Source organism: Colwellia sp. Bg11-12 (genome assembly GCF_014076955.1).
Taxonomy (GTDB): domain Bacteria; phylum Pseudomonadota; class Gammaproteobacteria; order Enterobacterales; family Alteromonadaceae; genus Colwellia_A.
The window spans coordinates 57,672-115,342 of record NZ_JACGUZ010000056.1; the positions used below are offsets into that span (position 1 = coordinate 57,672).

46 protein-coding genes and 1 pseudogene are annotated in these 57,671 nt (G+C 37.4%); 27 read left to right on the forward strand and 20 right to left on the reverse strand.

Translation table 11 applies throughout. The features are described from left to right. Nucleotides 1–8: 8 nt before the first annotated feature. The 5 genes and pseudogenes from H4J39_RS04615 to ettA form a co-directional block, all read right to left on the reverse strand. Entirely contained in the window at nucleotides 9–1,574 is a 1,566-nt protein-coding gene (locus H4J39_RS04615; protein ID WP_182226213.1) for a Ppx/GppA phosphatase family protein, read from the reverse strand. After that, a pseudogene (gene ppk1, locus H4J39_RS04620) lies at nucleotides 1,575–3,770 on the reverse strand (polyphosphate kinase 1). A 134-nt stretch (nucleotides 3,771–3,904) separates the two neighbouring features. Next, nucleotides 3,905–4,402 (reverse strand): glycine cleavage system protein R, encoded by a 498-nt coding sequence (locus H4J39_RS04625; RefSeq protein ID WP_182226214.1) that lies wholly within the window; start codon nucleotides 4,400–4,402, stop codon nucleotides 3,905–3,907. A gap of 35 nt (nucleotides 4,403–4,437) precedes the next feature. Further along, complete coding sequence (locus H4J39_RS04630) at nucleotides 4,438–4,818, reverse strand: PilZ domain-containing protein (RefSeq protein WP_182226215.1); 381 nt, start codon at nucleotides 4,816–4,818, stop codon at nucleotides 4,438–4,440. 161 nt (nucleotides 4,819–4,979) lie between these two features. Continuing rightward, on the reverse strand, nucleotides 4,980–6,659 hold the full coding sequence (ettA, locus tag H4J39_RS04635) for an energy-dependent translational throttle protein EttA (protein WP_182226216.1): 1,680 nt from the start codon (nucleotides 6,657–6,659) through the stop codon (nucleotides 4,980–4,982). Between the two features lie 611 nt (nucleotides 6,660–7,270). On the opposite strand from ettA, the gene H4J39_RS04640 reads away from it, so the two are divergent. From H4J39_RS04640 to H4J39_RS04655, 4 genes are read left to right on the forward strand one after another with little or no spacing between them, the layout of a single operon-like run. Then, complete coding sequence (locus H4J39_RS04640) at nucleotides 7,271–8,524, forward strand: hypothetical protein (RefSeq protein WP_182226217.1); 1,254 nt, start codon at nucleotides 7,271–7,273, stop codon at nucleotides 8,522–8,524. Further along, nucleotides 8,524–8,958, forward strand: a complete 435-nt coding sequence (locus tag H4J39_RS04645) for a hypothetical protein (protein ID WP_182226218.1) — start codon at nucleotides 8,524–8,526, stop codon at nucleotides 8,956–8,958. The genes H4J39_RS04640 and H4J39_RS04645 overlap by 1 nt, the downstream gene beginning before the upstream one ends. Next, on the forward strand, nucleotides 8,951–10,543 hold the full coding sequence (locus H4J39_RS04650) for a diguanylate cyclase domain-containing protein (protein WP_182226219.1): 1,593 nt from the start codon (nucleotides 8,951–8,953) through the stop codon (nucleotides 10,541–10,543). Before H4J39_RS04645 ends, H4J39_RS04650 begins: the two co-directional genes overlap by 8 nt. After that, the gene (locus tag H4J39_RS04655; protein WP_182226220.1) at nucleotides 10,543–12,462 is read left to right on the forward strand and encodes a bifunctional diguanylate cyclase/phosphodiesterase; all 1,920 of its coding nucleotides are present in this window, start codon (nucleotides 10,543–10,545) and stop codon (nucleotides 12,460–12,462) included. The genes H4J39_RS04650 and H4J39_RS04655 overlap by 1 nt, the downstream gene beginning before the upstream one ends. Nucleotides 12,463–12,557: 95 nt before the next feature. On the opposite strand, the gene H4J39_RS04660 is transcribed toward H4J39_RS04655, so the two are convergent. After that, entirely contained in the window at nucleotides 12,558–13,874 is a 1,317-nt protein-coding gene (locus tag H4J39_RS04660; RefSeq protein ID WP_182226221.1) for a leucine-rich repeat-containing protein kinase family protein, read from the reverse strand. A gap of 222 nt (nucleotides 13,875–14,096) precedes the next feature. On the opposite strand from H4J39_RS04660, the gene H4J39_RS04665 reads away from it, so the two are divergent. Together H4J39_RS04665 and H4J39_RS04670 are read left to right on the forward strand one after the other, a co-directional pair. Next, the gene (locus H4J39_RS04665) at nucleotides 14,097–14,552 is read left to right on the forward strand and encodes a hypothetical protein (protein ID WP_182226222.1); all 456 of its coding nucleotides are present in this window, start codon (nucleotides 14,097–14,099) and stop codon (nucleotides 14,550–14,552) included. Nucleotides 14,553–14,681: 129 nt separating this feature from the next. Next, a complete protein-coding gene (locus tag H4J39_RS04670) occupies nucleotides 14,682–16,283 on the forward strand; it encodes a YdiU family protein (RefSeq protein ID WP_182226223.1) in 1,602 nt (533 codons plus the stop codon). 133 nt (nucleotides 16,284–16,416) lie between these two features. Here the strand turns inward: H4J39_RS04670 and H4J39_RS04675 are convergent, their stop codons facing one another. From H4J39_RS04675 to H4J39_RS04685, 3 genes are all read right to left on the reverse strand, one after another. Then, nucleotides 16,417–17,598, reverse strand: coding sequence for a chorismate mutase (locus tag H4J39_RS04675; RefSeq protein WP_182181830.1), 1,182 nt, complete (start codon nucleotides 17,596–17,598; stop codon nucleotides 16,417–16,419). Nucleotides 17,599–17,807: 209 nt separating this feature from the next. Continuing rightward, a complete protein-coding gene (locus H4J39_RS04680) occupies nucleotides 17,808–18,194 on the reverse strand; it encodes an MAPEG family protein (protein WP_182181831.1) in 387 nt (128 codons plus the stop codon). Nucleotides 18,195–18,262: 68 nt separating this feature from the next. Beyond that, nucleotides 18,263–20,683, reverse strand: coding sequence for a penicillin acylase family protein (locus H4J39_RS04685; RefSeq protein ID WP_182226224.1), 2,421 nt, complete (start codon nucleotides 20,681–20,683; stop codon nucleotides 18,263–18,265). A 182-nt stretch (nucleotides 20,684–20,865) separates the two neighbouring features. On the opposite strand from H4J39_RS04685, the gene H4J39_RS04690 reads away from it, so the two are divergent. From H4J39_RS04690 to msrQ, 4 genes are all read left to right on the forward strand, one after another. Then, nucleotides 20,866–21,417 carry a DUF2058 domain-containing protein gene (locus tag H4J39_RS04690; protein ID WP_182226225.1) on the forward strand — a complete coding sequence of 184 codons (552 nt, stop codon included), beginning with the start codon at nucleotides 20,866–20,868 and terminating at the stop codon, nucleotides 21,415–21,417. Nucleotides 21,418–21,540: 123 nt separating this feature from the next. Next, entirely contained in the window at nucleotides 21,541–21,903 is a 363-nt protein-coding gene (locus H4J39_RS04695; RefSeq protein WP_182226226.1) for a glutaredoxin, read from the forward strand. A 102-nt stretch (nucleotides 21,904–22,005) separates the two neighbouring features. Further along, nucleotides 22,006–23,025 (forward strand): protein-methionine-sulfoxide reductase catalytic subunit MsrP, encoded by a 1,020-nt coding sequence (gene msrP, locus H4J39_RS04700; RefSeq protein ID WP_182226227.1) that lies wholly within the window; start codon nucleotides 22,006–22,008, stop codon nucleotides 23,023–23,025. Nucleotides 23,026–23,106: 81 nt separating this feature from the next. Beyond that, a complete protein-coding gene (gene msrQ / locus H4J39_RS04705; protein WP_182226228.1) occupies nucleotides 23,107–23,700 on the forward strand; it encodes a protein-methionine-sulfoxide reductase heme-binding subunit MsrQ in 594 nt (197 codons plus the stop codon). Nucleotides 23,701–23,771: 71 nt separating this feature from the next. Here the strand turns inward: msrQ and H4J39_RS04710 are convergent, their stop codons facing one another. From H4J39_RS04710 to H4J39_RS04725, 4 genes are all read right to left on the reverse strand, one after another. Further along, on the reverse strand, nucleotides 23,772–26,009 hold the full coding sequence (locus H4J39_RS04710; protein ID WP_182226229.1) for a M4 family metallopeptidase: 2,238 nt from the start codon (nucleotides 26,007–26,009) through the stop codon (nucleotides 23,772–23,774). 373 nt (nucleotides 26,010–26,382) lie between these two features. Beyond that, nucleotides 26,383–26,742, reverse strand: a complete 360-nt coding sequence (locus H4J39_RS04715) for a hypothetical protein (RefSeq protein ID WP_182226230.1) — start codon at nucleotides 26,740–26,742, stop codon at nucleotides 26,383–26,385. 40 nt (nucleotides 26,743–26,782) lie between these two features. Beyond that, a complete protein-coding gene (locus tag H4J39_RS04720) occupies nucleotides 26,783–27,061 on the reverse strand; it encodes a peptidylprolyl isomerase (protein WP_182226231.1) in 279 nt (92 codons plus the stop codon). A 110-nt stretch (nucleotides 27,062–27,171) separates the two neighbouring features. Then, the gene (locus H4J39_RS04725) at nucleotides 27,172–29,124 is read right to left on the reverse strand and encodes a S9 family peptidase (protein ID WP_182226232.1); all 1,953 of its coding nucleotides are present in this window, start codon (nucleotides 29,122–29,124) and stop codon (nucleotides 27,172–27,174) included. A 223-nt stretch (nucleotides 29,125–29,347) separates the two neighbouring features. On the opposite strand from H4J39_RS04725, the gene H4J39_RS04730 reads away from it, so the two are divergent. From H4J39_RS04730 to H4J39_RS04750, 5 genes are all read left to right on the forward strand, one after another. Beyond that, entirely contained in the window at nucleotides 29,348–30,241 is an 894-nt protein-coding gene (locus H4J39_RS04730) for a hydrogen peroxide-inducible genes activator (protein WP_182223317.1), read from the forward strand. 214 nt (nucleotides 30,242–30,455) lie between these two features. Continuing rightward, a complete protein-coding gene (locus H4J39_RS04735; RefSeq protein ID WP_182223318.1) occupies nucleotides 30,456–31,004 on the forward strand; it encodes an RNA polymerase sigma factor in 549 nt (182 codons plus the stop codon). Beyond that, complete coding sequence (locus H4J39_RS04740; protein WP_182226233.1) at nucleotides 30,997–31,779, forward strand: hypothetical protein; 783 nt, start codon at nucleotides 30,997–30,999, stop codon at nucleotides 31,777–31,779. Before H4J39_RS04735 ends, H4J39_RS04740 begins: the two co-directional genes overlap by 8 nt. Nucleotides 31,780–31,783: 4 nt before the next feature. Next, entirely contained in the window at nucleotides 31,784–32,716 is a 933-nt protein-coding gene (locus H4J39_RS04745; RefSeq protein ID WP_182226234.1) for a hypothetical protein, read from the forward strand. 159 nt (nucleotides 32,717–32,875) lie between these two features. Then, nucleotides 32,876–33,247, forward strand: coding sequence for a hypothetical protein (locus tag H4J39_RS04750; protein ID WP_182226235.1), 372 nt, complete (start codon nucleotides 32,876–32,878; stop codon nucleotides 33,245–33,247). Between the two features lie 49 nt (nucleotides 33,248–33,296). Here the strand turns inward: H4J39_RS04750 and H4J39_RS04755 are convergent, their stop codons facing one another. The 5 genes from H4J39_RS04755 to H4J39_RS04775 all read right to left on the reverse strand — a co-directional run bounded on the left by H4J39_RS04755 (nucleotide 33,297) and on the right by H4J39_RS04775 (nucleotide 37,247). Continuing rightward, a complete protein-coding gene (locus H4J39_RS04755) occupies nucleotides 33,297–33,692 on the reverse strand; it encodes a CBS domain-containing protein (protein ID WP_182181846.1) in 396 nt (131 codons plus the stop codon). Further along, nucleotides 33,689–34,039 (reverse strand): P-II family nitrogen regulator, encoded by a 351-nt coding sequence (locus tag H4J39_RS04760; protein WP_182181847.1) that lies wholly within the window; start codon nucleotides 34,037–34,039, stop codon nucleotides 33,689–33,691. The genes H4J39_RS04755 and H4J39_RS04760 overlap by 4 nt, the downstream gene beginning before the upstream one ends. 4 nt (nucleotides 34,040–34,043) lie before the next feature. Further along, nucleotides 34,044–34,913, reverse strand: coding sequence for a DUF1538 domain-containing protein (locus H4J39_RS04765; protein ID WP_182181848.1), 870 nt, complete (start codon nucleotides 34,911–34,913; stop codon nucleotides 34,044–34,046). Further along, on the reverse strand, nucleotides 34,913–35,650 hold the full coding sequence (locus H4J39_RS04770; protein WP_182226236.1) for a DUF1538 domain-containing protein: 738 nt from the start codon (nucleotides 35,648–35,650) through the stop codon (nucleotides 34,913–34,915). Before H4J39_RS04770 ends, H4J39_RS04765 begins: the two co-directional genes overlap by 1 nt. A 313-nt stretch (nucleotides 35,651–35,963) precedes the next feature. Continuing rightward, a complete protein-coding gene (locus tag H4J39_RS04775; protein WP_182226237.1) occupies nucleotides 35,964–37,247 on the reverse strand; it encodes an FAD-binding oxidoreductase in 1,284 nt (427 codons plus the stop codon). 164 nt (nucleotides 37,248–37,411) lie between these two features. Between H4J39_RS04775 and H4J39_RS04780 the strand changes: the two genes are divergently transcribed. The 12 genes from H4J39_RS04780 to H4J39_RS04835 all read left to right on the forward strand — a co-directional run bounded on the left by H4J39_RS04780 (nucleotide 37,412) and on the right by H4J39_RS04835 (nucleotide 50,749). Then, nucleotides 37,412–38,332: a dihydrodipicolinate synthase family protein gene (locus tag H4J39_RS04780; RefSeq protein ID WP_259366509.1), complete on the forward strand. Its 921-nt coding sequence runs from the start codon at nucleotides 37,412–37,414 to the stop codon at nucleotides 38,330–38,332. 114 nt (nucleotides 38,333–38,446) lie between these two features. After that, on the forward strand, nucleotides 38,447–39,493 hold the full coding sequence (locus H4J39_RS04785) for a 4-hydroxyproline epimerase (protein WP_182226238.1): 1,047 nt from the start codon (nucleotides 38,447–38,449) through the stop codon (nucleotides 39,491–39,493). Nucleotides 39,494–39,535: 42 nt separating this feature from the next. After that, the gene (locus tag H4J39_RS04790; protein WP_310649715.1) at nucleotides 39,536–41,071 is read left to right on the forward strand and encodes an aldehyde dehydrogenase (NADP(+)); all 1,536 of its coding nucleotides are present in this window, start codon (nucleotides 39,536–39,538) and stop codon (nucleotides 41,069–41,071) included. Nucleotides 41,072–41,187: 116 nt separating this feature from the next. Beyond that, the gene (locus H4J39_RS04795) at nucleotides 41,188–41,856 is read left to right on the forward strand and encodes a GntR family transcriptional regulator (RefSeq protein ID WP_182181852.1); all 669 of its coding nucleotides are present in this window, start codon (nucleotides 41,188–41,190) and stop codon (nucleotides 41,854–41,856) included. A 192-nt stretch (nucleotides 41,857–42,048) separates the two neighbouring features. Next, complete coding sequence (gene cysD / locus H4J39_RS04800) at nucleotides 42,049–42,948, forward strand: sulfate adenylyltransferase subunit CysD (protein WP_182181853.1); 900 nt, start codon at nucleotides 42,049–42,051, stop codon at nucleotides 42,946–42,948. 85 nt (nucleotides 42,949–43,033) lie between these two features. Then, nucleotides 43,034–44,455 (forward strand): sulfate adenylyltransferase subunit CysN, encoded by a 1,422-nt coding sequence (gene cysN / locus H4J39_RS04805; RefSeq protein WP_182226239.1) that lies wholly within the window; start codon nucleotides 43,034–43,036, stop codon nucleotides 44,453–44,455. A 187-nt stretch (nucleotides 44,456–44,642) separates the two neighbouring features. Next, nucleotides 44,643–46,361: an SLC13 family permease gene (locus H4J39_RS04810; protein WP_220462125.1), complete on the forward strand. Its 1,719-nt coding sequence runs from the start codon at nucleotides 44,643–44,645 to the stop codon at nucleotides 46,359–46,361. 51 nt (nucleotides 46,362–46,412) lie between these two features. Then, complete coding sequence (cysC, locus tag H4J39_RS04815) at nucleotides 46,413–47,018, forward strand: adenylyl-sulfate kinase (RefSeq protein ID WP_182226241.1); 606 nt, start codon at nucleotides 46,413–46,415, stop codon at nucleotides 47,016–47,018. Next, the gene (locus H4J39_RS04820) at nucleotides 47,008–47,982 is read left to right on the forward strand and encodes a DHH family phosphoesterase (RefSeq protein ID WP_182226242.1); all 975 of its coding nucleotides are present in this window, start codon (nucleotides 47,008–47,010) and stop codon (nucleotides 47,980–47,982) included. The genes cysC and H4J39_RS04820 overlap by 11 nt, the downstream gene beginning before the upstream one ends. Nucleotides 47,983–48,076: 94 nt before the next feature. Further along, entirely contained in the window at nucleotides 48,077–49,087 is a 1,011-nt protein-coding gene (gene galE, locus H4J39_RS04825) for a UDP-glucose 4-epimerase GalE (protein WP_182226243.1), read from the forward strand. 115 nt (nucleotides 49,088–49,202) lie between these two features. After that, nucleotides 49,203–49,964, forward strand: a complete 762-nt coding sequence (locus H4J39_RS04830) for a tRNA-uridine aminocarboxypropyltransferase (protein WP_182226244.1) — start codon at nucleotides 49,203–49,205, stop codon at nucleotides 49,962–49,964. A gap of 347 nt (nucleotides 49,965–50,311) precedes the next feature. Next, nucleotides 50,312–50,749 (forward strand): DUF3010 family protein, encoded by a 438-nt coding sequence (locus H4J39_RS04835; RefSeq protein ID WP_182226245.1) that lies wholly within the window; start codon nucleotides 50,312–50,314, stop codon nucleotides 50,747–50,749. A 148-nt stretch (nucleotides 50,750–50,897) separates the two neighbouring features. Here H4J39_RS04835 and H4J39_RS04840 read toward each other — a convergent pair whose 3' ends face one another. Both H4J39_RS04840 and H4J39_RS04845 read right to left on the reverse strand, forming a co-directional pair. Beyond that, complete coding sequence (locus H4J39_RS04840; protein WP_182226246.1) at nucleotides 50,898–55,001, reverse strand: hybrid sensor histidine kinase/response regulator; 4,104 nt, start codon at nucleotides 54,999–55,001, stop codon at nucleotides 50,898–50,900. A gap of 309 nt (nucleotides 55,002–55,310) precedes the next feature. After that, nucleotides 55,311–57,470 carry a M3 family metallopeptidase gene (locus H4J39_RS04845; protein WP_182226247.1) on the reverse strand — a complete coding sequence of 720 codons (2,160 nt, stop codon included), beginning with the start codon at nucleotides 57,468–57,470 and terminating at the stop codon, nucleotides 55,311–55,313. Nucleotides 57,471–57,671 lie beyond the last annotated feature (201 nt).

Consider the following 57,671-nt stretch of genomic DNA (forward strand, 5'->3'; position numbering starts at 1 on the left):
AGATAATACTAAAAATCAGCAGCAGTGCTATCATCAATAGACGTTTTTAAATCAATTCCAAGCGTTGCTATAGCTGCTTGCTCATAAAATAATTCAGTATCTACAATGGGACGATTAAGAAGCCAATGCTGATCAATCTGTAATGTTAAGCTCTGGCTAGAAACATTAACGCTAGCAACAGGAGAAATTGTATCATCTTGGCGTTGCTGAGATAATAAAATGGCTAGTCGCAATAAGCTGCAAATTTGCTTTAAACTCTCAGGATTTAATAAATACCACTGGTACTGAGTCAGGGGTGTTATTTTTTTTCGTTGATTTCCTACCAGCCAGGCAAGTGCTTGCTGCTGCTCTTGGTTAAATCCAGCTAAATCGCTATGGGTGAGAATGTATTGTCCATGTTTTTGATAACCTGAAGGATTAATATCAATCCCTAATTCATGTAGTTGCGCAGCAAACATTAATAATTCAGTGTAAACGGGTGAAGATAAAACCCATTTGTTTTCTACTTGTGTTAACCATATTTTTAATACGTTTTGAATGATACTGACTTGTGTTTGGTCAACATTAAAACGCATTGCTAAGTTATTTACACTGCGTTGGCGGGTATTATTGTTTATATGGGTTAGCGTAAGGTTTTCAAGTTGTTCATATAAAACGCCTTCACGAAGTGCATATTGACAATAATCAAGTGCGTTAATCTCCAAACACTCCATGAGTGCAATGGCTATGGCAACACCTGCACAAATCAGTTCTTGTCGGTCTTCTTTTAAGCCATCAATGTTTAACTCATGGTAATGGCGGTATTCTAGTAGTTGTTTTTTTAAGGTATACAGCTGTTTTAGTGTGAATGGTTGTGGCAATTTTCCTTCATTGTTAAGTACTTTATATATATTTTTGAATGTACCAGAAGTGCCAATAGCACTTTGCCAACTCGCGTTCTTAAAGCGCTTGATAACAGAATCTATTTCATGCTTAGCAGCACGAATTGCTTTTTTAAAGGCTTCTTCACTGATTAATCCATCGGCAAAGTAGCTTTGCGTATAGCTGACACAACCAATATTTAAACTGGCTAAAGTCATTATTTCTTGTTGGTTACCAATAATGCACTCGGTACTGCCACCACCAATATCAATAATTAATTGTTGTCCAAAGTTTTCACAATGATGGACAACTCCTTGGTAGATTAAACGGGCTTCTTCATGCCCTGAAATGATTTCAATATCGTAAGGGAAAACTTTTGCTGCCTGTTGTAAGAACGTTTCGATATTTTTTGCTTTTCGCAGACTATGAGTCGCGACAATACGAAAATTTTCCCTATGAATATGGGCAGCAGAACTAGCTATGTTATCAAGGGTTTTTACGCCCCGGTAAATAGCTTCAGCGCTTAAATTATTATCTTTATCTAATCCTTGAGCAAGTTTTACCCGGTATTTTTCCGAATGTAGAATTTGTAAATGCTCACCTATTTTTCTGGCGAGTACAAAGTGAAAACTATTTGAACCAATATCGAGTGCTGCAAAGTAATCTTGTGTTATGTGTTGTTCATTAGTGGTTGTTGGCGATTTTTGCATCATTTACTCATGATTTTTTACAGTTTCACTAGCCATTGTAGACTCACTTTTTATATTCGGTAGGGTTTTTATCAACCATTGCTGATCTATAAACTCCTGTTCTTGCAAATAATCATAGATCGCTACTTGTGAGCGAACGCGCTCATTATTATTGTGGCTAACATAGTGATTTGTTTGCTGACGATCAATTATTCTCGCCTTGGTATTATCTTTAAAATGTAGCTCGATGGTATGTAAAATTCGTGTTTTTAACTCTTCATCATATATGGGGCAGGCCACTTCTACTCGATGATCTAAATTTCTTTCCATCCAATCTGCAGAAGTGATAAATACTTGTTTATTTCCCTCATTATGAAACACCATTACTCTGGGATGTTCTAAATATTGGTCGATAATAGAAATGACTTTTATTTTTTCACTCATCCCTTTCACGCCAGGAATAAGTGAGCACATACCACGTATAATTAAACGAATATTGACTTTAGCATTGCTGGCCGCATACAGCTTGGTGATTAAGCCTTTATCAACTAGATTATTGAGCTTTAAAATTATCTCTGCTTTATCACCTTGCTCTGCAACCTGAATTTCATGATCAATAAGTTGATATAAGCGACGTCTTGCTGTTAACGGTGAAACAATTAAGTGATTAAATCGAAAACGTTTATAACTATGTGAAATAAAAGAAAATACATTATTCACTTCTTGGCAAATTTCTTTATGTTTTGTAAAGAGTGAAAAGTCAGTATAAACGCGTGCGTTATTCTCATGGAAGTTTCCTGTACCAATATGTGCGTACTTAACGGTTTGTTCATCTTCAATTCGAGTAATTAAGCAAAGCTTTGCGTGAATTTTAAGTGTTTCAATACCAAACTCTACATGAATGCCCGCGTCTTTCATTACTTTTGCCCATTCAATATTTGCTTGCTCGTCAAACCTTGCTCGAAGCTCAATAACAACAGTAACCTTTTTACCATTTTTTACCGCTTCAATTAATGAGTGGATAATACGTGAATTTTTTGCAACTCGATAAACGTTAATCTTAATGCTTTTAACTAACGGATCATAAGAGGCTTGTCTGACAAACTCGGTGAAATGTTTAAATTTATGATAAGGGTAATACAATAAGATATCGTGTTGATGTATTGCATCAAAAACAGAATCAAAGGCCATAAAACGACTGGAGGTTAGTGGTGGTAATTCTGATTTTTCGAGATTTTTATTTCCTATATTAGGAAACTTTATAAAGTCTTTAAAATGACGATAGCGAATGCCGGGGACTAAATTATCAAGTTCTTTTATTTTAAGTGCTTTACGTAAGAAGGTGATCATATATTGTGGCATGTTATGGTCGTAAACTAAGCGTACCACATCAGCTTTTCATCGTTGTTTTAACCCCTTAGACATTTGGTCAAGTAAGCTTTCATCGAGGTCGTCAATTAAATTGTATTCAGCATCACGGGTGAGCTTTATTGAATAGGCTTCTAATCTATCGTAGTGAAATACTCCTTTAAAAAGTTTTTCAATAAAGAAATGTACAACATCATCAAGTAGCATTATATACTGACTTTTACTGGGCTGATGTTCGCTAGAGAGCTTTTCTGGGATAAGAATAAAACGCTGAACTTCCTCGCGAGGGATCTCTACCAAAGCAAACTGTATTTGTTCGGTCTGTAATTTATCTTCGCAATTTAAGGCGACTAAAAAATAAATACCGTCATCATCAATACAATGAGCTAGATGTGTTTTTGAGTGGATAACAATAGGGGTGATATGGCGAATAATTCTGTTATCGAAATACTGCTCTAGCCATGATTTTTGGTCAACATTAAGCTTGCTCTCAATACTATTTGATTGATTGTCGTTAAAAATAATTTCTATTTTTTTATCAGTAAGTTGCGAAAAAAGCCGCTCGGCAACACGTTTAAACTCTTCGGTAGAGCCATTAACTTTATCACTAATTTGCTGATGTAGCAGTGTATTGGTTTTTTGTCCGCTGTTTTGAGCAACTTCTAAAATAGCACTTCGACGAATACCCGCAATACGAACACGAAAAAACTCATCTAAATTTGCTGAATAAATGCCTAAAAAACGAATGCGCTCAATAAGTGGAACTGTTTCATCAGCCGCTTCTTGTAACACACGTTCGTTGAAGGTAAGCCAGCTGAGTTCTTTGTCAAAAAAGGTAAGGGGATTATTCATCTTGTTTACTCAAACGTAATTAATATTACTGTTAAAACAAGTATAGGTAAAAAATATGACGGTTTTATTATGCCAATAAAGACTGGGGGAAACAGGCTAATAAAACCTTAAGGGTTATGTGATGGCCTTTATGATTAACGAGAAATATCAACCATTAAATCGTCAGCCAAATCTTCTAATGCACTTATTAAGCTGTCTGTTTGTTTATTGTCAACGGATAAGGTTATTTTCGCTTTAAAAAGTGCTTGTCCTGTATGCGGGGCATTGTCTTGCACGCTAACCAGTTTTAACATATTCCCCCCTCGATGATGAATAACAGCCGATATCTCTTCTACAATACCTTCTCTGTCGTTCGCTGTAAGTTCTAAGACAATGTTAGCGGCATTGTTGGCTTTTTCTGGAGTAGCTTGTTCAATGTTTATGGTAAAACCAGGTAATGCTTTTAAATCACGGGTTAGCGCTGCAGATTGAGCTTGCTCTACTGCAATCTCTAGTACACCAGTAAAGAAGCCTGATAAGTGATGTAAACTACTATTTTGCCAGTTACCTTGGTGCTGCTTAACCACTTTTGATAAAGTTTCGACTAAACCAGGGCGATCTTTGGTCATAAATGAAATAACTAAATGGTTCATGATGTGCCTCTATAAAAAGCTGATTTTATATAGTATTAAACTAAACGTGATAATTGTGAAAGCTCTTTGTGAAGCTGGCTTTCATCACCTAGGTTTAATTCAACTAACCTTCTTAAGTGCGTAACGCTGTCAATGTCGATGGCATTACATTGCAAGCCAACCTCACACTGCAAGCCTGTTTTATCACTGACCTCATGCACTACGGCAATATGCATTTCAACAACTGATTCACCATTTGTTAAGTCAAAGTGTAACAAGCCCAATTTGCCTTTTAGTGAGCTTTCAGCCTTAGGCATAGTGACTAAGGCGCCATTAAGTGAAATGTCGTGGATAGTAACGGGATAATTTTGCTGTTCAACCTCTAATATCGCATTGATTGAAAACAAAATTCGTGTGAATTGACGTCTATTTTCCATTGCTTAAGTTCAAATAGTTAATTGGTAACTTCAGCATAGCCCCCTTTTGTAAAAAAGGCACTTTATTCATGTGAATTTTTATATATTCACATAAATAAAGTGCCTATAACTATTTAATAACTAATAGATATTTTTTAGATAAATTGCTTTAGGGGGGTATATTACCCTATTTTTTTGTATCTAATTCTGTGAGGCTCAGTAGCTGCAGGGCCCAGTGTTTTCTTTAACCAAGCTTCATAGTCAGTAAAATTACCTTCATAGAAGTTAATCTGTCCTTCATCACGGTAATCTAAAATGTGAGTTGCAATGCGGTCAAGGAACCAACGGTCATGCGAGATAACCATGGCACAACCAGGGAACTCTAACAACGCTTCTTCAAGCGCACGTAAGGTTTCAACATCAAGATCGTTGGTGGGTTCATCAAGCAGTAATACGTTACCGCCGGTTTGCACTAGTTTAGCTAAATGAACTCGGTTACGTTCTCCACCAGACAACTCACCAATGATCTTTTGTTGATCGTTACCTTTAAAGTTAAAACGGCTGACATAAGCACGGCTTGGAATTTCAAAATTACCAATTTGTAATATCTCATGGCCTTGAGATATTTCTTGGTAGACGGTTTTACTATTGTCCATGTCATCACGGAACTGATCAACACTGGCAAGTTTAACCGTATCACCTAGCTCTACATTACCTGAGTCTGGCTTTTCAGCACCCGACATTATTTTAAACAGTGTAGATTTACCTGCGCCGTTTGGTCCGATAATGCCAACGATAGCACCTTTTGGCACACTAAAACTTAAGTCATCAATAAGTACTCTGTCACCAAAAGATTTTGTTAAGTTATTAACATCTAAAACTTTATCCCCTAGACGAGGTCCAGGTGGAATGTAAAGTTCGTTGGTTTCATTACGTTTTTGATGATCTTGACTATTAAGCTCTTCAAAGCGCGCCATGCGGGCTTTGCTTTTTGATTGACGAGCTTTCGGATTTGAACGCACCCATTCAAGTTCTTGCTTGATGGTTTTTTGTAGTGCACTTTCACCTTTACTTTCTTGTGCAAGACGTGCATCTTTTTGTTCCAACCATGAAGAATAGTTACCCTCATAAGGAATACCATGCCCTCTATCAAGCTCTAGAATCCAACCCGCTACATTATCAAGGAAGTATCTATCATGGGTAATTGCTACCACAGTGCCTGGGTAATCGTGTAAGAAACGCTCTAACCAAGCAACAGATTCAGCATCTAAATGGTTAGTTGGTTCATCAAGTAATAACATGTCTGGTTTTTCGAGCAATAAACGACAAAGCGCGACACGACGGCGTTCACCACCACTTAGTACCGCAATTTTTTGATCCCATTCAGGTAAGCGTAAAGCATCAGCCGCACGTTCTAAAACGTTATCAAGATTATGACCATCTTGTGCATTAATAATATCTTCTAAATCGCCTTGTTCTTTGGCTAAGGCATCAAAGTCAGCGCCTTCTTCTGCATATTCGTTATAGACTTGGTCTAAACGAGCCATAGCATTTTTAACTTCAGCAACACCTTCTTCAACAGCTTCACGCACTGTTTGGCTTTCATCAAGTTGAGGCTCTTGCGGTAAGTAACCAATTTTTGTACCGGCTAAAGACGTAGCTTCACCTTCAAAGTCTTTATCCACACCTGCCATAATGCGAAGCAAGGTTGACTTACCTGAGCCGTTCAAACCTAAAACACCAATTTTAACGCCTGGGAAAAATGAAAGACTAATATCTTTAAGTATTGTTCTTTTAGGTGGAACCACTTTTGATACGCGGTTCATCGACATGATAAATTTATCTGGTAATGGTTGTGCCATGGAAAACCTTATTATTTGAAGGAAGAAATTAACTTGTCGATATTTTAGGTTAAAGGGGCTAGGCAAGCAAATGTGTTTAAAGGGATTTAAGTTTTTTCATCAAGTGGTTTGATTACACAGATGCAATAAGTAAAAGCACAGCTTTGATTTTTATTACATTGAATATACGCGTAATGAAGTTTTTCAACTGCCGCCCCCTGTGTCATGACCAAAGTGAATGTATAACAGCGGAAGCTATTTGCATTCAAATGTAGCATCGTCGTGAATAAATGTATTTTAAAGTGGTCACTTTCTTTATTCAAAGATAAGTTACGGTAGTGTTGCCAGTGTTGTTTTTTCAGAGCGGTTGGCAGGAATTGATGTCAGTCGTGTACGATTAAGTCATTTTGATAACGCTATGAAATAGTATTGTATTCTTATCGCGTTTGACTTGATTTTACTGAAAATTGTAACAACAGTGTAGCTCTCATGTTATGTGGGTGTAGTTAATGATGGTGTTGTTAGTTGTTGTTTTAATTGGGGTTTTATAGGTTTATTTTCCAGCGGTACATTGCTTAATACTCAATATTCACCTACATTGTATACATTACATCTTATTTGGCTGTTTAGATATGTTTCCTGTGCAATGCAAAAACCTGCTTGGTTTATTTCTTTTCATATTTTTTTTCGTATCATACACCCAAGCAAGTGATGGAGAAAATGATAAATTACAACTCAGTGGCTTTGCAACTTTAGGTGCTACTTTCTCCGATTCTGACCATCATGGTTATCGTAAAGATGTCAGTTCAGATAAAGGAGTCTTTTCAGGTGATATTGATTTTAAGCAACAATCATTGCTTGGTTTACAAGCTAACTGGTCTATTTCGCCTAACTTAGATGCTGTTTATCAAGGTGTGCTGAGAGATTTAGTTGAGCCATCACTAGATAGATACACTACGCTGGCGTTCCTTCGCTATGAAGTCAATGCACATTGGAATATAAGAGTTGGTCGAACGGCCCCTGATCTTTTTTTATTAACAGAATACCGTGATGTTGATTTTTCTTATATTTGGGCAACTGCCCCAAATGAAGTCTATGGCATTATACCTTACCGAAGTATCGATGGCGTTGATGTTACTTATAGTGAAAGAGGTTTAGGCGGTATTTTTAAAACAAAACTATTCACTGGTTCAAGTGAAGCAGAAATTTCTGGGGACTCGATAATTCAAGAAGTCAAAATTGAAGACATTATGGGGATTTCTTTTTCTTTCGATCATTTTAATTGGATAGTTCAGGTAAAACATAGCCAAGTTAATATTGCCAATGAACCTTTATCTAATACCTATTTAGCTGAAAATATTAGCCAAGTCCCTGATTTTTTATGGCCTAATTCACAAAGCTTTGCTCAGTCATTATTACTTAAGAGTAAGAAAGTAAGCTACTTTTCGATAAGTGGTCAATACCAATGGCATAATTGGTTAGCTTCTGCTGAAGTATCACAAATCAAGTCAAAAAGTGATGTCATTCCTAAAATAACCAGCGGCTATGCCGCTTTGTCATACCAACTTAATGCCCATCAATTTTATAGTATTTATGCTTTTACTGATTCCAAAAATTATGTTTTTAATGAGCCTAACGTTAATGAAGTTGCCTTGAATGAACTTATTCAGGGGACAACGATGTTAATGAACTTTTATTCTGCAAATCAGCAAACTGTCTCTCTAGGCTGGCGTTGGGATATTACCAACGATATTGCATCTTCATTGCAATGGAACCACACACAAGTAGACGAAACGGGTAGTGTATTATGGTTAAACAAAGCGACTCAGCATAATTCAGAAGAACGAATTAATACCTTTCTATTAACATTGAGTATGGTTTTTTGATGAATCATATTAAACAAGCCTTTGTCATACTCCTACTGGCATTATTTATTGAGCCTGTTTTAGCTAAAGAGCCATTGGTGGTGGTTGTTAATAAGGACAATCCAGTTGAACAATTATCTCGCTCAGAACTTATTGATTTGTTTATGGGGAAATATGTGGCTTTCCCTAATGATATTAAGGCGATCCCCGTTGAGCTTAATAGCGATCATCAGATTAAAATTGAATTTTATCAAAACCTTGTTGGTATGCCCTTGTCACGAGTTAACGCTTATTGGTCAAGGTTACGTTTTACCGGTAGAAAACGAGCGGCAGTATTTAAATCAAATGAAAACGATTTAATTGCCTTTATCGCCGCTAATAAGCAGGCTATTGGTTATGTACCACAGTCACTCATCACAAAAGATTTAAAGGTTGTTTATATTTTAAATGAATAAATCAGGTTTAGTTATTCGATTGGCAATAGTCATTGTCTTTACAGCAGTCATTGTTGGGCTTATTACCACCCAACTTTTCTCTCGATTTACGTTTATCAACGAACAGGAACTTGGTAAGCAAAGTATTAAACAACTCTATAGTACCGTTTCTCCTACCGCTTCAATTGCCAGTTACTTGAATGATAAAGGCCTTGCTGAGGAAGTTGTTAATGGTTTGATTAGCAACGACATTGTTACAGCTGCAGCTATTCAAACAGAGACATTACGCGTGGAAAGTGAAAATTATCAAAAGTCTACAGGTTCAGTTGCGTTTGATTTATTTTCACCTTTTCAAAAAGATAATAAAGTCGGCGTTCTGTTTGTTAAAATCAATGACAATTACCTTGCAGCCAAAGCGAATAAAATAAGTGCAACTAATACCTTTGTTGTGGCTGTTGAGGCTCTAATTATCACTATTATTTCAATTTTAGTGACTTATTATGTTATTACCCAGCCTATTTTAAATATTGGTAAAGCGCTTCATTTAATAAGACCTGGCACTAGTGAGCGAATAAAAAAACCTCACTCACATCAACAAAGTGAAATTGGCCAACTGACGGATGATGTAAATGACTTATTAGCGAAGACTGAGCAGCAAATGCTCAGAGAGAAAAGTCTTAGAAATGAGGTTCAAGTACTTGAGTCAAAATTTAGAATGCTCTTTGAAAATGCGACTTCTGCCATTGTGTTAGTTGCGCCACAGGGCGACATACTGCTTTATAATGAGGCTTTTGAAAAGTTAATTGATAAGCTCAATTTATCTTTGAAAAAAAACTATGGCCAATACTTGGAAGATCTCTTTATTAAGAAAAAAGTACTACATGAACAGATATTAATTGCTTTTGCTAATAACGAGTCAGCAGCAGCAGAGCTAGAGTTGATCTCGTATCAAGACGACAATATTTGGGTACAGGTACTAGTAACAAGGTTGATCACTGATGATTTTTTAGATAGCTATCAAATTACTTTACATGATATTTCTAAGAGTAAGTATAAAATATCATTGCTTGATCAAAAAGCTAATTATGATGGCTTAACTCATTTACTTAACCGTCAGGCGGCAGAGCAACATCTTAGGAAATTAACAGAAACCCATAGTCCTTTTGCTTTAATCATGATGGATTTAAATGACTTTAAACCCATTAATGATGTTTTTGGTCATGATTCTGGAGATGAATTACTGATTCATGTTTCAAGTCAGCTCCTTAAAAGTTTGAGAAAAGCTGATGTATTATCGCGTTGGGGAGGAGATGAGTTTGTCATTATTTTGCCCAATACTTCGAGGGAAGAAGTGATTAAAGTGTGCGCTAAATTAGCGGCTAAATTAAGTAAGCCACATTATCTTTCACAGTACGATAAGAGTGTTTTTGTTACGGCATGTATGGGGGTGAGTTTTTACCCCGATGATCAAGTTGAATTATTAGAGTTAATCAGGTCAGCTGACAAAGCGATGTATCAAGTAAAAAAAGAAAAATCGACTAACAATGATCTTTATTTGGCCTTTACCCATGATACCGCCAGCATAAAAAATGACAGTAAACGTTAATGAAAATAAACAAAAATAAAGTGACGCGCTCTTCGATTACATTATTCCCAGGGTATACAAAGGTCCTTCAACTTCAATTAACACTAAAGGCATTGATTACCATTCTCGTCTTATTATTGATGAGTGAGCTGTTTTTTAATCGTTTTTCGGCTTTGGCTTTAGCGATGTCTTTGTTAATTATCATGTTCACCCTTTTCTTCTTATGGGCTTCAGCTGATACTAACAGTGTTATTTCAGGCATGGTGTTATGGTCAGTGGCGGTGTTTATTACTTACGCTTGCTGGATAGGAAATGGTATTTTTGATACCAGTATATTAGCCTTTCCTTGCTTACTTATGCTGGCCGCTATCTTATCAGGTAAATTGATTTTCATTTCTCTATTTGTCTACCTCATTAGTGCTTTGTGCTTTTTCGCTTTTGCGCATAATCAAGGCTTATTGGCGGGAGCACACCTTTTTGAAGCACTACCTTTATGGGATCGAGTGTTTAGCTACATTATAATGTTGGTGTTTTTTTCGGTTGGTGTTTTTTATGTTTTTGCCGATATAAGTAAAAGGTTTAGAAATATTTTAGATAAAAATTCGTCACTTGAATTATCAATCAGCCGCTTGAGAAAACGAAGTGGTTATGACCCGTTAACAAGGTTACCCAATGAAAATGTTTGTAAAGTAGACCTCGATGAAATATTACAGCAACAAAAGTCATCTAGCGATATATTAGCTTTCATCACCTTAAATATTAGTAATCAAGATTTAATTAAGATGAATTACAGCCACAGCATTTGTAATAAAACATTAAAATTACTGGCTAATAAACTGACAGATTATGCTAATGATAAGACCGTTATTTATCGATTCCAACAAAATCAATTTGTTATTTTAAGGCATTCAGCTGATCATCGGGGGATCAACCAGTTTGCTGAAAAAATGCATCAAGTTTGCTCTCAAACCTTTCATGTCGCACATTTCGATATTGTGTTGAATCCTATTATAGGTATAGCGTTAGCGCCTTTTGATGGTAGTTCGATGGAAGAACTTAGGCACAATTCATACCTTGCTATGCATACTAAAGCTGAAGGGAATAAGGCTAATTTAAGTTTCTTTGATCAGGTGATGGCCGCTAAAGAGCAAGAAAAATTACAGCTCACTAAGTCATTAAGAAATGCTATCGCCAATAACGAATTTGTTTTACATTTTCAACCGCAAGTTGATTTAGCAACAGGTCAAATCATTGGTGCAGAAGCCTTAATTCGTTGGAATAGCCCAGAACATGGTTTTATACCGCCAACGGTATTTATTCCTTTAGCTGAGCAGGTTGGAGTGATTTGTGACATCACTCACTGGGTTATTGAACACTCTGTTAATGCTTGTAAGTATTGGCATGAATTAGGCTTTAATAAGCTATGCGTCGCGGTAAATTTATCAGCAGCTGACTTTAAGCGTGGTAATCTTGTGACATATACCATGAGTGTTTTGCATCAAGCGAAGTTACCTGCACACTTTTTAGAGCTAGAGTTGACTGAGTCGATGTTAATGGAAGATATAAATCATATTCAAAAGCAAATTAACGAGTTATGTGCTTTTGGTCTCTCATTTTCTATTGATGATTTCGGCACAGGTTATTCAAACTTGGGTTATTTGACAAAATTTAATGTCAGCAGTATTAAACTTGATCGGTCATTTGTGATGAATATTCGTCATTCAAGTAATGAACTACAAATCGTTAAAGCGATTATAGAAATGAGCAAGAGTTTGAATATTACCAACATTGCTGAGGGCATTGAAGATACAGAAACAGCAAAGTTACTTACCCAATTAGGCTGTGAAGTTGGTCAAGGTTATCTTTGGTCAACGCCTTTGCCTCAGCAGGAATTTATCGCCTTATTATCTCATGAAAATAAAGTCGTTGATTATGTTTAATATGTGAGAGAAATGTCAGTAAATAAGGTTTTCTGCTAGATAATCGCCACTAAAAGTAGCGATTTAAAATGACAATTATGATTATAAAAAAACCTTTAAGACAGCGATTTTAATTGTTCTACAATTTTGGAAAATGTTGGTCTTATAAGGAGATCTTTTTCCATACAGTTGTCTTTTATTGTTACCAGTGGTTTATATTGCTCAGTTATTTTTGAGTGGTGGCACAAAGGTAATAAATCGTCTAATAAGCAGCCAAAAGCTCTTACTTCAATCGCTTGCATTGCCACTTGTTGGTTTTTTGGTAGTACCTGCAGATTAGAAGCCGCACCAAAGTCACCAAATAGCATATTTGCGTTTTCATCAACCATCGTATTGTGAGCATAAATATCACCGTGGCTAATGTTATTGGCATGTAAGTGACGTAATGTATCAGCCATACTAAGCGCTATCTTTGTAATATCTGTTACTTCTAATGCTGCCTCGTTAGGGAACGTATCTCGAGTACAGGTTTTTAATGATGGGGGTAAACCTAAATTATAAAAGCTGGCTGGAATTAACTCCATGACTAACGCGAGTTGTTCTTTCGACATGATTTTAGCAATAACTTTGATTAAGCTTTTATGTTCGCCAGCTTGTAAACAGTTATTTAATTCATCAATCGGATAGCCGTCGCTGGTTATTTCTCCCTTGAACAATTTCACCGCTATATCGTTATTTGAATTAATGGTTGATGGTTTCTTTAGCCACGTCGCTTGATGAATAACCCCCGACGCGCCTTCACCTAACTTGTGCTTTAACTCAAAGTCTTCTCGTGAAACGCTGATCATATTAGCAGTTATTTGTGGGGAGACATTAGAAAAACTATTCCCTGAGAACGCTAGCCATGCTAATTTTGGTAATTGGAATAGCCAATCGGGTAGCATTGATAATTGATTAGCAGAAAGCCGTATTAATTCTAGGTTTTTACAGTTTTCCATGGTGTTGGGTAATTGCTGTAATTGATTGCCGGCAAACGCAAACTTTTGTAAACGCGTTAATCCACCCATTGAGTTGGGTAATACGGCTATTTTATTATCCGTTAAGATCAACCAACGTGTTCTTATAGGCAGTACATCTTCATCGATAGACGTTAATTTATTGGATTTAAAGCTGATCATTTCTAGCTGCGGACAGGCCGCTAATACAGCCGGGATCGTTTCAAAATTATTATTTGTTAAAAATAATATTTTAAGTTTTTTTAATGAAGATAACTGATCAGGTAAAGTGGTTAATTGGTTATTAGATAAGTCTAAGACTTCAAGCGAGTTCGCTAATGAGAATATTTCCATTGGAAATTCAGTTAAATTTTCGCTTAACGTTAAACGAGTTATATCTGAATAGTTACCTGAGTTGAGCTGGGCTAATGTTTGCAAGATAAAGCCTAATTGGGCGCTAAAAATTACCACTATTTTACGGGTAAAGTGAAATAAGCTAAAGTGCTTTACTCTTTTAAGCGCAAATATACGGCTATTATGCGATTATTAATGACTATTTATCTTTCTGGTTAAGTTTCAATTGGTTAATAGAATAATCATTTGATGGCTTTAGTAACCTAATCTATATCATTTACCCTTACTCATAAAATAAGAAGCACTATGAATCAAATAAAAAAAATAATTATTATAGTAAGTACTGCTATCGCGTTATGCGTTATTTTTCCTGTTAATGCAGAGCATCACGAGCAGCATATTGATAAAAAAAGCTTGGTAACATTTAAAGATGTTATGCAAGGTTTGTTATCTGAAACTAAGATGATTACACAAGGTATTATTTTAGAAGACTTTACGCTTATTAACGATGCGACAGAGAATATTATTAATCATCCAAAACCTGCAATGTCACAAAGAAAAAAATTGATGAAAGCCTTAGGTGATGATATTGCAACATTCAAAGGTTTGGATCACGTTGTACACAGTGGTGCTATAAAAATTCAGCAAGCAGCAAAAGATAATAATATGGTTGTTGTGATAGCTGAGTATCAAAAATTAATTACCGGTTGTCAATCGTGCCATAGCACGTTTAAAGCCAAGCTGTCGAAAGCCTTGTTATAGTGCGCTCGCTGAATTTTTTATCGGTCGTATTCAGCTCTTATCAGTTTTTTGTTTTAAATGCATATTGCAAAATGCAAACTGACAGTGAATACTTCCTACTCAATTCTATTCTCCAATTAGTCGCTTATTTTGTCTTATCTAGATTTTAATATTGAAAATAAATTTTCTTCTCAATTACCTAAAGATTTAGAAGAATCTATTTTTCCACACCAAGTGCATTCTGCTGCTTTCTCCTGGGTAACCCCTAAAAGAACATCAAATCCTCAATTGATCGCCAGTAGTTGTGATGCTGCTTCAATGTTGGGGTTAAGTACAGAACAACTAAAGAGTGATGAATTTTTACAATTGTTTACTGGTAATATTGTTCCCGAAGAATTTTCACCTTATGCGATGTGCTATGGCGGGCATCAGTTTGGACACTGGGCTGGACAATTAGGCGATGGACGAGCGATTAATTTAGCTGAAGTAAACACACCATCACATGGCCATAAAGTACTCCAGCTAAAAGGTGCTGGGCCAACACCCTTTTCACGAACAGCTGACGGCTTAGCGGTCTTGCGCTCATCAGTACGAGAGTTCTTATGTTCAGAAGCAATGTTTCATCTAGGTATTCCTACAACCCGAGCGCTGAGTTTATCGTTAACGGGTGATAGCGTCGTTCGAGATATGTTTTATAACGGTAATGCTAAAGCTGAATTAGGCGCTGTTGTTTGTAGGGTGTCTTCTTCATTTATGCGTTTTGGTAGTATTGAACTACCTGCTTATCGTAAAGATAAAGCATTGTTAAAGCAGCTCGTTGATTATTCAATTAAACGTGACTTTCCTGAATTATTAAATGAATACGCTGACGATCCTATTCAACGTTATTTAGCGTGGTTTGAGGAAATTGCTCAACGTACTTGTCGACTGATGGTGGATTGGATGCGGGTGGGCTTTGTTCATGGGGTAATGAATACCGATAATATGTCCTTAATCGGTGAAACCATTGATTATGGTCCTTATGGTTGGATTGATAATTTTGATTTGTCTTGGACACCCAATACGACAGATGCTCAAGGTAAGCGTTACAGTTTTGGCAAACAGGGGGAAATTTCTCAATGGAACTTATTTCAATTAGCGAACGCTATCTATCCATTGATAGAAGAATCTGCGCCACTAGAAGCCATATTAAATAATTACAGTAAAACGTATCAACAACAATGGCATGAAATGATGTCGAACAAACTGGGTATTACGAGCGAAGCGATAAACCATAAAGCGGATACTGAATTGTTTTTAGCACTTGAAACCTTATTGGGTGATATAGAAACAGACATGACTATTTTTTATCGTCTATTGGCTGATTTTAGTTATAACGAAAAAGTGAAAGAAAATAACTTTAATCATTTTGCCGATTGTTTCTATCTAGAGGATCAGTTAACGATAGATCATCAATCACGTTTTTCTTTATGGTTAGAAAGCTACGCTCATCGAATTCAACAAGACGGAAAAACAGCAGAGCAAAGAAAAGCGGCGATGAATAAAGTGAACCCTAAATATGTCTTGCGTAATTATTTAGCACAACAAGCCATTGAGCTTGCAGAGCAAGGGGATTATAGCAAGTTACACGAATTACAAAAGGTTCTGGAAAAACCTTACGATGAACAAATAGCGTTTCATCATTACAGTGAAAAGCGTCCTGAGTGGGCGAGAAATAAAGCGGGTTGTTCGATGTTATCGTGTAGCTCTTAAGGTGTTATTGAATAACGCTTAAAACTAAAACTAAAACCTTACCGACCTTTATTTTTTACGAGGTCGATAAGGTTATTTTTGCTAATGTAGAGATTTTATCAAAGCAATTAAGATAAATGTTAATTGATAAAAACTAAGCGTTTATCGCGCTACTTGGCACACTGGTTGGGCTAATATGCTCGATAGGATAACAGCCTAAAATTTTAATGAAGTTAGTAATTGTCGTTATTTCATTTATCGCTTCTTGTAATACCGCACTTTTTACATTGGCTTCCACATCAATATAGAACATTTCTTCCCATGGGCGTCCTTGAATCGGTCTAGACTCAAGCTTGCACATGTTGATGCCTTTTGCTTTTAAGATAATAAGACAATCTACCAACGCACCGGCTTTTTGTCCTGTAGCCAAAATTAACGCTGTTTTTGCAGGAATTTGTTCTGCAACATCGATAGGCTTACGGGCGACTAAAATAAAGCGACTGTGGTTTTCTGTTTGATTTGCAATCGACTTCTCCAAAGCATGAAGCTTATAGAGGTGACCACCTTCCTCACTGCCAATAACCGCCACTGTAGGGTCTTGTAATTCATAAGCTCTCGCCATGGCATCAGCGGTACTGTCACAATATTCGATGCGAATATTCTTTTGTTTATCAAGAAAATTACTACATTGGGTAAAAGGTTGTCCGTGTGCATAAATCGTTTTTATTTTATTGAGCTCGGTCGTTACTGCTGTTAATAAACAATGCTCGATAGGTTGGGTTATTTCACCAACAATTGACAAGTTAGTGTGTTGCAGGGCATCGTAAACTTCGTTAATACTACCTGAACTGGTATTTTCAATCGGAAGCATGCCATAGTCTACATGACCAGATTCTACTTGCTGCATAATCTCGTTGAAACTTTGGCAGCCGTATTCATTGATTTTTGCCGCACGACGTGAAAAATAGCGATGACTGGCTAAGTAACTGTAAGAACCTTTGTCTCCTAAAAAAGCGACACTAACCGTAGGTACCTGAATATTTGGGTTTGCTAAGGTTTGTAAATAGGCTTGTTGATTTAATACTGAATCTTCAATAATTGTTTGATAAACACTCGTCACATAGTGAGCGTCTAAACCCAGTACCTTACCTTGGTTAATCAAACGTATCAGTAATTCTTGCTCACGTTGTTGGTCGCGAACAGGGCGAATTTGATGAGCTTTGCTTTTCGCCACATTGAGCGTGAGTGAACGGCGTTGCGCAAATAATTCCAATAACTGTTGATCTAACTGGGTTATTTTTTCGCGGATTTTATTCAGATCTAATTCTTCGCTCACAGCACTTCACCCTATATTTTGTTATTTCAAGAAAATGGTTAAAAATAAAGAATCCTGATGTTTTAGTAAATAAAAATCATGAAGGCGACTAAAACAGGACGTTAGTCAGGATATATGACATTACTGTATATAGGGGAAAGAAATTGTTCAAGCCTTTATTACCAAAGGCTTGTATTAAAAAAATCTATATTAGAAATAGATTTTTACTCTTAAGGAATGCATTGCCAAATAATAGCAAAAGATGACACGGTTGCTATGCCCCAAACAATAGAACGTATAAGTCCAATATTTAATAAATAAAATATGTTGTAGGCAACACGTGCAATAACATGGGTGATAGCTAATACCGTAATACTATCTGTTATTGTGTTGGTTGCAATCGCTAATAAAACCGCAGGTATAAAGATTATTAGCGATTCAAAAGCGTTTTGATGAGCCGCAAGTGCACGTGCACCAAAGCCGGTTAATTGTGTTTGTTGAGCGCGAGGGTGATTATTGTCGTAACCACCGAGTTTATTCATCGCGATAGCCACGGGAGCTTTCGCTAAATAGGGTAATAGGGTGGCAGCAAATAAACACCAAATTAGAATAGTCATACTTTCCTCTTATTATTATTGATTTTAGTTTTAGTGCTAAGGCTTATCAAACTGTTTAATCGTTCCACTTAATAGCTTAATAGCGTTAATGTATATTTTGTTTCACCAGGTAAAAAGGGTGATGGTTTACCTTGTACCCAATCTTCATGACCTAAACCGTAGTAGGGACTCCATGGGTGGCCTGATTGACTGGTAGGCATATGCAATATTCCAGACGATTCATGGCCAGGTGAAACGACCATGCGTTGCGATGCACCAAAGGTTTTTCCTTGTACGCGCGGCATATAGCTGTCACCGGGCAATTGTATAGGCTGCATATCCAACCAATGGCCAATAAGCGGTACTGCTTTACTGAGTGGGTGTTGTATTTTACTGGTGTTTTGTTGCCCCCAAGTCGCACTCGCTAATGGTTGGTCTTTCGTCATATCAGCTAATGTAGTGGTTAATGCCTGTTCAAAAACTTCCTGCCAACTATTTTCTGGTAACCATAAGAAATTCTTCGGCTGGTCATTAATCATTTGCCAAAGAGGTGTTTCAATTTGGTGGCGAATAGTGCGAAAAGAATAGCTACTGTCTACGAGAGATAAATTTTTATTAAGTAAACTGAACACGTCATTACGTACATTCAATCGGAAATTATTCACCAATCGATAAGCAACTGAATCAATGCAAGCACATAATGGGTCAGTATCAACAATTTCTTTCACCGCTTGCCAACGGGGGTGCTGAACAATGGCTTTAGGCGTTAGTACTTTTTTAAGTAAAAAGTCCTGCCAACGCTTCAAGAAAATTGCACGGTCATCAAGCGCAATATCAAGTAAGTCAGGTTCTGAGAAAACATCTTTAGTGAGTAAACTCTCTCTTATTTGTTGTGCTCGCGCGCCTAAAGCATAACCACCGTTACCCAGTTTATCTAACATTGTACCGCCGACAACACGGGTGTTAGCGGTCCACAAACGATTGTTTTCAGGGTTTTTAATACGGGGATATTGTTCGCTATCTAAATAACCTTGCCAGTTGTTTTTACCATCAGCCCAGTGTGTTGGTGTTTCGCCAAACTGGGTCGACTTTTTGGGGATAGGCCCCATAATTGTCCAGCCAATATTCCCCGCTTTGTCACCAACCACTAAATTTTGTGCCGGAATACCGGCTTTGCTAGCAATAATAAAAGCTTCGTCAACACTCGTTGCTAACTCGAGTTGGGTGTGGTGTAGATTCACGGCTTGCACATCATGAGCAACCCAACGATAAGCTAATAATTGCTGATTACTGTTCGAGCCTATAACGGGGCCCCAAATTGTTTCTTTTACAATAAGTTCTTGTGCGTCTTGATCTTTGATAGCGATAACATGTTTATGTTCAGTAAAGTCTCGATAACCTGTTGGCGTTAAATACTGACTTTGATCAGCATTAGTATCGAGAATAATAATATCACTCCAATCACCATAACTATTGGTAAAACCCCAAGCAATATTACCGTTGCTACCCGCAATTATATTAGGCGTTCCAGGCAATGTAAGCCCCGTTACTTTTATACTTTTATTATCATCACTTTCATATTTAAAGGTTGCCCGAAACCAAGTGTTAGGTACGCGTATACCTAAATGCATATCGTTAGCGACAATGGCACTGCCTGTTGCACTGAGTTTCCCCGAAACGGCCCAGTTATTTGACCCAGGGAATTCCTCACCTTGATATTTATTGTTAGCAGAACCGATGTTTTGGTCTTGCACAGAAATTGAGGATACCGATATAAGCGTTTCCTGCTCTGCCGAAGCCGAAGGCCATGCACGTGTAGGCATGGCACTTGAAGGGTAGTGAGTGCCATCGATAGCGGCGTCCCAAATGCTTCCTTTGGGATTTAGAAACTCAAAGACGTCTTTACCGAGGCTATTTTTTATATTACCTAATGTTCTTTCACGATCGCCTGCAGCATATTGTAAGTCCATATACATACTTAATACCGTTAATATAGTGTCTTCTTCTTGCCATGAAACTGGGGCTTGTTGTAAAAGTAAGTATTCAAAAGGAGGTGACTTTAAATTATTTATGCCTTGATTAACGCCACGAGTATATGCTTTTAGTAAGGCTAAATCTTTTTTTGGAAGTTGGGATACTATAATACGCGCACGCTCACGAAAACGATGACGGCGAATTTCTTTATCATGGGGTAATGCTTTTTCGCCAAATAAGCTAGCGAGTTCACCAGCAGAATTGCGGCGCAGTAAATCCATCTGAAAAAAGCGTTCTTGGGCGTGTATAAAACCAGTAGCAACGGCAACATCGTTACGTTTCTTAGCTTTTATCGTTACAATGCCCTGACTATCTCGTTCAACAATGGCGGTATCACTTAAACCCAGTAAAGTTCTTTTCCCTTCAAGAACCGGCAAAGCATTATCAATTTGACTGTAAATCCATGTACCTAAACTCGCAATGACTAAAAATAAGATCAGCAAGAAACCAATTAATATGTGTTTTATTTTATTCATAGTGTGAAGTTTTTAGGATATTTAGTTGTGCTAGATTACCTTATTATTTATAAAGTTAACATTGAATGATGGAACATTATTATGGGTTTATAAATAAAGAAAAGAACACATACTTTTTTATTGGTATTTTTACCGATAGAATAGCGATAATTATTATCGATAAACTTAATTCAGGAGTTTTTATGGCATCTTTACAAGATCAGCTATTAAAAGCAGGCTTAACAACTAAGCAAAAAGCGCGACAAGCAAATACAAGTCAACGTAAAACAAATAAACAAAAACGCAGTGGTGTTGCAAAAGATGAAAGTTTGCAAGACCAAGTAAAACAAGACTTAGCGAAAGCTCAGAAAGAAAAATTAGCAAAAGACGCTGCCCTTAATGAAGAGAAAAAACAACAACTTGCTAATAAAGAAAAAACGTTACGTATTCAACAAATACTCGAGCACCACCAAATTAAAAATGTTAACGGTGAAACGGAGTATAACTTCACCTTTAATAGTAAAATTAAAAAGCTTTTTGTAAATGCGCTTACACATAGAGCTTTAGTGAATGGACGTTTAGCGGTTTGCGGTTTAGTGGAGCAGAGTTACCTAGTTACTGCTGAAACGGCTGCAAAATTAGCCACTTTAGACCCCAGCGTTATTTTGGTACAAAATGATAAAGTTGAAAGTGATGAGGTCGCAGCTGACGATCCTTATGCTGATTATCAAATTCCTGATGATATGATGTGGTAGCTGGCGTGTTTGCACAAATGAAGATAAGTATAACAAAGCAATTATGTTAAACTGGCACAAATTGAGGGGGCTGTATTGAAGCAGTCTCGTGTATTATTTTTATAACTAAAGAGAAGTTGTTTTATGTTTATTGTTCGCTGGATTATTGGTCGTATTATTTTATTATTGAATTTCATCTTTTCACCAAGTGGTCCGCAACGAACACCTGAATTACAAACTGAGATTGATACGAGCACAAAACATTTAAGTTTATATCAATTACCCGCATGTCCTTTTTGTGTAAAAGTTCGTCGTGCAATGAAACGAGATGGTTTAAATATTGAATTACGTAATATTAATCAAAACGAAAATTATCGTGAAGAGTTAATCAAAGAAGGAGGTAAGCGCACAGTACCTTGTTTGAAAATAACAGATGAAAACGAAAAGGTGACTTGGTTGTATGAATCTAAAGATGTTATTAATTACTTGCAACAATTTGCCCGTTAATTTTATGGTTAATCATATTTATTTATAAATAATGAAGTAATTCTCTATTTCTCGGGTCTATTAGTTTATCGTTAGACAATTAATAACCCGAGAAGTAGACCTATGTTAATTAAATCGCCTGCAAAATCCTCGCTTAAAGAACATCAAGTTACCGATGAAAGTGTTTACTTACAACGCAGACAGCTTGTTAAGAAAATGGGATTTATTGGCGCAGGAACATTAATCTCCTCTGCTATACCGAGTGTTGTTCATGGTAAAGGCTTAGATTTTCTCTCATCAGAACCCACACAAACTTTTCAGCGTTATCCCCTGAATTTTACAGCTAACAGCACTAACAATGCACAAGTACTCACACCTGAAGCTAAAGTGACGAGTCATAATAACTTTTACGAATTTGGGACAAATAAAAGTGATCCAGTCAACAACGCACAAAGTTTTAACGTTAATCCTTGGAAGTTAACCATTAGTGGTGAATGTGACAAACCTTATACGTTAGATTTAGATGCGTTAACAAAAAGTTTTGTGCTTGAAGAGCGTATCTATCGTCTAAGATGTGTAGAAGCTTGGTCAATGGTTATCCCTTGGGTTGGTTTTGAATTAGCAACGCTATTAAAAAAAGCGCAGCCAAACTCTCGTGCTAAATATGTTGCCTTTGAAACCTTATATGACCCAGAACAAATGCCAGGACAAGCAAGTAGGCGACTTGGTGGTGGCGTTGACTACCCTTATGTTGAAGGCCTACGGATTGATGAGGCTATGAACCCACTAGCACTGATGAGTGTCGGTTTATATGGGAAAACTTTACCTGCCCAAAATGGGGCGCCTATTCGTTTAGTTGTACCTTGGAAGTATGGTTTTAAAAGTATCAAATCGATTGTTGCAATAAAATTTGTTGAACATCCTCCCGCATCTACATGGAATATTTTGGCGCCCAGCGAATATGGCTTTTATGCCAATGTTAATCCTAAAGTTGACCATCCTAGATGGAGTCAAGCCAGTGAGCGAAGAATTACTTCTGGTGGTTTATTTGCTCGTAACCGTATTGATACTTTACCTTTCAACGGTTATGGAGAAGAAGTTGCTGACATGTACAGAGATCTCGACTTACGAAAAAATTTCTAAAGCCTTTTTTAAACGGTCAGTGATGAGTGTCTAGCTATGAATACATCATCTCTATTAACTTATTAAGTCATAATTAGCGTCATGAAATATAAAGTGTTTTTCTTTAAATTATTTATTCACCTTGCGGCTTTATTGCCGTTAGTCAATGCATATTACTTAGCTTTTACTGACCAATTAGGTGCTGATCCGGTTGAGGCCATTATTCATTTTACCGGGATCGGCGCTTTTAATTTATTGTTATTAAGTTTGGCAATAACTCCTATCAGTAAGCGCTTTAAAATTTCATTATTAGTAAAAGTTCGCCGATTAGTCGGCTTATATAGTTTTACTTATGCACTACTTCACTTAACTAACTTTTTGGTGTTTGAAGTTCAGTTTGATTGGTTACTATTTTTGAATGAAATTATTGACCGACCTTATATTACGATTGGTATGGCAGGACTTTTAATTTTACTGACGTTAGCAATAACATCAGTTTCTGCATTGAAAAAACGCATGGGTAAAAATTGGCAAAAGCTACATAATTGGGTTTATTTAGCGGTTATCTTTGTTGGTATTCATTTTTACTGGTCGGTGAAATCCGACATTATTGAACCAAGCATTTATCTATTTATTAGTATTACGTTATTAGCGCTTCGTTTTGAAAAATTTAAAAAACGCATAAAAAAAAGCTAGTCAGTATCTACCGACCAGCTTTAATTAACTTACTTTCTTAATTTATTTAAAATAGCTTACTTTAGAATAAATTAAGGGTTTGCTTGAAGTGTAAGCGTCATACCTGAAGCCGCACTATATCCAAAAATATCTATGTACCAAGTACCTGCCGCTGGGTTTGTAAAACTACAGCTTTCGTTGTTACCATTTTTATATGGGCGACAATCATAGGTAGATGAAGTTGATTGTGCTCCGCGGCGAATGTATAAATCTGCATCACCCGAACCACCTGAAAGACTGATGGTCATATCGGCATAACCGGCTGGTAACACTTGAGTGAAACGTTTCCATTGTCCCTGTGATACAGCAACATTTGACTCTGAACCATTAATCGCTGGATTTCCACCGGTAGAGCCACCTGTAAAACTACCTGTTAGACTTAAACCTGAAAAGGCCGAATAAGCTTTTATGCGAATATAGTAAGTACCGCCAGTAGAGGTACCTGCACAAGACTCATTATTTCCACCAACATAAGGGCGACAGTCATAGGTTGAATCCGTAGGGGCTGAGCCAAACTTCACATACATATCAGCATCACCAGAACCACCACTCATCACAAAGTTGATGTCAGTCGCGCCAGTTGGTACTTCCATTGTATAAACAACATCTGTATTGGTTGATGCGCTCAGATTAGTTTCAGCAACACCATTTGTTAATACATTACCGGTAGGAGGGGTTCCTGTATCAGGACAACTTCCAACGCCTACAGCACACCAAGCCGTTTCTACAGCTGTTTTTTCAGTAGTACCGTATAGATCTTGTGCGGCTTGTGCGGTTGCTGAACGTGCACCAGCAAAGTTAGTGTTTTGATTCATGTAAGTCACAAGCGCACGATAGAAAATTTTCTCTGCTTTTGCCATACCAATACTTGGAACGACTGCTGTTGATTTATTACGTGGATGAGTACCACCATCGACTAACAACACATAAGCTAAGTTAGCAATACCAGAGTTACCATGAACGCCACCTTGGTCATTACTGTTACTTGGGTTGCTGACGAAAGGAATACGCTCTGGATACCAATCTTTTGAGTAATTGTCTTTAGTTGGGTTGTCCATATAACGTAAAGCTTTACCTGCAGTGTTATATAAACCGTCACCTAATAACCAAGTAGAGCTTGTTGTGCCATTTTTATATGACTCTGCAGAAAGACCTAAAATGTCTGACCACGCTTCGTTTAATGCACCTGATGCATTGGCATAAATGAGATTTGCTGTTTTATCAGTAACACCATGCGTTAATTCATGACCGATAATATCGAAATCACTGGTAAAGTCGTTCATACCACTTGAGGCTTGGCCATACATCATTTGTGACCCAGTCCAGTATGCATTTTGCACGCCTAAATCAACACTAGAAATTAATGTCATACCATTGTTATCAAGGCTATCACGACCAAATTTACTTTGATAATAATCATAGACTTTTGACGCACCATCATGAGCACGTTGTGCCGCTGCATTACTGCCACAACTTTGCGTATTTGTGCACAACAATGTACCTGGAGCCGAGTTTGCCGAACCGCCATTTAAGGTATAAGTTCTCCAGTTTTTAGCTGAATGTATTTGTGGCTCTCTTGTTAATATTTCAGCTGTATCAGCATCAAAATAAACATAGTCACGACCAAAATCTTCACCGCCATTATCCCACGACACTTCAAGTCTATAAGCGAGTTTAGTTTCTTCTAAAAGTGGTAAATATATGTAAGCAAGCTCTGGAGTATTTAAAACATTACCTATACTTTCGGCGGCGACTACCGCTTGCGCTGAGTCACTTTTTATTGCGCTTGCATTGCTCATCATAGAGAATAAAGGTGATGAAGTCGTCGCAAGTGTTCCTGTAACGTTATACACGCTTGCGGCTGCATTTGTCATGCTAAACGCACTGATCGGTGAGTTCGCGTGCATGATCATACTCGTACCATAAACTTTGAGACCATTAATTGTTTGATCAAAATGCGTATGAGTTTTACCTAATTCATCAGTCCATTGGCGTCGAACATTGAAGTTCTCATTGCCTAGAGAACCGTATGAACTCTGGTTGGTTATCATGCTTTTAAATGCTTGAGCAGCAGGGTTTTTAGTCACAGCAAGAGAACTTACAAGGTCTGGACCTGTAGTTGTCACAGGTGCAATAACAGGAGTACCTGTATTTGTTTCTTCTAGCATTGAGCTTGAGTTCATTTCAACAGCGGTTGCATTCATTGCTGAAGCGGTAAGTGCTGCACCAATAAGAAATGAGAGTTGAGATATTTTATTATTATTTTTCATTAGGTGTTCCTAATTTAACTTAATTTTATGCTTACATTAAAAGCCAAGCGGTATTTTTATTCTCCTCCCTCATTCCATTGATTTAGTTGTCATCCTTGGGTGCTGAGGAATTTTGGCCAGTCTTTGCTGACAAATTAACCGTAGCATTAATTCAATATAATTAACAAATAATTAATATTTAATTAATATTTAATTAATCATACTTGCTGTAACTAATTATTTACGATTTAAAAAGTTTTACGTGTAACTAAAAGGTAACGAAATATTTATTGTGTAAAATATCAGTAATTTATCATTACATTTATAAATTATAGGCAATAGGGTATGAAGTTGAATCACAACTAAGTTTGATAACGAGAGTTATATCGTGTTGTTAATCAATAAAAACGAGTGTGTTAGGTAAGCTGTTTTTTAGTGTTACAAAAGTAACGGTAGGCTTATTTTGGTTATTCGGTACTATGCCTTCAACTAGTGCGAGAATAGTCGTTGATGGAGCATTAGCACTTTTAGACGTAACGATGACAGAAACAAGTTTTCGCCAATGACAACCCACAAAGCCACAAATATCGCCAAGCTCAAGTTGTTGATAAGTTATTTTGAAGTCAGTTAACGATTTATCCGCAAGAAAGTGGATTATTTTTTGATTTGATTTAACCGCATCAATTGCGATAGCGTTAGCTTGGCAGTTATTTGAAATCGATAAAAGAAAAATTAAAGCTATAAGTTGTTTCATTATTAACCTTACTTTTATCGATTTTTAAAGAAGCTAGTTCTTAAGAGCGAGCGGTAACTTCTAATAAATGGTAACCAAACTGTGTCTTTACTGGGCCTTGAACGGTGTTTAAGTCAGCAGTGAAAACAACTTCATCAAATTCTGGAACCATCTGGCCACGACCGAATGTTCCTAAATCGCCACCTTGCATTTTTGAAGGACAGTTTGAGTGCTCTTGCGCTATAACAGCAAAATCTGCTCCACCTTCAATTTGGGTTTTAAGCGTTAAACATTGCTCTTCTGTATCTACTAATAAATGACGTGCTGATGCTTGTGACATGTTGCTTCCTATAAATAGTATAAATTAATATTTTTACTTTACCGTATCTTGAGAAATAATTAAAGAAATCGATGAATTGAATTATTATTCATCGATTCTTTAAACGTTAATCAGTTTAAATGCTTAGTTAAAAAGGCTTCCATCATTGTCATCGCTTTTGTACGATTTGCGGCATCGTTTAGATGATGAGTACCAAATTTGAACAATTCATATTCAACATCTTTCCCTGCGTCTTTTAACGCGTCATACATCACTTCAGACTGGTAGTAACTTACTCTAATATCTGACTGACCATGGAGAAGCAGTACAGGGGCTTTAAATAATTTAGCATGATTAACGGGTGAAACCTTTTTCATCTCGTCAGGGTCTTTACTGACTGCGTTATCAACATAACCATCGCTACCAAAGCGCTCCCAATGATTAATTTGTGCTTCCATATCTGAAACACCTGCAATACTAATAATACATTTAAACATATCAGGCGTTTGGAAACCGGCAACTAACGCGGCGTAGCCACCATAGCTTGCCCCTACAATACAGGCTTTTTCGGTATTTGCTTGACCTGATTCTTTTACCCATTGCATGGCATCGAGTAAATCAGTTTGCATCTTTTTGCCCCACTGCATATATCCAGAGGTTTGGTATTGGTTGCCATACCCTGTCGAACCACGGAAGTTCACTTGTAGTACAGCATAGCCACGGCTAGCAAACATTTGCACGAATGAGTCAAAGTATTGTGAATCGCGCGCGTAGGGACCACCATGGGGATGCAAGATAATAGGGGGATTCTTAACATTGTTAGGTAATGTTAAATACCCATGAAGTGCCATGCCATCTCGAGCTTTGAACTCAAAAGGTTGAACTTTAGATAATGTATATTGATTTAATTGTGGATATTCTCCATACCAGGGTAATAGCTTATTGGTTTTTTGATTAAATAAATAAAATTGAGCGGCTTTACTATCACTAATTGTGCTGATGATATAGCGCTCTTTTTTACGATCCCAGTCATAAATATTTGCCTGTAAATCTTTTTTAGCAAATATGCTGCGGATCTGCCTTGCTAAAGCATCGCTTTCTTTATCAAAATAAACATAACGAACGAAACCATCATTATATTTGTAGCCAATAACTTCTCTTTTATTACCTTCGTTACGGATTATCGCACCAGTAACGTCATAATTCTCAGGGGCTCTTCCTAAAAGCTCAAATTTTCCACTTTCGATGTGATAGCGCCACAACGATTTTTTAGATACATCATTTTCACTTTCGGTGTAATCTGATTTGACAATAATGGAATTATTTTCTTGCTCATACATAATGACACTGAAGGTATCTGTTTTATAAGCTTCTGTTGTTTTTACTAATTGCCAGTCGGCATTGGAATCTTTGCGGGTATAAATATACCTAATATCTTTATCTGGATTTTTGTCAACACCAACACCCAACAATACTTCACCTGTTCTATTTACCCCCCAACTGATAATACGCATAGCGTTAGGTAAATATTTATCAAAACTACCATCATTGACATTCACCTTAAAAACTGAAGAATAATTGCCGTCACGAGGATCGTTTATACTGACTAGAATATGGTTAGGTTCATTATCTAGCAGGCTTAATAACCTAGGGCTATTGTAATAGAAAGTGACCGCTGTTCTTTTTTTACTTTTCTTCCGAATTTCAAAAACATCACTGCCATCAATTTTGGCTGAATACAAATGGGTTGTCCGGTATTTTTGCTTTCGAATTATATAAGGCTGTGTTACTGAGACCAGTATTCGTTCGTCATTTGCCCAAGAAAGGCTATCGATTCGATATTTTTCGAAACCTAGCTGTAATATTACGGTGACGTTACTACGATCGGTAAAAGGTGTAATAGCTACTTTAGTGAACTCTCCTTGGTTTAGAATAACAGCAATATTTTTCCCATCAGGTGAAATTGAAGGGCTAGATACCATTGGCATTTGCGTAAAGAGTTTGAGCGGGATAAGAGGTGTTTTAGCAAGGCTATTGAAGGATATTAATATCAATACTAATGCCAGATTTATGATTTTTAACATTTATATTCCTTTATCATTATTATTTACCTATAGTTTGTAACAAAATATTAACGAAAGGGCAAGAATTAGTGTGATCAAAAATAGTTAGCAAATTAGGCTGTATAAAATAAGAGTGCAAATTTTTAGGGTAAAAAAGGGAATATAAATCGCTATAATATCACAATCGTTTTTTTAAATTATTATGTGATAAATTAATCGCTATTATTTATATGGATGTCGCCCAATGTTTTTACCAAACCTTAAACATTTACGCTATTTAATTGCCCTTTACCAAGAACAAAATTTTCACCGAGCCGCTAGTGCTTGCTTTGTTAGCCAATCAACATTAAGTAGTGCTATTTTAAAGTTAGAAGCACAGCTGAATTGTCAATTAATTGAAAGAGATAGCAAATCTTTTATTTTCACAACACAAGGCATAGAAGTTGTTAATAAATCGCGGCAACTGTTAGTGTCGGCGAACGAATTAGTCAGTTTTGCAAAACAACAAGGTAATGAATATACCGGCACTGTGCGCATTGGTTGTATTCCAACTATCGCCCCCTTTCTATTAACTGACTTTGTGCAAGCCTGCCAAAAAAAGTTGCCCGAGTTAGCGCTGTTTTTGCGTGAAGATACGACTGAAAATTTAATGAACCTGCTAAACAATGGCGAAATTGATCTATTGATTCTAGCATTGCCCATTTCGGTTAATAACTTTCACTGCAGAGTCGTTGGGAAAGATCGATTTTTTATGGCGGGTGACCAAGCCCTTGTTAACACTTTTCAGAAAACAGCGAGTTATCAACACTTACCTGAACAAAGTATTTTTTTACTATCATCAGAACATTGTCTGACTGAGCATGCCTTATCGGCGTGTAAACTTGCTGATAAATCTCTTATCCATTCTTTTTCGGCATCAAGTTTATCAACACTGGTTCAAATGACCGCTTTTCATCATGGTTTTACTTTTCTACCCGAAATGGCGGTAAAGAAAGACGTGGGAAAAAATGAAGGACTAACCATTGCACCACTAGATCGAGATTATTATCGAGAAATTGGTGTTGTTTGGCGAAAAACGTCGATGCGAAATTCTTTATATAATCAGCTTTCAGCAGTGATTTCTCGTTTATTAAAATAATCATGACTGATGGTAAACAGTAAGGTCAGACTTTTTAAAATCGATGGACGATAATATAAAGTTAATTTTGTATTTAAAATTCCTATAAATTAGTCGTTTAATTATTTTGTTGATTTAATTTTAATTCATTTAGAACTTTTTACGACGCTATTACTACCTCTATAGTAACCAACAAATTTAAGAGCATCTCAATTGAAAAACAAAAGGAATAGTTGTGTTCGAACGAAGCGATGAAACATTAGTCAAGCAAGCACTCAAAGGTAAAAAGTCTGCTTGGGTAGCGTTAGTAAAACGTTATGAGAAAAATTTATATAACTATACCTTACGCATGGTGAGTCATCCGGCTGATGCAATGGATTTAATGCAAGATGTGTTTGTGGCTGTTTTTAGAAACTTATCAACTTTTCGTGGTGATAGTCCTTTTAAAGGTTGGATGTTTAAAATCGCTCATTATAGATGTATTGAGTTTTATCGTCGGAAAAGACCAACACAGTCACTTGATGACCTACCAGAACAATTTGATGAAGCTAGCGATGAATGCCCAGAATACCAAGCTGTTTCAGGACAACAAGCAAAGGCTTTGCATAAAGCATTGCAAGCTTTACCGCTAAATCAAAAGTTAGTCGTTGAATTAAAGTTCTTTCAACACTGCACGTTTGACGATATAGCCAAACAATTAGGCATTTCAGTAAATACGGTTAAATCTCGTTTATATAGCGGATTAGATAAATTAAAAGATCATTTGGAGTTTGATTATGTCTGAAGATAAAAAAGTAACATCAGAGGAAGCCTTTGAAAAATGGCTAGACCGTTCAGATTCACTCGAAGATTCATTTAAAGAGACGAAAAACCAAAAAGTGCGGAGTAATGAAAGTGCTGAAGAAGAAAAAATTTGGCAAGAACGGTTAAAAACAGCGATAGCTATTGAACACCAAGAAAGCTTACAAGCTGAGCAAAATGTGCCTGAGTGGGATAGAGCAGCTGCTTTTGAGAGCGATGAGGTTCCATGGTGGCAATGGGGAGGATTACCCGCAATTTCGATGGCTTTTTCTGTATTTGCAGTGGCATTGGTCTTGTTTAAAGTTGAATTTGTAATGAACGATAACGGCATGTTATTGACCTTTGGTGATAAGCAACCATCAGGTTACAGCCAAGCAGAAATTGAGACTTTAGTGAATGCTAAAGTAGACCAAAAGCTGCAATTATTTGCCAGCGAACAACAAGTGGTACTCGCAAATTATGCTGCGGATATTAAAGTGAAGCAACAAGATAATAATCTGCAATTAGCAAGTTATCTTATGGGGGCCTCTCGACAAGAGCGCAAAGAAGATATCGGTGACTTTATTCAGTACATAAACGATCAGCGTGCTGATGACTCATTAGATAATAAAATTAAATTTCAACAGCTTGAAAGTGTTATTAACTATCAATCACTTCAAAAGCAAAATATTAATTATCAACCTGACAATACAAATAATTTAAATTCAGACGGCTTAGGTTTAACCACAAAGCCAGTTAGTTGGACTTCAGAGGAGTAAGACCATGAAAAAATTAACAACATTTATCCCTTGTGCTTTATTTGCTTTAACTGTTACTACCGTAACAGCTGCAGACAATAATCAGTATGCCGGAATGCACAAGCAACTGGATATTATGAGTAATATTATAAAATCGTCAGTGAGTACTCAAGAAAGCCGAAAAGGGTCAAGAATAACAGGTATCGAAAGCACTTATTTAAAAGGACAGGGGATAGTTTTTACGATTAATTCGAGCTCAGGTAATAATCACTGGGGGAATTATAATTTTAATTTCGCCATGCCAGATTTCCCCGTAGCACCTATTGCACCAGTGGTTCCAAGTAGAAGTTCGAATAACGATATTGAATTTGAAAATCAAATGAATAAATCTGTTGCCCGCACCATGGAAGAAGCATCTGAGGCATACGAACATGCAATGGAATCGTTTGAACATAATCGTGAGGGCTATCGAGAATTGCGTGATGAGCAACGAGACTTGTCTTATGAATTAAGAGATATGGCGCGAGAAAAACGTGATATTGAATATAAATTACGTAGAGCTGATGACAAAAATAAGAAAGAGCTGAAGTCTGAACTTGCAGCGCTTAATCAACAAGCAGCTAAACTTGCTTTGGACGAAAAAGCATTCAAAGCCAAAAGTGACAAATTACAGAAGAAGCAACAAGCTCAACAAGTTGAACAAGAAAAAGCACGTGGTGTTTATTATCAAGGCTTGAAAACCTCTTTAACAGAGACACTTTGTTTGTACGGTAATGGTTTAAATGCATTACCTAAAAATGAACATGTTAGTATTATTCTAAAGTCGGCGGGTGAAAAGGATGGCCGTCGTTACAAAGACAGTATTCTAGTGTTTACTAAAAATGATATCAGTGACTGCTCTGCAGATAAAATTACAGTTTCTAAATTAACGCAAAAAAGTCAAAATTATCAATTTTAATATTAAGCCCAAAAAGTTTATTAGCGATACCTCTAGTATATAAGCTATATTTTGCCACTTCACTATTTTAGTAAAGTGGTATTTTTTTTGTTCTAGGTTAAGTTTATCTTTTAATAAAAGGTGTAAAATAATCGTGTTATCATTATTTGGAAGCGCATCATGTTATTTTTGTATTTATATATGGGTTACGCTTTGGTAAAACTTTATTCAGTCATTACTGTATTGTCGCAGCAACACCTTGCATTATCAGCACTCATATTTTCAATCGTCATTTTTTTAATTTGGTCTTTTATACCCGTATTAGGTTATTTGTTGGCTAAACTCATCGGAGCTAAAGGAAAGTCTAGTGCAGCGGTTTTACTCATCATGGGTATTGGCGTTGGTTTATTAGAAAATGCTTTGTTTTATTTTGATTTTCTATCACCTTACCAAGGAGATATGGGAACACTCATTGTTATGGGAGTGTTTTTTATCACGGCTTATTTTTCTTTTCAGACGCCTAGATTATTTTCAAAAAAGAATAAATTATAATCAACATAAAGTCTAAAGCACCCCCCCTGTAGACTTTATGCCTTAAGTACTATTGAGCTTGGCTAAAAACCATATTAATGTAGTCAACCATACCAATAATTTCATTGTCTTCAACGACAGGGGCTAAATGAATACTAAAGCGTTCAAATAATCTGGCGCAATACCGTACGTCCATATTAGGGTTAACACTCAACATAGGCTTTGCCATTATTTCATATAAGTTTACCCGATCGGGTGAACGGTCTTTTGCTAAAACTTCTTTAGCTATGTCAGCAAGCATCACTAAGCCGTATTCATCTTGAGGATTACGTTTATTGATGATTAAGGCACTAACGTTATTATTTTTTGCTAACGTAATACCTTCAGCAACGGTCATCATCCCATCAGCAAATTCATAATTGTTGGTTGTCATCGCATCTTTAACTTGCACTAACTTATGGTTCATAGCTCTTCCTCAACTTTACCTTTTAAGCGCTCTACTTGATGAGCAACACCTACGGCATCTTCTACATTCAATTGAATAGCAATACCTTTGCCAGGGTCTTTGTCAAAGCCGGCAATTTTACTGATACGTTCAAGAATTTTTCTTGATAAGTGCTCTTCAACAACAAAGAGTAATACATCTCTTTGCGACTCAAGTTGCATACCAAAAAAGGTGCGTTGGCGTTTTATACCTTCCCCTCTGGCATTATTTATTATTGTTGCGCCCGTGGCTCCAGCCATTCTTGCGCCTTTCATTACATCGTCTGTTACACCGTCGTCAACAAATGCGACAATTAGTTTAAATTGCATGTGATCACCTGTTTTTCTTATCTTGTATAGGATTTTTTGAGGACTCTTGTTTTTTGGGTTGTAAACTTCGTTTATTAATTTTAATACGTTTTCTTTTTTCACCGTAACGTTCAGCTTGGCGTGCTTTAGCTTGAGTTAATTGTGCGTAAGCCATAACGGCAATTATAGGGAATAAGCTGGCAAAAGCGATTAATCCAAAGCCGTCGATTAAAGGGCTTCTTCCAGGAATCGTACTCGCTAAGCCTAAACCTAAAGCAGCGACTAAAGGCACAGTAACTGTTGATGTTGTTACACCGCCAGAGTCATAAGCGAGAGGTACAATTAATTTAGGACAGAAAAAAGTCTGAATCACCACCACTACATATCCAGAGATAATGTAGTAGTGAATTGGATGACCCACGACTATTCGATAACTACCCAGTGCGATACCTATAGCCACACCAATAGCGACAGATATGCGTAAATTATTGGCGTTAATAGCGCCACCTGAAACTTCTTCTGCCTTTATTGCCACAGCAATCAATGAAGGTTCAGCAATGGTGGTACTAAAGCCTATCGCGGCAGCAAAAATATAAACCCACGTGTAATCAGACCAATGAACATTTGTTAATACTTGCTCGCCGGCATGAATAAACTCTGGCGCGGTTAGTTGCTTCGCCATCATTTTTCCTAAAGGAAACAGTGCTTTTTCTAAGCCAAGTAAGAACAAGGCTAAGCCTATCAAAACATAGATAAAGCCAAAACCAACTTGCTTAATATGAGGAATAGGTTTGCGGATAACTAATAGCTGAAAGCCTAAAATAATAGACAGTATGGGCAGTACGTCAATAACGGTATTTTTTAAGGTTGTTAAAAACTCAAGGAGTAAAGCCATTAACTGATCACCATGCCATAAATCATCACAAAGATCATCGGCGTTAATGAAGCGAGTGCTATTAAACCAAAACCATCAATCATCGGGTTTCGGCCTTTTATGGCTGATGCTAAGCCGACACCTAATGCTGTTACTAAGGGAACCGTAATCGTTGATGTAGTAACACCGCCTGAATCATATGCAATACCTATAATCCAATGTGGGGCGATCATTGTCATCAACACAACAAGCACATAGCCTCCTAAAATTAAGTATTGAATTGGCCAACCACGAATAATACGTAAAACACCAATCACAATGGCAAGACCAACGGCAAAAGCGACAGTAAAACGTAACCCGTTAGCATAAGAAAGTTGTGCGGCTAAAGTATCACTAATTATGCCTCCTGAAGCCGCAACACTTGCTGCTTCTTTCGCTACCGCAATGAGTGCCGGTTCAGCTACTGTAGTGCCAAAACCTAAGCAAAAAGCGAAAGTAAGTAGCCAGCTAATACTGCCTTTTTTCGCAAAAGCTTGTGCCATTGATTCGCCAATAGGGAATAAGCCCATTTCTAAGCCGTAAATAAAAAAAGTTAATCCGAGAACAACGAGGGCTAAGCCCACTAAAATATCGCCAATATTTGGCATAGGTTGCTGAAGAACAGCAAATTGAAAAAAAGCGATCACTAAAATAATGGGCAGTAAATCTTTACAGCTACCGAGTAATGCCTTTAAGAAAACTAAAAATTGTCGGTTCATAAAAATGAGTGTGATTCCCTGTTGATCGTATTATAGGAAATGTGAGCGTAATTACTTTGTTTTGAATCAAACTAATTGTTTTATTTGAATTTAAGCAAAAGACAACTGATGAATGTCATCAAAGAGGAAATTTGGATGTAATTAAATTGAAACGTTATCGAAGGATATCCCTACACAAAAAGTGACCTATCGAGGGAGCAAATTAAGCTGAAAAAATTGCTCGCGTTTCTTTATATTTTAACGACAACCTCAATACTAGCAGACAATTATTGTTAACGCGTATTAGAGGTATTGATGAGTACGTTGCTTTATATTAATTAAAGCGACTTATACAAAAAGGGCGAATATCGATATCGGTTTCTTTCTTGCTAACTAATTGGCCAATGATCTTACCCGTAATTGCGCCTTGGGTTAACCCCAAGTGCTGATGCCCTAAAGCAAAGTAGATATTTTCATGGTTTGGTGCTTGGCCAATAACAGGAAGTGAATCGGGCATTGAAGGTCTATGTCCCATCCACTTCGTTGTAGACTTTGCTTTTTGTGGGTTATATTTGGGTAAAATGTTAAGTACCTGTTCGGCATTTTTAAATAACATATCGGCTCGTTTCATGTTTGCGCTTTTATTCAGCCCTGCATATTCAACAGTGCCTGCTAAACGTAAACCATGTGCCATTGGCGTTATAATAAATTTACGTTCAGCAGAAGCAACAGGACGCGACAATTTATGTACTTTCGTCCCTATCGGTAAATCTAAGCTGTAACCGCGCTCTGCTTCTATTGGTAAATGATATCCTAACGTCTTTAGAAGATTCTTCGACCATGCTCCACTAGCAATAACAACCTGGTCAAATTGTAATGTCCCCTTTGTCGTGATGAGGCTTGCACCCACAGTGCTATAGTTAATGTCCAAAACTTCACCTTGATAAAATACACATCCCTTTTTAAACGCAAGTGCTGCAAGCTTTGTACAAATGGCGAAAGGATCAACACTGTGTCCCACTTCGGTGAAATATAATGAACCATAAATATTCTCACTCAAACAGGGCTCTAATAGCAAAGTCTGCTGGCGGTCGAGTAATAATACGTCAATGCCTGCATTTTTATAACGTATAAATTGGCGTTCAATTTTTTTACTTGAACTTTTCTCAAAGACCAGCAAGCTGCCTTTTAAAGTCAGTAAGTTTTCAGCTTCAGCTTCCTTTAAGAGTGGTCGGTAATAATTAATCGCATTTTTGTTCAGTGCTTTTAATGCTTCACTATTTGAGGCACGTTTACCGGGTAACATATTAATTATAAATTGGCCAAACCAAGGCAGGGCTTTTGGTAAATAAATAGCAGATAAAGAAATAGGCCCTAGAGGATTAAGGAGTAACTTAGGAAACTGCCATAGCAAGCTTGGTTCAGCCAAAGGAAATACTTGCTCTGTAGCAAAGTGTCCCGCGTTTGCTTTTGAGCAACCTTCACCAATACCTAATTTATCAATAAGGGTGACCTGAAAGCCCAATGACTGCAGTTCAAGTGCACAGTTAATACCAATAATGCCAGCACCAATTACGGCGATGTTTATTACTGAGTTATCTACTTTTATTATTGTCATTTTTATCACTTAGAAAATTACACTTGTGGAATATTAAATATTGTATACAATATACTGATGTTAATCCACTGATACTCTGTATATTCTAAAAGCCAGCTTTACGCTCTTTTGAAGCAGAGTATCGTCAGCAATAAGTAAAGAAACTTGTAAAGTAGCGAGTAAAAATGATGAAAAAAATTAATTGGCAAGGTGTATATCCAGCAGTAACAACACAATATTTTGACGATATGTCGATTAACTTTGAAGCCACTAAGAATATGGTTGATAGTTTAATTAAAGAAGGTGTTCACGGTATTATCGCTTTAGGCACCGTTGGCGAAAATTGTTCGCACACCCAAACTGAAAAGCGTGAAATTCTTGAAGCGGTCAAAAGTATTGTTGCGGGTCGAGTGCCAGTACTTTCTGGCGTTGCTGAAACAACAACAAAATTTGCTATTGAATATTGTCAAATGTGTGAAGAAGTGGGCATTGACGGACTCATGGTACTTCCGGGGATGGTATATCGTTCGAGCGAACGCGAAGCCATTCATCACTATCAGCAAATTGCCCGTAATTGTGGTTTACCTCTGATGATTTACAACAATCCTATTACTTACGGCGTAGATGTTTCTATAGAAGGCATGGCGGTTTTAGCCAATGAGCCAACGATTGTTTCTGTAAAAGAAGCGACAGAAGATACTCGCCGTATTTCTGAATTATATGCTGAATTTGATGATCGTTTTATCGTGTTCGGTGGTGTTGATGATATTGCCCTTGAAAGCTTAATGCTTGGCTGTACGGGTTGGATCTCTGGTTTAACTAACGTTTTTCCACAAGAATCTGTTGCTATATATAAGTTAGCACAACAAGGTCGCTATAAAGAGGCGTTAGAAATTTGGCGTTGGTTCCTGCCATTATTGCGCTTAGACACAATACCAACACTTGTTCAATGTATTAAATTTTGCGAGCAACTAGCCGGACGTGGCAGTGAAGTTGTTCGTGCACCTCGTTTACCGCTTGCGGGTGAAGAGCGAGCAAGAGTTGAGAAGTTATACAACGATGCATTAGCAACGCGACTTGATTTATCAACGTTTAATCTAGATTAATCGTCTTTAATTGTTAAGGCTAGAGCCTCACTGACAAGCCCTATACTTGAACGTGGGGTTTTGGCCTTACAATTTATATAAAATTTATAGCACAAAAACAAAGGTAAAAAAAAGATGATCAAAGGCACCTTTTTTTGTATCGACGCTCATGCCTGCGGTAACCCTGTTCGGTTAGTTACTAGCGGTCACCCAGATTTAAAAGGGTTAACCATGAGTGAAATGCGACAAGATTTTTTAGAAAATCACGATTGGATACGGAAAAGTTTAATGTTCGAACCTCGTGGTCACGACATGATGTCAGGTTCATTCCTTTATCCACCCTGTAGTGAAAATGCCGATGCCAGTATTTTGTTTATCGAAACCTCGGGTTGTTTACCTATGTGTGGTCACGGCACTATTGGCACCGTTACTGCGGCCATTGAGAATGGTTTAATCACACCTAAGCAGAAAGGTAAGTTAACGTTAGATGTGCCTGCAGGGCAGATTAAAGTTGAATACACGCAAAAAAATTCGAAGGTGAGCAATGGTGTTACTGCTGTAAAAATTTATAACGTTGCTGCTTATTTAGCACATCAAAATATTGAGCTTATTATTGAAGGTTTAGGACCCTTAATTGTCGATGTCTCTTATGGTGGCAATTATTATGTGATTGTTGAACCTCAAGAAAATTTCCCAGGTATTGACCAATGGAGTTCAAATGAAATTCTTCATTGGAGCCCAATCGTTCGAGCGGCAGCTAGTGAAACCGTATTTTGTGTGCATCCAGAAGACGCGAGCGTTAATGGTGTGACGCATGTGCTGTGGACAGGGAAACCGAAACATCATAATTCAAATGGTGCAAATGCGGTATTTTATGGCGATAAGGCAATAGATAGGTCACCTTGTGGAACGGGTACCAGTGCACGTATGGCTCAGCTTTTTGCGAAAGGTAAGCTTAGCTTAGGTGATACCTTTATCCACGAAAGCTATATCGGTAGTCAGTTTGTTGGGAAAATTGAACAAGTGGTTACCCTTAATTGTGATAGAGGAAATCCTGCAGGGATAAATGGAAAAATAACAGCGATAAAGCCTAGCATTGAAGGCTGGGCAAAAGTTTTTGGAAAAAACTGTATCACTATTGATGATGATGACCCTTATGCATTCGGTTTCGCTGTCACCTAATTCGATTGATAAAAATTAAAATACAAATTTAAGTAGGAGTGAATGATGAATATAACCGGAAAAAATTTAATCGCGGGCGAATGGTCAGGCGATACAAGCAATGGTTTCTCAGCAATGAATGCTATTACTAATCAAACAATGCATGAAAAGTTTGCCGATGCTAGTGAACAAGAAATTGAACAAGCCATTAGTAAAGCCAATCAAGCCTTTGTGTTTTACAGCCAGTTAAGTGCAGAAAAAAGAGCTATTTTCTTACGCACAATAGGTGAACAAATTCTTGCACTTGGTGATGATTTAGTTGACATAGCTTGTGCTGAAACAGGCTTACCTGCTATGCGTATTCAAGGCGAGCGAGGTCGTACTATAGGTCAACTAGGGCTGTTTGCTGACTTACTTGAAAGTGGTGAATATCTGCCGGTGGTAGATTTAGCTGATGAAAATCGCACACCTTTACCAAAATCAGACACGCGTTTAGGTTACTTACCATTGGGTACTGTAGCAGTATTTGCGGCGAGCAACTTTCCATTGGCTTTCTCTACGGCTGGTGGCGATACCGCTTCTGCATTAGCAGCAGGCTGCCCAGTCATCATGAAGGCTCATGCAGCGCACCCAGGTACTGCTGAACTTGTGGCACAAGCGATCAGTAAAGCGATTGAAGTATGTGGCATAGATGCTGGCGTATTTTCATTGATCCAAGGGAAGAACTACGCGATCTCTAGCCAAATAGTTACGCATCCGTTAATTAAGGCCGTCGGTTTTACTGGCTCTGAACGTGTTGGGATGATTTTACAACGTCAAATTAATGAACGGGCTGAGCCAATTCCATTTTATGGTGAGCTTGGTAGTGTCAATCCACAATTTATTTTAGAAGATAAATTAGCTAACGAAGCAACGGAACTTGCACAAGCGCTGGTTGCATCATTAATGATGGCACAAGGACAATTTTGCACTAGCCCGGGGATTTGGGCTTATGTGACGGATAAAAATACCCAAATGTTTGAAAAGTCGGCGGCACAAGCGATCAGTGAAACAAAAGCCGGGGTTATGTTAACGCCAGCAATCGCAGCGTCATATAATCATACTGTCAGTCAATGGCAAAGCCTCACGGGTGTTGAATGTTTAGCACAAGGCCAAGTGGCAGAACCCGAGCAAGCGCACTTTTGTCGTGCGGTATTATTCGCTACCGATTTAACCACCTTTAAAGCTAATCAAACATTACATGAAGAAGTTTTTGGGTCATCAGCGCTTATTGTACGCTGTAAAAGCCACGGTGAATTGATGGAATTTATTTCTCTATTAAAAGGTAACCTAACCGCCAGTATTCATGCAAGTGAAAAAGATTTGCAAGTAGCACAACGCGTTGCTTTAGCCGCTGCTCATAAAGTGGGGCGTTTAATTTATAATCAAATGCCTACGGGTGTTGAAGTTTGTGCCGCTATGAATCACGGAGGACCATTCCCTGCCTCAACTCAAATAAGAACGACATCGGTGGGAAGCGAAGCGATTAAGCGCTTTCAACGCCCTATTTGCTATCAAAATATGCCCAATGAGCTCTTACCTTCGTTATTGAAAAGGTAAGCTTTTAAAGTTATAACTTTCATTGATAATAAGAATAAGCGGCTAATATTTATTAGCCGCTTTTTTTTAGCTGATAAACCCTTATAATGTCAGCACACTTTCAAGAGAAGTACTTTATGACCATTGTTTACAAAACCCGAACTCAGTTAGTTGTTGAAACCCTTAGAGAGAAAATACTAAGTGGCGAAATTCAAGCAGGTCAACCTTTACGCCAAGCGGCATTAGCAGAAGAATTAAATGTTAGCCGTATACCGGTACGTGAAGCGCTATTACAACTCGAAGCTGAAGGTTTAGTCTCTTTTGAACCGCATAAAGGTGCTACAGCTACAGAGCTGAATGCGAGTCAGGTTGATGAACTATTTGAATTAAGAGCTATGCTGGAAGGTGATTTATTAGCCTCATCAATTCCTAATCTTAGTAATGAAAAGTTAGCAGAAGCTACTGATATTTTGGCAAAATTAGATAAAGCGCTTGGTAAAGAGAATGCGGCGAATACTTGGAGTGAATTAAATTCTGATTACCATAATTGTTTATATTCAGGGGCTAATCGTCCGCAAACTCAAGATTTAGTCAATACCTTAAATAAAAATGCTGACCGTTATATTCGCATGCATTTATTATGGGCAGGCGGTATTTCAAAAGCAGAATCAGAGCACAATGAACTACTCGATTTATGTAAAGCGCGCAATGTTGAAAAGTCTGTGGCTTTGTTGAAGCAACATATTTTAGGTTCTCGTGATGAAATAAAAGCTTTTCTTTGTGCGCGTGAACTCGCAGAGGGATAATTTTTACTTAAGAAAATCAAATAAGTAGTGAAGTTTATTGTTTGTACCTACTATAGGGTTATAGCATAAACCTAACGGCTCTCCTTTTCTTTATTCTTTTTGGTTATATTAAAGCTTTTTCTTATATGGAAACTGTTTGCCGACTATGGCATTATTCTTAACATTATATTGTTATGAAAGTCGGTAAACACCATGAACTTAACTCACTTACAAAAGCTTGAAGCTGAATCTATTCACATAATGCGAGAAGTCGCCGCTGAGTTTGACAACCCTGTCATGCTTTATTCAGTTGGTAAAGACTCTGCTGTTTTACTCCATTTAGCCCGGAAAGCTTTTGCTCCGGGTAAAATTCCTTTCCCATTATTACACGTAGATACTGGTTGGAAATTCAAAGAAATGATCGCATTTCGTGATGAAATGGCGAAAGAGCATGGCTTTGAATTACTTGTTCATAAAAATCCTGAAGGTGTTGCAATGGGGGTGGGGCCATTTACACATGGCAGTGCAAAACATACCGACATCATGAAAACACAAGGTTTAAAGCAAGCGCTTAACCAATATGGATTTGATGCCGCTTTTGGTGGAGCACGTCGCGATGAAGAAAAATCTCGCGCTAAAGAACGTGTTTACTCATTTCGTGATAAAAATCATCGCTGGGATCCAAAAAGCCAACGTCCAGAATTATGGAATGTTTATAACGGCAAAGTAAACAAAGGTGAAAGCATTCGTGTCTTTCCATTATCTAATTGGACAGAGCTTGATATTTGGCAATATATCTACCTTGAAGGTATTAAAATTGTGCCACTTTATTTAGCTGAGAAACGCCCTGTCGTTGAACGTGACGGTACCTTAATAATGGTTGACGACGACCGTATGCCTATTGAAGACGGCGAAGAAGTAATGATGAAAAGTGTTCGTTTTAGAACGCTTGGTTGTTACCCATTAACAGGCGCGGTTGAATCAACGGCGACGACGTTACCAGAAATTATTCAAGAAATGTTATTAACCAAAACGTCTGAACGTCAAGGCCGAGTGATCGACCACGATTCATCAGGCTCTATGGAAAAGAAAAAAATGGAAGGTTATTTTTAAGCCAACTTATACAACCTTTTTCACAACATTTTAAATTTGCTTGTCAGTAATATAAGCAATAAAACAGAATTTTATAGGAAGAACCATGAGTCAACAAACAGACTTCGCCGAAACTGATTTATTAGAAACCGATATTGAGTCGTATTTAAAAAAACATGAAAACAAAGAAATGTTACGTTTTTTTACCTGTGGCAGTGTTGACGACGGAAAAAGCACGCTAATTGGCCGTTTACTGCATGACTCAAAAATGATCTTTGAAGATCAACTTGCAGCGATTGAAAACGACAGTAAAAAATCAGGTACTACCGGTGAAGCAATTGACTTAGCCTTACTTGTTGATGGCTTACAATCTGAACGCGAGCAGGGTATTACCATTGATGTGGCTTATCGATACTTCGCTACCGAAAAGCGTAAATTCATTATTGCAGATACTCCTGGCCATGAACAATATACGCGTAATATGGCAACAGGTGCATCAACGTGTGATTTAGCCATTATTTTGATTGATGCTCGATATGGCGTACAAGTACAAACCCGTCGTCATTCATTTATTTGTTCACTACTTGGTGTTAAACACGTTTTAGTTGCGGTCAATAAAATGGACTTGGTTGACTATAGTCAAGAGCGTTATCAAGCGATTAAAAAAGAATATCGTGAATTTGCTGACGATTTAAATTTTTCAGACGTCCGTTTTGTGCCTATTTCTGCGTTAAATGGTGATAACGTGGTTGAAGAAAGCGCTAATATGCCTTGGTATCCGGGCGCGACTTTAATGAAGTTATTAAATACGATTAATGTCGATCAAGACGACAGCTTTACTCAATTTAGATTCCAAGTTCAATATGTTAATCGTCCTAACTTAAACTTCCGCGGTTTTGCTGGCACGGTTGGCTCTGGACATATTCGTGTTGGTGATGCAATTGTTGCTCTACCGTCAGGTAAAGAAAGTACGGTTAAATCTATTGTCACGTTTGATGGTGAGTTTGAACGTGCTGATAAAGGCCAAGCCGTTACATTAACACTGACCGATGAAATCGATATTAGTCGTGGCGAGCTCATCGTAAAGAAAGGCAGCTTACCTATTTCTAATAAGCAATTGAATGCTAATGTTGTTTGGATGCATGAAGATGAATTAGAAGTGGGTCGTGAATTTTATATCAAACACGGCAGTAAAATGACCACAGGTCATGCGATTAGTTTTGAACATAAGTTTGACGTTAATACCATGGAGCGATCGCCAACGTCACAATTGGCATTAAATGAAATTGGGTCGGTAAATTTTGAAGTTGCACAAGCATTACATTTTGATGCTTATGACGATAATAAATCTTCAGGGGCTTTCATTATTATTGACCGTTTAAGCAACCTAACGGTCGGGGCAGGTATGATAACCAAAGCGGTAGATGATGAAAATCAAGAGAATTACTCAGCCTTTGAACTTGAATTCAATACCTTGGTTCGTAAGCACTTTCCACATTGGGGCGCTCGAGATATTCTTAAAGGATAATCACGAGTATTTCAGTAAATAAACGATCAGCGGCCTAGTCATGCTGATACTGAAAAACAGGTTTATTGTTTTGCAATAAACCTAATTACCTGTATTTGTATCGGTAAATTCAGCATGACGGTTTCAGTATCAGCATCTTGTGTTAATAACATAGTCAGTTAATCAAAAAGGAAAACGTGTGTTAACGATGCAGTGGTTGATGTTATTGATCTTTATCGCAACCTTTATTGGATTGATAAAGTATCAACAAACACCTGAAAAGGTTTTTGCGGTATCATTACTTGCTTGTTTAGCAACGGGTTTAGTTTCTGCGGACGTTGTACTCAACAATGTGGTTAACCCCGGCTTAGTGACTCTAGTGTTACTGGTTCTTTGTTCGTTTGCGTTTGAACGTACCAGCGTTTTGCGTCGTATATCAGTTATTATGATTAAAGGTTCTCCCTTTAAATCAACGTTTAAAACCTTGCTTTGCACCGCCTTCGCTTCGGCATTAATGAATAATACCGCTGTGGTTGCGACACTCATTTCAACCATCAAAAAAAACACCCTAATTAAGCCCAGTAAACTACTGTTACCCGTTTCCTATGCCGCAATACTGGGCGGTACGTTAACCTTAGTGGGCACATCAACTAACCTTATTGTAAATTCGCTCTTTATTGAACAAGGCGCTAACAGCCTAGGTTTTTTTGATTTTACCTTAATTGGCTTTAGTGCTTTTGTTATTTGTTTACTGGTTATTCTTGCAACGCAACACTTATTACCAAACCTTGGCGTCGCAACATTTTCTGCTGACCAATATCTTCTTGAAGCGGAAGTCTCTCAATCTTCAAAACTTGTGGGTATCACTATTGAAGGTAACGGGCTAAGAAATTTAGATTCGTTATTCCTTGCAGAAATAGTGCGTGGCGGACGATTAATTTCGCCTGTTTGCCCGGATGAAATTATTCAAGCAAGTGACAAGCTTATTTTTACTGGCGATATATCTAAAGTATTGACGCTACAGCAATTTGACGGCTTAACCTTATTTGCTGAAAAAGACGGTCTGTTGCGTGACAACCTTACTGAAGTGTTAATTAAACCTGATTCTGCTGTTATCGGTAAAAACCTAAAAAAAGCGGGCTTTCGTGCTCGTTTTGATGCGGCTGTAGTGGCGATACGCCGTGAAGGCACTCAACTATCAGGCAAGTTAGGCGACATTACAATACAGTCTGGCGATTTTTTAGTATTAGCTGTTGGTAATGACTTTAGTGCTCGCACGAATTTATCAAAAAACTTTTTTATTCTTTCTGGTCACAAACCTGACAATATGCTCTCAGGGTGGCGTGACTCATTAACTGTCTTTGGATTTTTAGTCACCATTGCTTGCTCTGTTATGACTAATGTTGCGTTATTAAAGTGCTTGATGTTTTATATCGCGATATTAGTACTCTCTGGTTGTTTAACGGTAAATGAAATAAAACGTCGATTTCCTTTAGAAATATGGATGGTGGTTTTAGGCGCACTTACTTTAGCTAAAGCTTTTGAAACCAGCGGTATTGCAGCGTTACTTGCACAGCAAATAGAGTTGTTATTGCAGGGGAAAAGTGCATATTTAGCTATGGTTTGTATTTTTATTATCACGTTATTAATGACAGAAATTATAACCAATAGTGCTGCCGCGGCACTAGTTTTTCCTATCGCTTATAGTATTGCCTTAGGATTAGGGGTAAACCCGCTACCTTTTGTCATGGCGGTGGCTTTTGGCGCAAGTGGTAGTTTTATCAGCCCCTATGGCTATCAAACGAATATGATGGTTTTTAATGCGGGAAACTATCGCTTAATTGACGTTGTAAAATTTGGTTTACCCGTATCAATAGCTTACTCGATTGTTGTGTTATTGATGATACCTATCGTTTTCCCGTTTTAATGGTTATTTTGAAAAAAATTAGGATAACAAACAGAAAAAATTAGGATTTTTATGAAAACAGAAAATACCGTTTGGCATGATCAGCAAGTAACAAAAGAACAACGAGCTCAGCTGAAAAAACAGAAGCCTTGTTTATTATGGTATACGGGGCTAAGTGGCTCAGGAAAATCAACAGTAGCTAATGCAGTTGACGCGTTGTTGTTCAAACGAGGATGCCATACTTATTTACTTGATGGCGACAATGTTCGCCATGGTTTAAATGGCGATCTAGCCTTTAGTGATGCTGACAGAGTTGAAAATATTCGCCGCATCAGTGAAGTCGCTAAACTTTTTATCGACTCAGGTACTATTGTGTCTACGGCTTTCATTTCTCCATTTGCACAAGACCGAAAAATGGCGGCTGACAAGTTGGCGCCAGGAGAATTTATTGAGGTCTTTATTGATACACCTATTGACGTTTGTGAGCAGCGCGACCCCAAAGGCCTCTATAAAATGGCGCGTGCAGGTGAAATAAAAGACTTTACCGGGATAAGCTCAGGTTACGATATACCTGAATCTCCAGCTATCCATGTAAAAACCGCAGAAAAATCAATTCAACTGTGTGCAGAGCAAATAGTCAACCATCTCATAGCAGAAGGCTTTGTTCATGCATTATGATGTTTTTAATGGCGATGCAGACGGCATTATTGCTTTAGTACAATTGCGCTTGGCCCAGCCCAAAAAATCAACGTTGATAACGGGAGTTAAGCGAGATATTAGCTTATTAAAGCAAGTACCTGTTGCGGCAACAACATCGGTTACCGTGCTTGATATTTCCATGGAAAAAAATAGCGATGCATTAGCTATGTTGCTAGAAAATAACATCGATATTTTCTATGTTGACCATCATCGCTCGGGAGATATCCCGCAATCAAAAAAATTAACTGCGTTGATAGACACTGATGCCAATACCTGCACCAGCTTATTAATGAACGACTACCTCAAAGGTCAATTTGCTAATTGGGCAATTACCGCGGCCTTTGGTGACAATATGAATGAGTCTGCGGTGAAACTAGCCGCGCAGCAAGGTCTGTCAGCACAACAACAAAAACAACTCAAAGCGCTCGGTATTTATATTAATTATAATGGCTACGGGCGTACCGTTGACGATTTACATATTGCACCCACAGATCTATTCAATGCTTGTTTGGCGTTTGAAGACCCTTTAGCGTTAATTAATGCACCTGATTCTATTTTTACTCAATTAGCGGCTGCCTATAAGGCTGATATGGCGCAAGCACAATCAGCTGAGGTATTAGCTGACAACGATGTTTGTAAAGTTGTACTGCTAGCTGATGAGGCTTGGTCACGCCGGGTGAGTGGTGTTTTTGGCAATGAACTAGCGAACTTATCACCTAATAAAGCCCATGCTGTAATTACCTTGAATGAAACAGGTACCTTAAATGTACAAGCCTCTTATACGGTAAGTTTACGTGCACCTTTGAACAATAAACAAGGTGCTGACAATATTTGTGTACAATTTCCTACGGGAGGAGGACGTGCTGGCGCCGCAGGGATTAACCAATTACCTAAAGAAATACTTGGTAAGTTTATCGCGACAGTGTCAGAATATTACGCATAGTATTGTTATGACAAATATTGTCATTCCCATCACGCTGAATTTATTTGAGCATGATGTTATCAAGATCTAGCATCTATTTATAAAAGGACTAAAAATGAGTTTATTGATCACTGGCGGCACAGGGTATATTGGTAGCCATACTGTTGTTGAATTACTTCAACTCGATAAAGATATTATCATAGTTGATAATTTATCAAATTCATCAACATTAGTGCTAGATCGCGTAAAAGCAATTACCGGCAAAACAGTCACTTTCATTAAAGCTGATATTTGTGATGAAGCTGCGCTTGATGCTGTTTTCAAAGAATATGATATTGAAGCTGTTGTGCATTTTGCTGGCTTAAAGGCGGTTGGTGAGTCCAACGAAATACCATTGAGTTACTATCAAAATAATGTTTCAGGCTCTGTTACTTTATTTCAGGTTATGGCTAAACATGGTGTTAAAAATTTAGTTTTTAGTTCTTCAGCGACGGTTTATGGTGAGAATAACCCATCACCATTAGATGAAACTATGCCAACCTCTGCGACTAACCCTTATGGTCAAACTAAATTAATGGTCGAACATGTACTGTTTGATTTAGCGAAAAGTGATAGCGAATGGTCCATTGCCTGTCTACGTTACTTTAACCCGATTGGCGCACATGAATCAGGGACTATTGGTGAAAACCCTAACGGTATTCCTAACAACTTATTACCCTATGTAGCACAAGTGGCAGTAGGGCGTTTACCTCAACTACAAGTGTTTGGTGATGATTACGACACGCCAGACGGCACGGGTGTTCGCGATTATATTCATGTGGTAGATTTAGCGATTGGTCATGTTAAAGCATTAGAGAGTTTAACGAAAATAGAAGGTTGTAAAGCCATTAATATCGGTACGGGAAATGGTACGTCGGTATTAGAAATAGTGAACACTTTTGAAAAAATTAGTGGTCAAAACATCGCTTATAAAGTTGTACCGCGACGCGCGGGTGATATTGGCACTGTTTACGCTGATGCATCATTAGCAAACAGCCTATTAGGTTGGCAAGCAACACGCAATTTAAATACTATGATCGCTGATACTTGGCGCTGGCAATCACAAAACCCCAATGGGTTTGAGTAAGTTAACTTATTCAGTAAACCGTGTTTTTAAGCATTGCACATCAAACTAAAAATCACTAAAGTAGCGGCCTTAATTGCCGCTATTTTTTATGTTGGAATTGGTCTTAATTACACTTATGCACGCTGTACATAAACTTCATCATTATCGTATGAGTCTAAGCACGACGACTTACAAGTCTCGTGGGCAACGTGTTATACGTTGTGACTTATGTCGTCTAGCAAAACCTCATTGTATTTGTTCATATTCGCCAAAATCCACCAGTAATGCTGGTTTTTTATTATTGATGTATGACACAGAAGTATTGAAACCGAGTAATACAGGTAAATTGATTGCTGATGTCGTGCCAGATACCTTTGCATTTCTTTGGTCAAGAACTAAAGAAAATAAAGAAATGTTAGCCATTTTAAACGACGAGCAATGGCAACCTTATGTTGTTTTTCCTCAACAATATGCACAACCTGAGCGTGAAGTTTTCTGTAATGAAATGCCTGTTCATTCAGGAAAACGACCATTGTTTATTATGCTGGACGGTTGTTGGCGTGAAGCGAAGAAAATGTTTCGTAAAAGCCCTTATTTAAATAAGTTTCCTATTGCTGCTTTTGATCCTCATTTACTTGATGAAGCGGCGAATACTTCTCGCTATCAAATACGAGTAGCAGAAGAGAATTATCAATTTGCTACCGCAGAAGTTGCCGCAAGAATGTTAGCAATGGCAGAAGAGCCAGTAAACGCAAAATTATTAGATCAATGGTTTGATATGTTTAGTTTTCAGTATCAAAAAAGTGTCTGTCAGAAAAACAGAGGTAATCCACAAGCATTAGATGACTATCTTAATTTTACTGAGCAAAATAATATTAAACTAAAAGTAAAACTATAATCCAATATAACAAATGTCATTAATTCGTTTCGGTATTAACTGTTTCGGTATATAATGCGACCGCGAATTTAATGAGGTTAATACCAATTCAAATAATTTTTTCCACTCAGCGAGATTTAAAAGGCTTAGAGGCAAGACATTGATTGAAGAGAATGGTTATTCCCTTATCAAAATTAATAACGCAGGCTGTAAGCCTTTTAAACTCGCCCTTCGGGAGTTTGTCAGTAATTCGATAACTGCTCAGAATTTCTTTTATATAGAATAACTATATACCAAAAAATTCTATTTGTTCTCAAACCACTAACAATCTCTGAGTGTGAACAAACTTAATTAAATTGGTATAGTTTATGAGAATATGTGGTGTTGAATTAAAAGGTAATGATGCAATTATTTGTATCATGTCACGTGAAAATGGTTTGTATGATATTCCGCAAACACGCGTGCAAAAAATATCTTTAGTAGAAGCGGGTGATGCCGAAGCAGTACAACATTTTCAATTTACCTTTGCTAAATTGATGGAAGATTATAATGTTGATAAAGTTGTTATCCGTGGCCGTGCATTAAAAGGTAAATTCTCTGGTGGACCTATTGGCTTTAAATTAGAAGCGTGTATTCAATTAATAAAAGAGCTGCAGGTAGAAATTATCGCTGGTAGTTTTGTTAAAAAAGCACTGGTAAGAAGTCAAATTGATATTGATTTTCGTGATACCGGCTTGAAGCAATACCAAGAGCCCGCCTTTGATACTGTTTTTGCTTTTTTTGAAAGTGACCCTTACATGAAGTAAGCGTTACTTTTAGCTTAAGATAATAAAAGCCCCAGTAAGTTTGCACTTACTGGGGCTTTTATGTTTACGACGAACAGTATGATGTGGTACTGAGAGCCTAATGAATATGCTTCAAATGAGCTAACAGATAAAATGATGAGAAACGTTATCAGTCACTTTTGTTAATAATTGTTAATAACGCCGCAATAAGCTCATGGGTGCTAGATTTAATATCGGCAGAATTTTTTTTCTTAATGTTGGACTCTAAGCTCATTGCGACTCGTGTTATGTTGTTATAACCAAACATTTGTGCGGCTCCAGCTAGTTTATGTGCTTGTTTAGCAAGTGCATCATTATCATTCGCTTGGTTCAATAATATGAATTTTTTATGTTCTGCAATTAAACCCACTTCAAATTTAGCAACCAAATCAGATATATAAATGCTGCTATGAGTTAGCGAGCTATTGTCTTCGTGGCTGTTATTGATAGGCGGTTCAAAATACTTAGCTATGGTATTGATAAAGTTTTGTCGCTCAAAAGGCTTAGCTTGAAATCCATTAAATCCTAGTGCTAAATATTGTTCTAGCTCTTTGGCTAAGGTATTTGCCGTTAATGCAATAATCGGCACTTCACAAGATCTAGCTCTTAGAATTTTTATCGCTTCTATACCATCCATTTTTGGCATCTGAATATCAAGTAAGATTAAATCAGGTTTATTTTTAAAGTAAGACTCTATTACTTCGTAGCCGTTGGTCGCAGTATAAACCTCAAAACCTAGTCCGGTCAGTAGTCTGCTCATTAAATGCCTATTATCATCATGGTCTTCAGCCAATAAAATAGCGCCACTGTAGGTCTTCTTTGTTACTTTGAATTCTTTTACAATCTCAGTTGAACTGGTGGGAGTGAACGGTAATATCAACGTAAAAATACTGCCCTGACCTATCTCACTTTCAACATCGATTATTCCCCCCATGAAGTCTGCTAACTTTTCAGATAAATTTAACCCTAAACCTGAGCCACCAAAGCGCCTACTAATGCTGGTATCTGCTTGCGTAAAGGCGTCAAACACTCTTCTTAATTGTTCATCACTGATACCTATGCCTGTATCACGTATTATGAAAGTTAATTCGTTGATATGATTATAATGCTGCGCGTATATTTCAATAGCAACATCCCCTTTTTCAGTAAACTTAATGGCATTTGAACAAAGGTTAATAAGGATTTGCTTTAAACGAAAGCCATCAATATTGATCATAAAAGGGGAGGGTAAAGTATGGTATATAGTAAAATTTAAGCCCTTAGATTTAGCTTGCTCTGAGAAAATATTTTTAATGTCGATAAGTATTTGTATGAGATCTAAGGCCGTTATTTCTAATTCAAATTTATTTGCCTCTATTTTGCTTAAGTCTAGGGTGTCATTCAATAAGCTCAGTAAATGCAAGCTATTGTTATATATGACTTTTATGCCATCATCACTGTTATCAATATCACCATGCAATATCGCTTCAGTTTGGCCAATAATAGAGGTTAAAGGTGTTCTTATCTCATGGCTCATATTCGCTAAGAATTGAGATTTGACTTCATTCGCCTTAATAACCTTTTTTGATTCTTGTTTGATTGAAGCCGTTTGTGTGGAAACCTGATGCTCTAATTGCTTAATAAGGTCACGTTCAAAAATTGCTTTTTTTTGATGAGCCCTAATAAAAAAGACTAATATGAGCAAAGATAAGATGAAATATAACGTATATGCCCACCAAGAGTTCCAGAAAGGTGGTAGCACGGTTATTTTAAGTGAAACACCTTCTTCATTCCAAATACCATTAGGGTTGCTTGCTTTTACTCTTAGTAAGTATTCACCACCAGATAGATTTGTGTACGTTGCTCGGCGATTTTTATAATCGGTCATTATCCAATGGTCATCAAAACCTTCAAGCTTGTATGCATATTGATTTTTTTTCGGGGCAGAAAAGTGTAAAGCACTAAACTCAAACGCCACTAAATTTTCTTTGTGGGTTAAAGTGATTGCTGATGTTGCATGGATCCCTTTCTCCAAAAAAAGTGTATCATCTTCAGGTTTTGCCTTATTTTTATCGTGTTCTTTATTGGCATCGATAGCGACTGATTGATTCAACAATAGCATTTCGGTGAAAACGACCACAGGTTTATTGTTATCCTGAATTAGCTTATCAGGAAAAAATCGATTAAAACCATTAATGCCGCCAAAAAACAATTCGCCACTGTCACTCTTATAAGAAGCGCCAGCATTAAATTCATTACTTTGTAAGCCATCGCCAACATCATAATTTTTAAACGTTTTAGACTTGGGGTTAAATTGAGATAAGCCTTGATTGGTACTTATCCATAAATAACCTTGCTCATCAATCTCTATTGCATAAATGGTGCTATCAGGTAATCCGTCCTCTTCGGTAAAACGTACAAACGCCCCTGACTTCATATCCATAAGGTTTAAACCATTCATGGTGCCTACCCAAAGGTTACCCTTGTCATCTAAAGCTATTGAGCTAATATAATTATGACTTAAACTGTTTGGTTGAGTCATATCATGACGATAATGAGTAAATACTTCAGTCTTAGGATTGAAGTAATTAAGGCCCTCAGCAGTAGCCACCCAAAGATTTTTTTGGTTATCTTCAGTTATTGCTAAAACATGGTTATGGCTCAAACTGTTTAAATTAACTTCACTATGCTGATAGGTCCTGAATTTTGCAGTTTTAGGGAGAAAATAATCTAGGCCATTAGCCGTACCGACCCAAAGGTTATTTTGGCTGTCTTCAGTTATCGCTTGGATACCTCTGCTACCTAAACTGTCTGAATCATTCAAGTTATGCCGATACGTACTGAATACTTCAGTGTTGAGGGTGAATTTATTTAATGCACTTCTAGTGCTAAACCAAATATTGCCTTGGTGATCTTTAGTTATTGCGTTAACCCAGTTATTACTTATATTTTCTGGGTTAGTTTCATTGATACTATAATGCTCAAACTGCTGAGTTTTTTTATTAAAGCGATTAATACCTTCTGAATCAACTCCCACCCAAAGATCGCCTTGCTGGTCTTCAACGATAGCAGCAACCCAATTATTACTTAAGCTCACGGGGCTAAGGATATCTCGACGGTAATGACCAAACTGCTCTATTTTTGGATTGAAGCGGCTAAGACCCGCTTTGTTAGTTCCTGACCAAATATTACCTTCTCTGTCTTCTAAGATAGCCATAATATCACCATAGCCTAAGCTATTTATATTGGCCTCTTCATGACGGTAATAGGTGAAAGCCTCAGTTTCAAGGTTCAGTCTATTCAATCCCATATTTGTCCCAATCCAAAGGTTGCCGTTTTTATCAGCTGCTAACGTTAAAACTACGCCATCGCTTAAACTATTAGCATTATTAGCCTTATGGCGGTAATGAGTAAATTGCTCAGTTTGCAGACTAAATCGATTTAAGCCGTTTTCAGTAATCATCCAAAGATTATCTTGCTTATCAGTAATTATTGACCAAACTGTTCCTTGAGTTATGCTATTGGGGTCGTTAGCATTGTGAAAGTAATGAGTAAATTGCTCGGTTTTTGCATTAAAGCGACTAAGACCAGCATGAGTGCCAACCCAAATTTCGCCGTTATTATCCTCTAATATTGCCCAGACATTATTATGGCTTAAACTCTTTGGATTATTTATATTGTATTTATAATGAGTAAACTGCCCTGTTTTTGGATCAAAACGATTAAGTCCGCCCCGAGTACCAATCCAAATATTGCCTGAACGGTCTTGCGTTATTGCATTGACAACATCATGGCTTAAGCTATTTAGATTGTTAGCATTGTGACGAAAGCGATTAAACTGTTCCGTTCTCGGATTAAAGTGATTAAGTCCAACTTCTGTACCTATCCAGAGGTTAGCACTTCTATCTTCAAATATAGTGCGAATTACATTGCCTGTTAGTGAGTTCTGATTTTTACCACTATGTTTAAATACTTTAAACGTATAGCCGTCATAACGTGCTAACCCGTTGGAAGTCCCTACCCATATGAAGCCTTGTCTGTCTTGTAGTATTTGATTTACATTACTTTGTGGCAGTCCATCTTCAATAGATAGACGCTCAAACCGAGTCGATTGCACCGCAGCGAATGAAACGCAGGAAGGGAAAAGTATGAGGAAAAATAAAAACAGCGAAGGCTTTATTTTATTGTTATTGAAAATAACACTCATTTTTACAAAACCTTTCAATATGAGTAATACAGCAGATTTTGACTTCATAATAGGGGGGTTAACTTTAGTGAATTACATGGCGTTTAAAAAATATTATTATTACATTATTAGGTTACAAACAATACAAATAAACTTTTATTAAAATTTTTAAAACTGGATGTTATCCCGCTAAAGACAACAGTAGTGAGCATGATATCAGGATGTAAATATAAGCACTTAGGTTTTTTTAGCAATCATAAAACGCTATGTCAGTTAATATCTTTTTTAGTTGTAAATCGTCATGCTGAGACTCATATAAATGTAGTATCAGCATGACGGAGCCTTAAATAACGGATATTAATAATATTACGGTTAACGTCATTTAGTTGTCGTTAAACCACGACGGTCAAGCAATGGCTGAACCTTAGGGTCTTGGCCTCTAAATCTACGATACATTACTGCTGGGTCTTCACTACCACCGGGTTCTAATATATGTTTGCGATATAAATCAGCGGTCTTTTCATCAAAAATGCCATTTTCTTTAAACGCTAACCAAGTATCTGCATCATAGATATTCGACCAAATGTAGCCGTAATAACCTGATGAGTAACCACCAGAAAATATATGTGAAAAATAGCCAGTTCTATAACGAGGTGAAATTTCTTTTATTAAGCCTATTTCAGACAATACATTCTTCTCAAAAGCAGCCGCATCTTGTATCTCGGCGGTTTCCAAAGAATGCCAGCTCATATCGAGCAAAGCAGCACCAAGGTATTCAGTGGTACCAAAACCTTGATTAAACTTTCCTGAAGCTTGAATTTTTTCAACCAGCTCCATTGGGATCACTTCGCCTGTTTTGTAATGTTTAGCAAAGTTAGCCAATACTTCTGGCTCTGTCATCCAATTTTCCATCACTTGAGATGGGTACTCAACATAGTCACGCGGTAAAGCAGTACCTGTTTGAGAGCGGTAATAACCATTAGACAATAACCCTTGAATAGCATGGCCAAATTCATGGAATAAGGTTGAGGCTTGGTCAAAGGTTAATAATGTCGGTGTATCACCAACAGGACGAGGGTAGTTCAATACATTGTAAATAATAGGAGTAACTTCTTCACCATACATACGGTGTTGCTTACGGAAGCTGCTCATCCAAGCACCACCACGTTTACTTTCGCGCACGTAATGATCAGTCATATAAATACCAACATAGCTTCCGTCTTTATCAAAGACTTCAAAGGTACGTACATCTTCATGGTATTTAGGTAAGTCGTTACGTTCTTTAAACGTTACGCCCCACAGTTTTTCAGCAGTGAAGAAAATACCTTGTAAAGTCCCTTCAAGTGAAAAATAAGGCTTAGTTTCAGCGGCGTCGATGTCGTAACGAGCTTTGCGAATTTTTTCTGAGTAAAACCACCAATCCCATGCTTCTACTTCGATTTTTGCGCCTTGTTCATTCGCCAGTTTTTGTATATCGGCTGACTCTTCTTTTGCTCTTGCTAAAGCGGCTGGCCAAACTTGATTTAATAAACCAAAAACGTTTTCTGGTGTTTTGGCTGTTGCATTTTCAAGGACAAAATGGGCATGAGTTTTGTAACCGAGCAACTGCGCTTTTTTGTAACGTAAGCTTGCTGTTTCTGCAGCAATCTTTTTGTTATCAAACGCGTCGTCATTGTTGCCGCGCATGGTGTAACCTTTATATAAAGTTTCACGTAATTTGCGGTTAGTTGCATAGGTTAAGAACGGGTTTTTGCTGGGACGATGTGTAGTAAACACCCACTTACCATCATAGCCTCGCTCTGTTGCGGTAACCGCAGCAGCCGCAATAATATCGCTGGGCAAACCGTCTAAGTCAGCTTTGTTATCAATAACCATTTCAAAACTGTTAGTTTCGTGTAATAAATTTTCGCCAAACTTTAAGCTTAATTCACTTAATTGTGTATTAAGCTGGCGTAACTTTACTTTATCAGCATCTGACAAGTTAGCACCACCACGGACAAAACCTTTGTAGGTTTTTTCAAGTAATGTTAATTCGTTTACTTTTAAGTTCAGCTGATCTTTTTTGTCGTAAACCGCTTTTACACGTGCAAATAATTTAGCATTAAGATTAATATCGTCATTTAACGCTGATAATTGTGGTGATACAGCTTTGGCAATACTACGCATTTCTTCGTCAGACATTGATCCCGTTAAGCCATAAAACACATTGCTTACTCGGTTGAGAAAGTCACCTGACTTTTCCATGGCTTCAATAGTATTTGTGAATGTTGCTTCATTCGTCGCATTCGCAATGACAGCAATTTCTTTTTTATTATCTATGATGCTTTGTTCGAAAGCAGGTAAGTAATCACTTTTTTGAATTTGATCAAAAGGAGGAATGCCGTGAGGTGTCGTAAACTCACTAAACAATAGATTTACATGTTCAGCTTGCTGAGTTGTTTGTTTACTTTCTTGAGCTTTACTGGTGTTGCTGTCGTTTGATTGACAACCCGCTAATGCAATAGCAATGGCAAGAGGGGCTAATAAGCGCTTCTTCATAAATGACCTTTTATTAAATTTTGGTAAATAAAATGACTTTGTAAATACATTATCAACAAAGTTAATAGACTGATTCTATGTGGCTCTTTGACAAGGTACAAGGCAGACATTGATAAAAACGGTGAATAACCGATTTAAAAAGCTGAATTGTTGTCTGGCTATATTATTGGCGTATGCTTTGTAGATTGAAGCTTAGCCCGA

Bases quoted from the DNA above. Each gene is read 5' to 3' on its own strand.
- H4J39_RS04790 (WP_310649715.1), top strand. From the start codon at position 39,536: ATGATGAATATAACCGGAAAAAATTTAATCGCGGGCGAATGGTCAGGC.
- H4J39_RS04740 (WP_182226233.1), top strand. From the start codon at position 30,997: ATGTCTGAAGATAAAAAAGTAACATCAGAGGAAGCCTTTGAAAAATGG.
- H4J39_RS04650 (WP_182226219.1), top strand. From the start codon at position 8,951: ATGAATAAATCAGGTTTAGTTATTCGATTGGCAATAGTCATTGTCTTT.
- H4J39_RS04685 (WP_182226224.1), bottom strand. From the start codon at position 20,683: ATGAATAAAATAAAACACATATTAATTGGTTTCTTGCTGATCTTATTT.
- H4J39_RS04750 (WP_182226235.1), top strand. From the start codon at position 32,876: ATGTTATTTTTGTATTTATATATGGGTTACGCTTTGGTAAAACTTTAT.
- H4J39_RS04680 (WP_182181831.1), bottom strand. From the start codon at position 18,194: ATGACTATTCTAATTTGGTGTTTATTTGCTGCCACCCTATTACCCTAT.
- H4J39_RS04760 (WP_182181847.1), bottom strand. From the start codon at position 34,039: ATGCAATTTAAACTAATTGTCGCATTTGTTGACGACGGTGTAACAGAC.
- H4J39_RS04655 (WP_182226220.1), top strand. From the start codon at position 10,543: ATGAAAATAAACAAAAATAAAGTGACGCGCTCTTCGATTACATTATTC.
- cysN (WP_182226239.1), top strand. From the start codon at position 43,034: ATGAGTCAACAAACAGACTTCGCCGAAACTGATTTATTAGAAACCGAT.
- H4J39_RS04615 (WP_182226213.1), bottom strand. From the start codon at position 1,574: ATGATGCAAAAATCGCCAACAACCACTAATGAACAACACATAACACAA.
- cysC (WP_182226241.1), top strand. From the start codon at position 46,413: ATGAAAACAGAAAATACCGTTTGGCATGATCAGCAAGTAACAAAAGAA.
- H4J39_RS04835 (WP_182226245.1), top strand. From the start codon at position 50,312: ATGAGAATATGTGGTGTTGAATTAAAAGGTAATGATGCAATTATTTGT.
- H4J39_RS04775 (WP_182226237.1), bottom strand. From the start codon at position 37,247: ATGACAATAATAAAAGTAGATAACTCAGTAATAAACATCGCCGTAATT.
- H4J39_RS04710 (WP_182226229.1), bottom strand. From the start codon at position 26,009: ATGAAAAATAATAATAAAATATCTCAACTCTCATTTCTTATTGGTGCA.
- msrP (WP_182226227.1), top strand. From the start codon at position 22,006: ATGTTAATTAAATCGCCTGCAAAATCCTCGCTTAAAGAACATCAAGTT.
- H4J39_RS04820 (WP_182226242.1), top strand. From the start codon at position 47,008: ATGCATTATGATGTTTTTAATGGCGATGCAGACGGCATTATTGCTTTA.
- H4J39_RS04745 (WP_182226234.1), top strand. From the start codon at position 31,784: ATGAAAAAATTAACAACATTTATCCCTTGTGCTTTATTTGCTTTAACT.
- galE (WP_182226243.1), top strand. From the start codon at position 48,077: ATGAGTTTATTGATCACTGGCGGCACAGGGTATATTGGTAGCCATACT.
- H4J39_RS04845 (WP_182226247.1), bottom strand. From the start codon at position 57,470: ATGAAGAAGCGCTTATTAGCCCCTCTTGCCATTGCTATTGCATTAGCG.
- H4J39_RS04725 (WP_182226232.1), bottom strand. From the start codon at position 29,124: ATGTTAAAAATCATAAATCTGGCATTAGTATTGATATTAATATCCTTC.
- H4J39_RS04730 (WP_182223317.1), top strand. From the start codon at position 29,348: ATGTTTTTACCAAACCTTAAACATTTACGCTATTTAATTGCCCTTTAC.
- H4J39_RS04810 (WP_220462125.1), top strand. From the start codon at position 44,643: ATGCAGTGGTTGATGTTATTGATCTTTATCGCAACCTTTATTGGATTG.
- H4J39_RS04630 (WP_182226215.1), bottom strand. From the start codon at position 4,818: ATGGAAAATAGACGTCAATTCACACGAATTTTGTTTTCAATCAATGCG.
- H4J39_RS04795 (WP_182181852.1), top strand. From the start codon at position 41,188: ATGACCATTGTTTACAAAACCCGAACTCAGTTAGTTGTTGAAACCCTT.
- H4J39_RS04640 (WP_182226217.1), top strand. From the start codon at position 7,271: ATGTTTCCTGTGCAATGCAAAAACCTGCTTGGTTTATTTCTTTTCATA.
- H4J39_RS04720 (WP_182226231.1), bottom strand. From the start codon at position 27,061: ATGTCACAAGCATCAGCACGTCATTTATTAGTAGATACAGAAGAGCAA.
- ettA (WP_182226216.1), bottom strand. From the start codon at position 6,659: ATGGCACAACCATTACCAGATAAATTTATCATGTCGATGAACCGCGTA.
- H4J39_RS04665 (WP_182226222.1), top strand. From the start codon at position 14,097: ATGAATCAAATAAAAAAAATAATTATTATAGTAAGTACTGCTATCGCG.
- H4J39_RS04770 (WP_182226236.1), bottom strand. From the start codon at position 35,650: ATGAACCGACAATTTTTAGTTTTCTTAAAGGCATTACTCGGTAGCTGT.
- H4J39_RS04840 (WP_182226246.1), bottom strand. From the start codon at position 55,001: ATGAAGTCAAAATCTGCTGTATTACTCATATTGAAAGGTTTTGTAAAA.
- H4J39_RS04645 (WP_182226218.1), top strand. From the start codon at position 8,524: ATGAATCATATTAAACAAGCCTTTGTCATACTCCTACTGGCATTATTT.
- H4J39_RS04695 (WP_182226226.1), top strand. From the start codon at position 21,541: ATGTTTATTGTTCGCTGGATTATTGGTCGTATTATTTTATTATTGAAT.
- H4J39_RS04830 (WP_182226244.1), top strand. From the start codon at position 49,203: ATGCACGCTGTACATAAACTTCATCATTATCGTATGAGTCTAAGCACG.
- H4J39_RS04765 (WP_182181848.1), bottom strand. From the start codon at position 34,913: ATGGCTTTACTCCTTGAGTTTTTAACAACCTTAAAAAATACCGTTATT.
- H4J39_RS04625 (WP_182226214.1), bottom strand. From the start codon at position 4,402: ATGAACCATTTAGTTATTTCATTTATGACCAAAGATCGCCCTGGTTTA.
- cysD (WP_182181853.1), top strand. From the start codon at position 42,049: ATGAACTTAACTCACTTACAAAAGCTTGAAGCTGAATCTATTCACATA.
- H4J39_RS04785 (WP_182226238.1), top strand. From the start codon at position 38,447: ATGATCAAAGGCACCTTTTTTTGTATCGACGCTCATGCCTGCGGTAAC.
- H4J39_RS04690 (WP_182226225.1), top strand. From the start codon at position 20,866: ATGGCATCTTTACAAGATCAGCTATTAAAAGCAGGCTTAACAACTAAG.
- msrQ (WP_182226228.1), top strand. From the start codon at position 23,107: ATGAAATATAAAGTGTTTTTCTTTAAATTATTTATTCACCTTGCGGCT.
- H4J39_RS04715 (WP_182226230.1), bottom strand. From the start codon at position 26,742: ATGAAACAACTTATAGCTTTAATTTTTCTTTTATCGATTTCAAATAAC.
- H4J39_RS04755 (WP_182181846.1), bottom strand. From the start codon at position 33,692: ATGAACCATAAGTTAGTGCAAGTTAAAGATGCGATGACAACCAACAAT.
- H4J39_RS04780 (WP_259366509.1), top strand. From the start codon at position 37,412: ATGATGAAAAAAATTAATTGGCAAGGTGTATATCCAGCAGTAACAACA.